The organism is Streptomyces sp. Y7 (assembly GCF_043195415.1).
Classification (GTDB): Bacteria; Actinomycetota; Actinomycetes; order Streptomycetales; family Streptomycetaceae; genus Streptomyces.
The window spans coordinates 1-57,671 of record NZ_JBIDDQ010000023.1 but is presented as its reverse complement, the minus strand read 5'-3'; the positions used below and the strand labels follow the sequence as shown (position 1 = coordinate 57,671).

At 72.9% G+C, this 57,671-nt stretch carries 37 protein-coding genes and 1 pseudogene (1 of these 38 running past the window's edge); 24 read left to right on the top strand and 14 right to left on the bottom strand.

From position 1 onward, the window contains the following. Positions 1-710, top strand: the 3' portion of a protein-coding gene (locus ACGFW6_RS35820; protein ID WP_393519649.1) for a PLP-dependent cysteine synthase family protein. Its footprint begins 415 nt before the window's first position; only the last 710 of its 1,125 coding nucleotides appear in the window; its start codon lies off the left edge, out of view; it ends in the stop codon at positions 708-710. Positions 711-1,045: 335 nt separating this feature from the next. Here ACGFW6_RS35820 and ACGFW6_RS35815 read toward each other — a convergent pair whose 3' ends face one another. After that, positions 1,046-1,513 (bottom strand): SRPBCC family protein, encoded by a 468-nt coding sequence (locus ACGFW6_RS35815; RefSeq protein WP_393519647.1) that lies wholly within the window; start codon positions 1,511-1,513, stop codon positions 1,046-1,048. Between the two features lie 60 nt (positions 1,514-1,573). Next, positions 1,574-2,404, bottom strand: coding sequence for a DeoR/GlpR family DNA-binding transcription regulator (locus ACGFW6_RS35810; protein WP_393519644.1), 831 nt, complete (start codon positions 2,402-2,404; stop codon positions 1,574-1,576). A 290-nt stretch (positions 2,405-2,694) separates the two neighbouring features. Between ACGFW6_RS35810 and ACGFW6_RS35805 the strand changes: the two genes are divergently transcribed. After that, complete coding sequence (locus ACGFW6_RS35805; RefSeq protein WP_393519641.1) at positions 2,695-5,052, top strand: hypothetical protein; 2,358 nt, start codon at positions 2,695-2,697, stop codon at positions 5,050-5,052. Between the two features lie 98 nt (positions 5,053-5,150). On the opposite strand, the gene ACGFW6_RS35800 is transcribed toward ACGFW6_RS35805, so the two are convergent. From ACGFW6_RS35800 to ACGFW6_RS35785, 4 genes are all read right to left on the bottom strand, one after another. Continuing rightward, a complete protein-coding gene (locus tag ACGFW6_RS35800; RefSeq protein ID WP_393519638.1) occupies positions 5,151-7,589 on the bottom strand; it encodes a right-handed parallel beta-helix repeat-containing protein in 2,439 nt (812 codons plus the stop codon). Between the two features lie 109 nt (positions 7,590-7,698). Further along, on the bottom strand, positions 7,699-8,304 hold the full coding sequence (locus ACGFW6_RS35795; RefSeq protein ID WP_393519635.1) for a hypothetical protein: 606 nt from the start codon (positions 8,302-8,304) through the stop codon (positions 7,699-7,701). A 180-nt stretch (positions 8,305-8,484) separates the two neighbouring features. After that, the gene (locus ACGFW6_RS35790) at positions 8,485-9,312 is read right to left on the bottom strand and encodes an MOSC domain-containing protein (RefSeq protein ID WP_393519632.1); all 828 of its coding nucleotides are present in this window, start codon (positions 9,310-9,312) and stop codon (positions 8,485-8,487) included. A 44-nt stretch (positions 9,313-9,356) separates the two neighbouring features. Next, positions 9,357-9,791 (bottom strand): DUF6643 family protein, encoded by a 435-nt coding sequence (locus tag ACGFW6_RS35785; RefSeq protein ID WP_393519628.1) that lies wholly within the window; start codon positions 9,789-9,791, stop codon positions 9,357-9,359. Between the two features lie 299 nt (positions 9,792-10,090). On the opposite strand from ACGFW6_RS35785, the gene ACGFW6_RS35780 reads away from it, so the two are divergent. After that, positions 10,091-11,356, top strand: coding sequence for a TerD family protein (locus ACGFW6_RS35780; protein ID WP_393519625.1), 1,266 nt, complete (start codon positions 10,091-10,093; stop codon positions 11,354-11,356). Here the strand turns inward: ACGFW6_RS35780 and ACGFW6_RS35775 are convergent, their stop codons facing one another. Next, the gene (locus ACGFW6_RS35775) at positions 11,357-12,550 is read right to left on the bottom strand and encodes a glycosyltransferase (protein WP_393519864.1); all 1,194 of its coding nucleotides are present in this window, start codon (positions 12,548-12,550) and stop codon (positions 11,357-11,359) included. Between the two features lie 39 nt (positions 12,551-12,589). Here ACGFW6_RS35775 and ACGFW6_RS35770 point away from each other — a divergent pair, with 39 nt between their 5' ends. After that, positions 12,590-13,375, top strand: a complete 786-nt coding sequence (locus tag ACGFW6_RS35770) for a glutamate racemase (protein ID WP_393519622.1) — start codon at positions 12,590-12,592, stop codon at positions 13,373-13,375. A 131-nt stretch (positions 13,376-13,506) separates the two neighbouring features. Next, on the top strand, positions 13,507-14,049 hold the full coding sequence (locus tag ACGFW6_RS35765) for a hypothetical protein (protein ID WP_393519619.1): 543 nt from the start codon (positions 13,507-13,509) through the stop codon (positions 14,047-14,049). Positions 14,050-14,410: 361 nt separating this feature from the next. Here ACGFW6_RS35765 and ACGFW6_RS35760 read toward each other — a convergent pair whose 3' ends face one another. Continuing rightward, entirely contained in the window at positions 14,411-15,478 is a 1,068-nt protein-coding gene (locus ACGFW6_RS35760; RefSeq protein ID WP_393519616.1) for an O-antigen ligase family protein, read from the bottom strand. Positions 15,479-16,100: 622 nt separating this feature from the next. Between ACGFW6_RS35760 and lnt the strand changes: the two genes are divergently transcribed. The 4 genes from lnt (at position 16,101) to ACGFW6_RS35740 (ending at position 21,146) form a co-directional block, all read left to right on the top strand. Continuing rightward, on the top strand, positions 16,101-17,711 hold the full coding sequence (gene lnt, locus ACGFW6_RS35755) for an apolipoprotein N-acyltransferase (protein ID WP_393519613.1): 1,611 nt from the start codon (positions 16,101-16,103) through the stop codon (positions 17,709-17,711). 68 nt (positions 17,712-17,779) lie between these two features. Further along, positions 17,780-18,259 (top strand): NUDIX domain-containing protein, encoded by a 480-nt coding sequence (locus ACGFW6_RS35750; protein ID WP_393519610.1) that lies wholly within the window; start codon positions 17,780-17,782, stop codon positions 18,257-18,259. A gap of 54 nt (positions 18,260-18,313) precedes the next feature. Next, the gene (locus tag ACGFW6_RS35745; RefSeq protein WP_393519607.1) at positions 18,314-19,123 is read left to right on the top strand and encodes a 3-hydroxybutyrate dehydrogenase; all 810 of its coding nucleotides are present in this window, start codon (positions 18,314-18,316) and stop codon (positions 19,121-19,123) included. Between the two features lie 76 nt (positions 19,124-19,199). Beyond that, the gene (locus ACGFW6_RS35740; protein WP_393519604.1) at positions 19,200-21,146 is read left to right on the top strand and encodes a helix-turn-helix domain-containing protein; all 1,947 of its coding nucleotides are present in this window, start codon (positions 19,200-19,202) and stop codon (positions 21,144-21,146) included. Between the two features lie 60 nt (positions 21,147-21,206). Here the strand turns inward: ACGFW6_RS35740 and ACGFW6_RS35735 are convergent, their stop codons facing one another. Next, positions 21,207-22,604, bottom strand: a complete 1,398-nt coding sequence (locus ACGFW6_RS35735; protein WP_393519601.1) for an MFS transporter — start codon at positions 22,602-22,604, stop codon at positions 21,207-21,209. Between the two features lie 423 nt (positions 22,605-23,027). Then, positions 23,028-24,122 (bottom strand): serine hydrolase domain-containing protein, encoded by a 1,095-nt coding sequence (locus ACGFW6_RS35730; protein ID WP_393519598.1) that lies wholly within the window; start codon positions 24,120-24,122, stop codon positions 23,028-23,030. A gap of 750 nt (positions 24,123-24,872) precedes the next feature. Here ACGFW6_RS35730 and ACGFW6_RS35725 point away from each other — a divergent pair. The 15 genes from ACGFW6_RS35725 (at position 24,873) to ACGFW6_RS35655 (ending at position 41,307) form a co-directional block, all read left to right on the top strand. Continuing rightward, a complete protein-coding gene (locus ACGFW6_RS35725; protein ID WP_393519595.1) occupies positions 24,873-25,118 on the top strand; it encodes an acyl carrier protein in 246 nt (81 codons plus the stop codon). Beyond that, a complete protein-coding gene (locus ACGFW6_RS35720; protein ID WP_393519592.1) occupies positions 25,115-26,332 on the top strand; it encodes a beta-ketoacyl-[acyl-carrier-protein] synthase family protein in 1,218 nt (405 codons plus the stop codon). The genes ACGFW6_RS35725 and ACGFW6_RS35720 overlap by 4 nt, the downstream gene beginning before the upstream one ends. Positions 26,333-26,376: 44 nt before the next feature. Beyond that, the gene (locus ACGFW6_RS35715) at positions 26,377-28,110 is read left to right on the top strand and encodes an acyl-CoA dehydrogenase family protein (protein ID WP_393519589.1); all 1,734 of its coding nucleotides are present in this window, start codon (positions 26,377-26,379) and stop codon (positions 28,108-28,110) included. After that, the gene (locus ACGFW6_RS35710; protein ID WP_393519586.1) at positions 28,107-29,093 is read left to right on the top strand and encodes a beta-ketoacyl-ACP synthase III; all 987 of its coding nucleotides are present in this window, start codon (positions 28,107-28,109) and stop codon (positions 29,091-29,093) included. The genes ACGFW6_RS35715 and ACGFW6_RS35710 overlap by 4 nt, the downstream gene beginning before the upstream one ends. 70 nt (positions 29,094-29,163) lie before the next feature. After that, entirely contained in the window at positions 29,164-30,387 is a 1,224-nt protein-coding gene (locus ACGFW6_RS35705) for an FAD-dependent monooxygenase (RefSeq protein ID WP_393519583.1), read from the top strand. 58 nt (positions 30,388-30,445) lie between these two features. Further along, positions 30,446-31,231 (top strand): hypothetical protein, encoded by a 786-nt coding sequence (locus tag ACGFW6_RS35700; protein WP_393519580.1) that lies wholly within the window; start codon positions 30,446-30,448, stop codon positions 31,229-31,231. Between the two features lie 30 nt (positions 31,232-31,261). Continuing rightward, positions 31,262-32,428, top strand: a complete 1,167-nt coding sequence (locus ACGFW6_RS35695) for an inositol-3-phosphate synthase (RefSeq protein ID WP_393519577.1) — start codon at positions 31,262-31,264, stop codon at positions 32,426-32,428. A gap of 1 nt (position 32,429) precedes the next feature. Beyond that, positions 32,430-33,299, top strand: coding sequence for an SCO3242 family prenyltransferase (locus tag ACGFW6_RS35690; protein WP_393519574.1), 870 nt, complete (start codon positions 32,430-32,432; stop codon positions 33,297-33,299). After that, positions 33,296-34,183, top strand: a complete 888-nt coding sequence (locus ACGFW6_RS35685; RefSeq protein WP_393519571.1) for a sugar phosphate isomerase/epimerase family protein — start codon at positions 33,296-33,298, stop codon at positions 34,181-34,183. The genes ACGFW6_RS35690 and ACGFW6_RS35685 overlap by 4 nt, the downstream gene beginning before the upstream one ends. Then, positions 34,180-34,872 (top strand): EboA domain-containing protein, encoded by a 693-nt coding sequence (locus tag ACGFW6_RS35680; protein ID WP_393519568.1) that lies wholly within the window; start codon positions 34,180-34,182, stop codon positions 34,870-34,872. The genes ACGFW6_RS35685 and ACGFW6_RS35680 overlap by 4 nt, the downstream gene beginning before the upstream one ends. Then, on the top strand, positions 34,869-35,726 hold the full coding sequence (locus tag ACGFW6_RS35675; RefSeq protein WP_393519565.1) for a TatD family hydrolase: 858 nt from the start codon (positions 34,869-34,871) through the stop codon (positions 35,724-35,726). Before ACGFW6_RS35680 ends, ACGFW6_RS35675 begins: the two co-directional genes overlap by 4 nt. Before the next feature lie 13 nt (positions 35,727-35,739). Continuing rightward, a complete protein-coding gene (eboE, locus tag ACGFW6_RS35670) occupies positions 35,740-36,903 on the top strand; it encodes a metabolite traffic protein EboE (protein ID WP_393519563.1) in 1,164 nt (387 codons plus the stop codon). Further along, positions 36,900-38,276, top strand: a complete 1,377-nt coding sequence (locus ACGFW6_RS35665; protein ID WP_393519560.1) for an alkaline phosphatase family protein — start codon at positions 36,900-36,902, stop codon at positions 38,274-38,276. The genes eboE and ACGFW6_RS35665 overlap by 4 nt, the downstream gene beginning before the upstream one ends. A 129-nt stretch (positions 38,277-38,405) precedes the next feature. Then, positions 38,406-39,398, top strand: coding sequence for a TauD/TfdA family dioxygenase (locus tag ACGFW6_RS35660; protein WP_393519557.1), 993 nt, complete (start codon positions 38,406-38,408; stop codon positions 39,396-39,398). Positions 39,399-39,441: 43 nt separating this feature from the next. Then, a complete protein-coding gene (locus tag ACGFW6_RS35655) occupies positions 39,442-41,307 on the top strand; it encodes an ABC transporter ATP-binding protein (protein WP_393519554.1) in 1,866 nt (621 codons plus the stop codon). Positions 41,308-41,374: 67 nt separating this feature from the next. Here ACGFW6_RS35655 and ACGFW6_RS35650 read toward each other — a convergent pair whose 3' ends face one another. The 4 genes and pseudogenes from ACGFW6_RS35650 to ACGFW6_RS35635 all read right to left on the bottom strand — a co-directional run. Further along, positions 41,375-42,193 carry an alpha/beta fold hydrolase gene (locus tag ACGFW6_RS35650; protein ID WP_393519551.1) on the bottom strand — a complete coding sequence of 273 codons (819 nt, stop codon included), beginning with the start codon at positions 42,191-42,193 and terminating at the stop codon, positions 41,375-41,377. A gap of 98 nt (positions 42,194-42,291) precedes the next feature. Beyond that, a complete protein-coding gene (locus tag ACGFW6_RS35645) occupies positions 42,292-49,440 on the bottom strand; it encodes an amino acid adenylation domain-containing protein (RefSeq protein WP_393519548.1) in 7,149 nt (2,382 codons plus the stop codon). Further along, entirely contained in the window at positions 49,440-55,925 is a 6,486-nt protein-coding gene (locus ACGFW6_RS35640) for an amino acid adenylation domain-containing protein (protein WP_393519861.1), read from the bottom strand. The genes ACGFW6_RS35645 and ACGFW6_RS35640 overlap by 1 nt, the downstream gene beginning before the upstream one ends. Continuing rightward, a pseudogene (locus tag ACGFW6_RS35635) lies at positions 55,914-57,671 on the bottom strand (condensation domain-containing protein); the annotation flags it as partial. The gene ACGFW6_RS35640 and the pseudogene ACGFW6_RS35635, both read right to left, overlap by 12 nt.

Here is a 57,671-nt window from a genome sequence, read left to right as displayed (position 1 = left end):
GACAGTGCCACTTCGTGGACGACTCACGGAAGATGTACGAGGAGTCCGCCCGCCTCGCGGTGGAGACCGGCGGCCACTACATGGACCAGTTCACCTACGCCGAACGGGCCACGGACTGGCGCGGCAACAACAACATCGCCGAGTCCATCTTCCGTCAGCTCCGGCTGGAACGGTTCCCGGAGCCCGCGTGGATCGTCGCCACGGCCGGCACCGGCGGCACCTCCGCGACGCTCGCCCGGTACGTCCACTACATGCAGCACGACACCCGCATCTGCGTCGCCGATCCGGAGAACTCCTGTTTCTTCGAGGGCTGGACCACCGGCGATCCGGACGTCACCTGCGACTGCGGCTCCCGCATCGAGGGCATCGGCCGCCCGCGCATGGAGCCCAGCTTCGTGCCCGGCGCGATCGACCGGATGATGAAGGTCCCGGACGCGGCGAGTGTGGCCGCCGTGCGCGCCCTGGAGCAGGCCATCGGCCGCAAGGCGGGCGGCTCCACCGGCACCGGCCTGTGGAGCGCCCTGAAGATCGTCGCCGAGATGGTCGCCGAGGGACGGCAAGGAAGCGTGGTGACGCTGCTGTGCGACCCGGGGGACCGCTACCTCGACAAGTACTACTCCGACACCTGGCTGACCGAACAGGGCCTGGACATCGCACCGTACACAGCAGCCATCGACCAACTCCTGCAGACGGGCGTCTGGCCCGAGTGACGAACCCCGAGACGGCCCCGGCACACCTGCCTACGCCCCGACGCCCCTTGCCTCGAGCGTCCCTGACGCACCTGCCTCAGGTCCGGCAACGCCCCCAGCCTTGAGCGGCTTAGGCGCACCTGCCGACGGCCCGGCAACGCCCCAGGGGCGCGGGGAACTGCGCGACCGGCCACGATGGCGCCGCGGACGCCCGACGGCATGCTCTGAGGTTCGAGCGTCCCTGACACGCCTGCCGACGGACGCGCAACGCCCCAGGGGCGCGGGGAACTGCGCGACCGGTCACGACGGCCCCGCAGAAGACCGTCGGCCGATCTACCGTCGCCCCTGGCGGAGCGTCACGTCAGTCGCCGGTCCAGCGCACGAACCGCCCCCTGGAACGACCGCCCCAGCCCCGGCTTCGCCAGCCCGAACGCGACCCGGAACGGCGCCGTCCCATCCACGGCGAACGTCCACTGCACGCGCGTGCCCGCCCCCGCCGGGGCGAGCCGCCACTCCTCGACCATGGCCCGCGCCCCCGGCGCGTTGGTGAGGTCGACGCGATAGGCGTACACCTCGGGACTCTCCGCCGCGAGTATCGTCTCCTCGAAACGCGTACCACCCTTGAGCCGCACCTCACGCCGGGCCCCGTCGTCCAGCGGGCGCGCCAGCGTCACCGCCGCGAACCACTCCGGCCAGCCCGGCACATCCTCGGCGAGCGCCCGGTACACCGTCTCCGGCGGAGCCGAGATCTCCCGCGCGAAGACGTGCCGCACCGGCGCACGCCCCACGAAGTCGAGCCCCACCTCACGCAGCAGGTGTGCCATGGACGAAACCCCCTGTGTGCCGACACTGCCCCGGGCGACGTCACCCTAGCTGGCGCCTCGTCAGATGTCTGCACCCTCATCGGGCTCGCCGGCCACCACCAGCCGCCGCAGGTGCTCCGAGATCTCCGTGCGCGCCTCGGCCTCCAGCCCGGCGTCCGTCACCACGGTGTCGACCTGCTCCAGCGCCGCGAACGAACTCAGCCCCACCACACCCCACTTGGTGTGGTCGGCGACCACCACGACCCGCCGCGCCGACTGCACCAGCCGCCGGTTCGTCTCGGCCTCCGCCAGGTTCGGCGTGGACAGGCCGGCCTCGACCGATATCCCGTGCACACCGAGGAACAGCACGTCGAAGTGGAGCGCCGCGATCGCCTGGTCCGCCACCGGGCCCACCAGTGAGTCGGACGGGGTGCGCACACCGCCGGTCAGCACGACCGTGGCCGCGCCCTGCCGGGGGCCCGTCGTGCGCTGCGCGGCATGGAACACGTCGGCCACCCGCACCGAGTTGGTGACCACGGTCAGGTCGGGAACGTCGACGAGCCGATGCGCCAGCGCGAACGTCGTCGTACCGCCCGACAGTGCGATCGCGCTGCCCGGCGCCACCAACTCGGCCGCCGCCCGCGCGATGTCCTCCTTGGCCGTCAGCTCCAGACCCGACTTGGCCTCGAACCCCGGCTCGTGCGTGCTGGCCTCGACCACCGGGACCGCGCCGCCGTGCACCTTCTCCAGCACGCCCTGCCGGGCCAGCGCGTCGAGATCGCGGCGCACCGTCATGTCCGACACGCCGAGCTTGCGGGTCAGCTCGTTGACGCGCACCCCGCCGCGGCGCCGTACCTCGTCCAGGATCAGGGCGCGCCGCTGCTCCGCGAGGAGGTTCTGATTCTCGCTCACGTACGCTCCGGTCCTTTCGCCGCTGCCGTCCGACATCCCTGCGCACCCCCTCCGACAAGGACATTCTCGCGCCTTTGGGGGCGCGGGACGACCCATCCTCGCACGGGAGGGCACAGGTCGCGCCACTGGCCGTCCCGCCGCGCACATGTCACTTCGGCATGTCCCGTTCCCCTGCCCTTCACACAGAACGGGGAGATTCCGTGACGAGAGGTGTACGGGGCGGTCGCGGGGGAGATCCTTGTGCCCGCACGGACAGAAGCCGACGGCTCGTCACGGGGGAAGTGCGAACAGTGGAACGTGCGCCGGAACGCGCCGCCATGACCGGGGCGGACGCGACGACGAAGGAGCCCGCCGACCAGGGCACGAGCACCGTGAGCGGCGGTGCCGCGCTGGAACTCCTGGTCCACGGGGTCGGCGGCACCACGCCGCAGGACATGCTGGACGATCCGCGCACCGTGCGGATCACCGGCGACGACACGGCCGCCGTGTTCCGCCGGGCCGACGATGTCGACGCCGAGGACCGACCGGACGACCACCGGGGACGCCCCGTCCCCGAGGCCTACGTCTGGTGCAACCTCACCTCGGGCAACAGCGCCCGCGCCCTGTGGCTGTTGCTGCTGCCGTTCATGGTGGTCAACCTCGCCCACTGGATGCGGCCCACCACCCGTGACCGCGCGCGGACGGTGCGTCTGTACGGCCTGCTCGTACGCCTCGCGGGGCTGACCCTGACCGTGCTGCTCGTCGCGGCCGCCTGCGAGGTCGCCCTCGACCTCGCGGCCTGGCAGTGCGCGGGCACGAGCGCGTGCGCCGAGCGGCACAGCTGGCTGGGCTGCCTGTCGCCCGCGGTCTCGGACGCCGGCTGGTGGAGCCACCCCGGCCGCAGGCTCGCCCTCGCGGCGGTGGTGCCCGCCGCGCTGACCGGCCTGCTGTGGTACCTCTCCCGCCGCACCTGGAGCGCGTACGAGTCCGAGCGGCCGATGACCCGCGAGGCCGAACCCGACGAGGAGTCCGGCGGCACCTCCCTGGGCCGCCCCGGCTTCTGGTACGGCCGCCGCCTCGTCGCCCGCCTGCGCGCCGCGCACACGGCCGCGGGCCTGCTCACCGTCACCGCGGCGGTCGCCTCCGCGGCGGCCCGCTTCGACCGCCGGTCCGGCGGCCCCGCGCTCCTCGACACCCTCGGCTGGACCCTGGACGCGGCGATCGTCGCCTGCGCGGCCGTCGTGGTCTGGGTGGTGTGCCGCCGGGGCCGCAGCGAGAACCGTCTCGACCAGGAACTCGACGAGCACCTCGTACGACGGCTGCCGCTCGCCGCCCTCGTCCTGCTGGCGCTCGCCGTGGTCTACGCCGGATGGGAGAGGCCGGGCTGGACGTCGACCGGACGCCTCCCGGGCGACCCCACCTTCGGCGCCATCGCCTTCTTCCAGGGCCTGCTCGTCATCGCCCTCGCCGTCGTCGCCCACCTCCTGCATCGCACCCGGCCCGACCCGCGCGCCGCCATGCGCGGCCTCGGCGGACCGGCCGTGGTGATGCTGGCCTGCGCCCTCGGCGGAGTGATGTCCGGCGGGGTCGCCCAGCGCGTCGCCGACTGGCTGGACGGCACCGGCGCGTCCATCGTCGGCCCGCCCGTCCTGCTGACCTGGCAGGCATCCGTGATCCCGCCGCTGCTCGTCCTGCTGCTGCTCCTCGGCGGCTGGCTCGGCCGGCGGGCCTGGCGGCTGCGCCGCACCGAACTGGGCCAGGTGGAGGTGGACTACGTCGGAGAACCCCGCGACACGGCACGCACCCGCCGCATCGCGACCACGCGCGCGATGGCGACGCTCACCGACCGGGCCCCGCTCGTCGTCGCCGTCACCTCCACGGCGACCCTGCTCCTCGGCGCCGGGGCGCTGGTCGGCGCGCTGACCACGGACAAGACACCGAGCGAGGCCGCCGGCGGGACGTACGCCTTCGTGCACGGCGCCGCCCAGACCGCGCAGGCACTCGGCTCCTGGCTGATCGGCGTGGGCTTCATACTCTTCGTCACCTGGGGCCGACGCGCCTACAAGGACGCCTCCGCCCGGCGCACCATCGGCATCCTCTGGGACGTCGGCACCTTCTGGCCGCGCGCCGCCCATCCTTTCGCGCCGCCCTGTTACGCCGAGCGGGCGGTGCCGGACCTCACCTGGCGGATCGTGACCTGGACCCGCGCCGCGGAAGGCCGGCGCCTCGTCATCTCCGGACACTCCCAAGGCAGCGTGCTCGCCGCCGCGGCGGCCTGGCAGCTCACACCGGACGACCGCAAGCAGGTCGCGCTCCTGACCTACGGCTCGCCGCTGGAGCGTCTGTACGGCCGATGGTTCCCGGCCCACTTCGGCCAGGAGGCGCTCACCCAGCTGCACGACGACGTCGACTGCTGGCGCAACCTGTACCGGGTCACCGACCCCATCGGCGGCCCGGTGCGGTTGCCCGGCGACTGCGGCCCCGCGGTGGACCGTGCGGCCCTCAAGGACCCGCTGGCGTACGGCCGTACCCCCGAGCACCCGCTGCCCGCCCCCATCCTCGGCCACGGCCAGTACCAGGCGGACCCGGTGTTCGCGGAGGAACGGGAGCGGCTGCTGGCCCGGCTCAGGCCGGAACTGCCGGCCCAGAGACCGGAGGGCGACGGCTGATCCGGTGGCCTCGACGGTGTCCGCGGCACGGAGCCGCGGCACCCGGCCCCCCGTGGGAGCGCCGGGTGGCGCCCTGATCTACGCCCCGGCCGACGCCGTCACGTCATCTCCGGCAGGTCCTCGGCGTACAGCAACGTCAGGTCGTCGGTGCTGGGCTCCGCCAGCTGGGCGACCCGGCTCGCATGCCGTTCCACCATCGCCTCGAAGGTCTGGCGTGCCGTGCGGCCGTTGCCGAACGCGGGACCCTTGGGGATCGCCGTGAAGTACTTCAGCAGGGCGTCGGAGAGACCCGGGCCCAGCCGGTACTCGTGCTCCTCGGCCTGCTGCTCCACGATCCGCAGCAGCTCCTCCGGGCCGTAGTCACTGAAGGTGATGGTCCGTGAGAAGCGGGACGCCACACCGGGGTTGACCGACAGGAACCGCTCCATCTCGGCGGTGTAGCCCGCCACGATCACCACGACCGCGTCCCGGTGGTCCTCCATCAGCTTCACCAGGGTGTCGATGGCCTCCTTGCCGAAGTCCCGGCCCGAGTCCTCCGGCGACAGCGCGTACGCCTCGTCGATGAACAGCACACCGCCGCGCGCCCGGTCGAAGGCCTCCTGGGTACGGATCGCGGTGGAGCCGATGTGCTCGCCGACCAGGTCGACGCGGGACACCTCGACCAGATGGCCCTTCTCCAGGACGCCGAGGGAGGCGAGGATCTCGCCGTAGAGACGGGCGACCGTCGTCTTGCCGGTGCCGGGGGAGCCCGTGAAGACCAGATGGCGCTTGACGGAAGCGGCCTTGAGGCCGGCCTCCTGACGGCGCCGGCCCACCTCGATCATGTCGGTGAGCGCGCGCACCTCGCGCTTGACGCTGTCCAGGCCGACCAGCGCGTCCAGTTCACCGAGGACTGCCTTGGAGGTCCGCGACGGCTTCTCGGCCTCCGCGGCGGCGATCAGCGGCTCCTGCTCGGTGGTGCGCTGGCCGGGGATGGCGCCGAGGAGGCCGGGCGACTGGTGCGCCGTCTGCACGGCGGGCTCCGGCGCCGGCGCCTGCCTGAGGCCCGCGCTCTCGTCGCTGGTGCAGTCCTCCACGTCGGGGCCCTGCCCGGAGCCCGCGTCCGGGCCGCCGTCCGCGAACTCGTAACCGCCGCGCGCGCACCGCTCCGTACGGCACTTCCGCAGCGTCGTACGGCAGCCGTCGATCACATGGAAGCCGTAGCCCGCGCTGCCCCTGACCCGGCAGTTCAGGAACGTGCCGCGACCGCCCGCCGACACGTAGAACCCGGCCTCCGCCGGGGACTCCACCGTGCAGCGCTCGATGGTGGGATCGGCGCCCTTGGTGACGATCACGCCGGTCTGGGTGCCGTCCACGGTGCAGTTGTTGAGGGTGCCGCCGCTGCCGTGGTCGCGGAACCAGGCCCCCGTCGCCGCGTCCCGGATCCGGCAGTCGTCCAGCTGCGCCGTCGCGCCGTCGCTCACCGACACGGCCGTGTTGCGCACCTGCGACAGGTCACTGTCGACGACGTCCGCACGGGATCCCCGGTCGAGGACGAACAGCGCGTCCGGCACGTCGTGCACCCGGCACGAGTCCAGGACCGCGGTGGCGCCGTCGCTGACCCAGACCGCCGGGTAGTCGCCCGTGCTGTCGAAGATCTCGCACTGGTTCGCGTCCACGCGCGTGCCCGGATCCCACACCGAGAGCCCGTTGCGCCCGAACTGACGCACTGTCGTGCGGGTCAGCGTCAGCACCGAACGGGAACGCAGGTCGACCGCGTTCTCCGGGATGTCGTGGATACGGCAGTCCGCCAGCGTCAGCACTGCGTCGGTGTCGAGAGTGACACCGTCGGCCGTGGTGCGGTGCACATCGCAGTCGGTGAGATGAGCGGTGGCCCGCCCGGTGACCTGGACACCCGAGCCCCGGACCTCGTAGACCTCGCAACCGACCGCTTCCAGCGCGGAGTTCTCCCCGGTCGCCGTCAGTCCCGACCCGGAGGCGTGGTGCACCCGGCAGCGCTCCAGCCGGGGGTGGCCCCCGCCGCGTACTGCGATGCCCGCCTGACCGGCCGCGACGACCTCGCACTCCTCGAACACGCCGCCCCCGCCGTCCAGTACGGCGATGCCGATGCCCGCGGGGTTGTCGACCGTGCAGCGGCGCACGGTCGGCCGCGCACCGCCGCGCACCTCGATCCCGGCCGCCGACCGCGTGACGATCCGGACGTCCGTCAGCTCCGGTGTGCCCTCCTCGACCAGCAGCGCGGGCGCCGCGGCGTCCTGGCCCTCCACATGCAGGTCCTGGACCACCGCCGAGGCACGCACCGTCAGCGGCACACCGTCCACGGGCGCGATACGCACCGAGCCGGGGGAGCCCTCGGGGCCGCGCAGGGTCACCGCCCGCTGGACGACGAGGTTCTCCCGGTAGGTGCCGGGCGCGACAGTGAGGACGTCACCGTCGGCCGCGGCCTCCAGGGCGGCGGCGAGCGACGCGTACTCACCCGTGCGGCGCCGCCACCGCGATGTGCCGGTGTGCGTCACCTGGACCGTGCCCTGTGCCATGGCGTTGACGTGCCCCCACCTCGTAGTACGCGGGTTTAGCTGCCGAAGAGTTCGGCCGGACCACCGTAGCGTGCGCGCGGGTGGTGGGTTGACCAGAGCCGGAAGGCCGTCAACTGCCGGTGCCGGTCCGGCCCCAGTCGGGACCCGCTCTGTCCCAGGCCTGGTCCCAACGGGCGTACCGGCGGCGGACCATGCGCCACACGATCAGCCGTCTGCCGCCCTCGACGAGACCGGCCACCAGCAGCGCCGCGCCCACCCCCGCGATCACGGCGTGCGTCGCCGCTGTCGCGGAGTCCAGCGGCCGGGCCACGGTTCTGCCCTGCCGGTCCGTCCACATCCGGAAACGGTCGCCCGGCTGCGGGCTGTCGAGGCTCGCCATCACCCGGCCCTGGCGCACGGTGCCGTCCGGTGCGGTCCAGTCGGCCAGGACCCGGGTGCGCGTGTCCCGGCCGGTGGCCGCCTCGGGGTCGACGTCCAGCGACGAGCCGTCCAGCTTGCGGACCACGGTCGCCGTCACCAGGTGCCGTGCGGCGCGCTGTTCACGTACGGATTCCTGCAGGGCGCTCTGGGCCAGGCCGCCGACGAGGGAGCCGACCAGGGGCGTCACGACCAGGATCAGCAGCAGGGCCGCGAGAGCGACCCACGCCTCGGCGAGATCGGTCGCACGACGCAGCGGATTGTGCCGCCAACGCCAGAGTCCGCTGATCGCCCGCATCGCCGGCCACCCCCTTCCCGCCTCCGTGATAACCCGTGGCGGAGCCGTTCACCCGGGGGCCCCGCCGAAGAGAGAGCGAAATCACCTGTGTTCGGGGCCTCTCAGGTAGTTCTCACGAAAGGCCCAACGCTCGGACCCCGGGCCGGGGTTCCCGGCCGTCCGTCGTCGTGGGGATCTTCGTCAGCCGAGGATCGTGACAGGGTCGCCGACCCGGATCGTGCCCCGGGTCAGGGGCACCAGGTTCTGGCCGAACACCAGCTTGCCGCCCAGGCGGCGGTGTCTGCCCAGCGTGAGCAGCGGCTCTCTGCCGCGCTCGGCGGTGGCCTGGTCGGTCGTCGTCACGACACAGCGCCCGCATTTCTTGGGCACGCGGAAGGTGACCTCGCCGATGGCGATCCGCGACCAGTCGTCCTCGGCCCAGGCGTCGGTGCCCGACACGACGACGTTCGGCCGGAAACGGTTCATGGGCAGCGGGCCCTCGTGCGCGCGATCACCCTGGGCGATCAGAGAATTGAGGGCGTCGAGGGACGCGGTCGTGGTGAGCAGCAGGGGATAGCCGTCGGCGAAGCTGACCGTCTCGCCCGGCAGGCCGTACTCGGGGTCCACGGGCCGGCACGTGTCCGGGTCGGGCATGTGGACCAGGCGCACCTCGGCGCCGAGATAGGTGCTGCACCAGACGTGCGCCGCGTCGTCCTCGGCGAGGACCGCCTCGATCTTGTCGCGGAAGATCTCCGCGGGAACGCTGCCGACCCCGCTCGGCACGGGCACGCTCAGCGGCTCCATCCCGGGTGCGGTCAGCCGAACACCGCCACCGGGCAGCAGCTCGGCGGCGGCCAGCGCCAGACGCGGTTGCTGGCGCTGGGTCACGACCTTTCCCCCGTCGTCGATCAGCATCCAGCGTCGATCTCCGGCCGGCCCCCAGGGCTCCACGACGGCTTCCCGGAGCGCTGTGGCCCGGAACGCCTTGACCGGATGAACGTGAACCGACTGCAACTGTGCGTGCCCCATGGAGCCATCGTGCCAGGTGGCACCGACAGTCCCGGGGGAGCGGATCAGTAGCCGCGGTACTGCTGGTTGTTGTACGGGTCCTGATAGGGGGCCGCGGCCGGACGGGGAGCCGCGGGGCGCATCGCCTCGTAGCCCATGCCGCCGGGGGCGACCGGCCTCGGCTGCTGTGCCTGCTGCGGACCCGGGTAGCCGCGGGGGGCCGCCTGCTGCGGGATGTAGGCGGCGGGCGCCTGCTGGAGCGGAGCGGGCTGCTGCGCCTGCGGATAACCGTAGGAGGGCTGGGACGGTCCCGCCGGGAGGGCGGGCAGCGCGGACGGCAGGGCGGGCAGGTTGCTGCCCGGCATGTCGTACGCGGCGGGGACCCGGATCGGGGCGATCTGCGGGGTGCCCCGCTCGGCGACGAGCCTGTCGTAGATCGGGGTGTCCGGGAAGGAGGCGGAGTAGTAGCCGCCGCCATAGGTGGAGCGGGGGGAGGTCATGGCACATAAGGTAAGCCCACGATGTGCTGGTTGGGGAGACCGATAAGAGGGTTGTTTTATGTGCCCGCAGTGACGCTGGATCCCCAATGCGAGCGAACTTGGCAAAAAGGGACGCCAATCAGCGTTCGGATCGTGTAAATGCCGAGTTCCGGGCGGGTTACCGGGGGTTGACCACGGGTGTTCGCCCGCCCCTCGTGGGAGTTCGATGTCGCGGAGAATAGGTTGACCCTGTAGAAGAACCCAATGAGCTGCCGGGACATGCCTGGCGCCGAGAGCCGGTGATGGGGGCGGACATGTCAATGCCGAAGGGATCGAATGTCCCGGTGCCGACGACGGCACTGCGGGTCGAATTGGGCTGGCGCTCCGGTCCTGGCGTACCCGACGTGGACGCCTCGGCCCTGCTGCTCGTCGACGGAAAGGTCCGCTCCGACGCGGACTTCGTCTTCTACAACCAGGCCACGCACTCCTCCGGCGCCGTCCGGCACGAGGGCAAGGGGGACGCCGGCGGGCAGGTGACCGACAGCCTGCTCGTCGACCTCGCGCGCGTGGAGCCCGCCATCGAGACCGTCATCCTCGCGGCCTCCGCCGACGGCGGATCGTTCGGCCAGGTCCCCGACCTCTACATCGAGGTCAAGGACGCGGCCCAGGGGACGGCCGTCGCCCGCTTCGACAGCACCGGCGCCGGCGTCGAAACCGCTTTCGTGCTCGGCGAGTTCTACCGCCGTCAGGGCGCCTGGAAGTTCCGCGCCGTCGGCCAGGGCTACGGCAGCGGCCTGGAGGGCCTGGCCACCGACTACGGCATCACGGTCGACGAACCGCAGCAGGCGGCACCCACCGCGGCGCCGGCCGCCCCACCGGCCCCCACCATGGCCCCGCCTCCGCCCGCCATGCCGCCGGTCCCGCCGCCCACGCCGCAGGCGGCGCCGGTCAGCCTCAGCAAGGTCACGCTCACCAAGGCGGCCCCCGCGGTCTCGCTGACCAAGCAGGGCGGCACCTCGGGCGCCCTGCGCGTGAACCTCAACTGGCAGGTGCGCAAGCAGTTCTCGGGCTGGGCCAGCAAGCTGGGCCGCCCGGTCGCCATGCACAACGACCTCGACCTCGACCTGTGCGCCCTGTACGAGCTGACCGACGGCAGCAAGGGCGTGATCCAGTCACTCGGCAACGCCTACGGCGCCCTGCACCAGCCGCCGTACATCCACCTCGACGGCGACGACCGCACCGGCGCCGTGGCCGACGGCGAGAACCTCACCGTCAACCTCGACCACCAGCGCGCCTTCCGACGCATCCTGGTCTTCGTCACCATCTACCAGGGCGCGCGTTCCTTCGCCGACCTGCACGCCACGGTCACCCTCACCCCGCAGCACGGCGCCCCGATCGACTTCTCCCTCGACGAGTGCACCGTCCCCTCCACGGTGTGCGCGCTCGCCCTGATCACCAACACCGGCAGCGACCTGATCGTCCAGCGCGAGGCCCGCTACCTGGTCCCCGAGCGCGGCGTCAGCCCGCAGCGCACCGTCGACTACGCCTACGGCTGGGGCATGAACTGGACGCCCGGCCGCAAGTAGTCAGCCCTCGTCGGGCAGCACGTCCGGACGCGTGTAGGTGCGGCCCTTCCAGGCCGCACCTCGTCCCCTGTAGTGCTGCACCGCGGAATCGACCGTCATCAGGAGATAGAGGAACGCGGTGAACGGCAGCAGAGGAGCGAGCCACAGCGACTGCCCGTAGTAGCGGAGCATCGGGACGTACGTCCCCGTCATCACCAGCCACGCCACACCACCGCCGACCGCGGTCGCCGCGTCCCCGCCCACCAGGCCGCCGACGAGCGCCGCGGGCGGCACCAGATACACCAGCACCAGTCCGGCGACCGTCCCCGCCAGCACCAGCGGATTGTGCCTGAGCTGGGCGTACGCGCTGCGCGACACCATCCGCCACAGATCGCGCAGCCGCGGATACGGCCGCACGCTGTCCACCCGCTCCGCCAGCCCCAGCCAGATGTGACCGCCACCGCGCTTGACCGCCCGCGCGAGCGCCACGTCGTCGATGACGGCGTGCCGGATGGCGTCCGGGATCCGCGCGCGCTCCGCGGCCTCGGCCCGCAACAGGACACAGCCACCCGCCGCTGCCGCCGTCCGCGACCCCTTCCTGCCGATCCGGCGGAACGGATACAACTGCGCGAAGAAGTACACGAAGGCCGGCACGACCAGCCGCTCCCACAGACTCTCCACCCGCAGCCGCGCCATCAGCGAGACCGCGTCGAAGCCGCCGGTGCGCGCGGCCGCGACCAGTTCGCGCAGGCTGTCGGGCGCGTGCGCGATGTCGGCGTCCGTCAGCAGGAGGTACTCGGGGTCACGCGCGCGTGCCAGGCCGATGCCGTGCCGCACCGCCCACAGCTTGCCCGTCCAGCCCGCGGGCGGCTCGCCGGGCGAGTCCACCGTCAGGGGCAGCCCCCCGTGGCGGCGCCCGAGCTCACGCGCCAGCTCCCCAGTGCCGTCCGAACTGCCGTCGTCGATCAGGAAGACCTCCGCGCGGCCCGGATAGTCCTGGGCGAGCAGCGACGGCAGGCTCAACGAAAGCACCGCGGACTCGTCCCGGGCCGGTACGACGACACAGACCGACGGCCACTCGCCCGGCGGCGTCCGCCGCGGAAGCCTCACATCCGTACGCCAGAAGAAGCCCTGACAGAGCAGCAGCCACAGCCAGGCGGCGAGTGATCCGGCGGCGATCCACGCGAAGGCGCTCACCCGCGCAGTCTGCCCCACGACAGCGGCCGGCACGGGCCCATCGTCTATCGTGGCCGGGTGAAGATCGCGCTGATGGACTCCGGAATCGGCTTGCTCGCGGCCACCGCCGCGGTACGGCGGCTGCGGCCCGACGCAGACCTGGTGCTCTCACTCGACCCCGACGGCATGCCCTGGGGTCCCAGGACTCCCGAAGACCTCACCCGGCGCGCCGTGGCCGTCGCCGACGCCGCCGCGGCACACCGCCCCGAAGCCCTGATCATCGGCTGCAACACCGCGACCGTGCACGCGCTGCCCACCCTGCGCGCCCGCCTCGAACCAGGCATACCGGTCATCGGCACCGTCCCGGCGATCAAGCCCGCCGCGGCCGGCGGCGGCCCCGTCGCGATCTGGGCCACCCCCGCCACCACCGGCAGCTCCTACCAGCGCGGACTGATCAACGACTTCGCCGACGGCGTGCCCGTCACCGAAGTGCCCTGCTTCGGGCTCGCCGAAGCGGTCGAGCACGCCGACGAGACGGCGATCGAGGCCGCCGTCGCCGCGGCGGCCGCGCTCACCCCCCGGGACGTGACGACCGTCGTCCTGGGCTGCACGCACTACGAACTCGTCGCCGAGCGCATCCGCACCGCGGTCCAGCGCCCCGGCTTCCCGCCGCTCGTCCTGCACGGCTCCGCCGGAGCGGTCGCCGCGCAGGCCCTCCGCCGGCTCGGCGAGCAGCCCGCCCCCGACGCGGCGGCGAAAGGCACCCTCACCGTGCTGCTGAGCGGCCGCGAGGGCAAGCTCCCCGAGCCCGCTCTGGCCTACGCGGAAGGCCGTCTCCTCCAGGCGGTCAGCCCCGCGCAGTGACCCGCCGTCACCACCGACGGGCATGAACCGGCCCGGATGAACGGACGCGGTCGATCCGGTGTCGTCCGGTCGGCGCAGTCACCCTGTGCTACCCGGTACCAGCGCAGCGAATCCTGAGTAACCTCATAGCCATGAGGGACCACCCCCACGGCAGGAAGCCGCATCCTGATGTGTGGACCGGGCGGGCGACCAACCGGGTCCAGTGGTTGCTGGCGCTCGTCGGCGCCGCCTGCATGGCACTTGGAATCGAGCTGGCCGTCGACTCACCGTGGACCGACGGCGTCGCCGCTCTCGTCATGGCCGTCGTGGGCTGCATCGCGGCCGGCCTACTGGTCCTCTTCGGCACGCTGGCGTTCGTGCACGTCGCCCTGAAGGTCGACCAGGAGTGCCTTGAGGTGCGCTGCGGCCACATCGGTGTGCCGCGCCGCCGAATCCCCTTGTCGGACGTCGTCGGCGCGGAGTTCGTGCCCCTTGTCACTCCGCGCCACTGGGGTGGCTGGGGCTACAGGTGGCGGCCCGAGAAGGGCACCGCCGTCGTCGTACGGCGTGGCGAGGGCCTGATGCTGCGCATGGGGGACGGCCACACGTTCACCGTCACCGTGGACGACGCGCAGACCGCGGTGGGGGTCATCGAGGACCGACTGCGGACTCGGACGGCAGGCACGGCTCTCTGAGTCGCGGCTGCTGAGGGTGGTCCGGTCGTTTGGCTGCAGGGTGTGGTGGTCCGGTCGTTTGGCCTCGAGTGAGGTGGTCCGGTCATCTGGGCGCGGGTGAGGGTGGCTGTTCGGCCCATGTGTGCGGACAACACTGCTGACTCCGGGAGTGTGGGCTGCAGGGTGGCCCGGGGGAGTGTGGTCCACAGGATGGTCCGCGGGACTGTGGGCGGCAGGGTGGTCCGCGGGGCGTGTGGGCTGCGGTGTTGTCCCCCGTGAGGGTGTGGGCAGCAGGGGTGCCCCCGCGGGGGTGTGGGTTCCGGGGTTTCCGTAGGGGGTGCGGGCGGCAGAGTCGTCGTACGTCGGATCGCTGCACGTCAGCTCATGGAGTCAGCCGGTCGCCACGCGTGCGTACGTCGTCCTCGCGCTGCGTCGACTCGACGGCGATCGGGCGTGCCGTCGCCAGCCCCGCCAGCAGGCCCGCGCCCACGGACACCGTGGTGAAGCTGAGCGCGTTGCCGATCGCGGCGATGGCCGCCAGCGCGGTGAGGGCCGCGCCCGCCGTGAGCGCGACGGGGGTGGGGCGAGCGGTGCGCCAGAGCGCGAACAGCATCCAGCAGAAGGCCGCCGCCAGCAGCAGTACGCCGACGACTCCCTGTTCGGCCGCCTGCTGCAAGGGCGCCGAGTGAGGCTTGCCGTCGGACAGCAGCGTCGCGGTGGCCGTCGGACTGAGCTCCCCGAAGCGCCCGGGGCCCGCGCCGAGGACCAGGTCCTCGCGCGCCACGTGCAGCGCGTCGTGCCACAGCTGGATTCGGTGCAGGGTCAGCTGACCCTCGAGCCAGGCCAGCAGCCCGCCGGGGACGACGTTCCCGGCGACCGCCCAGATCAAGCCGGTGACGGAGGCCGCGGCGACGGCCAGTCCGGCGATGCCCACGCCGCGACGCCGGAGGTGGCCGGCCGAGAGCGAGCACAGCAGCACGGCGGAACAGGTGACGAAGCCGCTGGTCGAACCCAGGGCCGCGGCGGTCACCGTGATTCCGGCGGCGAGCAGGCGCAGGCCCAGGCGCAGGAGGGGCGCCGAGGCGGACCATGCGGCGCAGCACGCGGCACCGGTGGCGAGCGTCAGCACGGCGGCGGTGGCTCCCGCGTGGCCCAGCGGGGTGACGAGCTGCGGGCCGGGGGAGAGGTGGGGAACGGCCACCGTCAGGCCCACTCCGGCCACGGCTCCCGCGCAAGGGGCGGCGACCGGTAGCAGCGCCCCGCCGATCCGTCCCGCCGCATAGCCGGCGGCCACGGCGAGGATGGCGAGCAGCACACCCTCGGGGCGGCCGTCCTGCACCGCGGCAGAGACCAGCGACCAGGCGGCGCAGGCTCCGAGCACCACGACGCCCGCCGCATCAGAAACGTTTCGTCTGTCGCCGTCCTCTTGCGAACCTGCCGAGGACGTCATTCTTGCGACACCCACCCCGCCCCCCGAAACCGGTCCCCCGACCTGTGACGGACCCTCGGCCATCCGGACCTGACCGGCCGAAACGACTGAGGCTCCGGCATACCGTAACGGCTTATGGCCGGTTTGTGGACGTGTCGTGCAGGAACGATGCGTCGCGGGGGCAGCCAGGGGGTGGTGCCGTGGGTGTGCCGCGGGCCGGGGTAGGAGGGGGCGGGAGTCAGCCGGGGGTAGGCCGGGGGATAGGTCGGGACGCCGTGTGGTGCCGCACCGGGGTGGTGACGGACCACATGTGGCGTCGTGGGGAGAGGGGAGCGGCGCCCCATGAAGGGGCCCCATGAATGTGGTGCCGCATGAATGGGCCCTATGAATGTGGTGCCGCGCGGGGCGGGACCCTGTGTGGCGGTGCCCCATGCACAGGGGGGCGGGGCGCTGCGCGATGCTTCGGTCGGAGTGGACCGGAATCTATGTGGTGTCTCGCGCGGAGGGCACCAAGGGGCCGCCCGGAGTCTCGCCGGAAGCAGTGTGAGCTCGGTCTTCACCGGGCTCGGCCGCGTGCGGAGCGCCCTGCCCGCGAGACGGACCGCGCTGTCCGTGCCAAGGTCAACCGCCGTACACTCCCGGAGTGACCGTCACCGCAACCTCCGTGGACGAGTCGGACCAGCTCGACCCGCAGACCGCGCCCGCCTCCCGCGCGGCACGACTCGTGTGCCTGGTTCCGGCCCTCGCCGCGGCGCTCTCCGGAGTGCTGCTCTACGTCAGCTTCCCGCCCCGCACCCTGTGGTGGCTGGCAGTGCCGGCCTTCGCCGTCTTCGGCTGGGTGCTGCGCGGTCGCAGCTGGAAGGCGGGTCTCGGCCTCGGCTATCTCTTCGGCCTCGGCTTCCTGCTGCCGCTGCTGGTGTGGACCGGTGTGGAGGTCGGCCCCGGCCCCTGGATCGCGCTCGTCGTGATCGAAGCGGTGTTCGTCGCCCTGGTGGGTGCGGGGGTCGCCGCGGTGTCGAAGCTGCCGGGCTGGCCGGTGTGGGCGGCGGCGCTGTGGATCGCCGGAGAGGCGGCGCGCGCGCGTGCCCCGTTCAACGGTTTCCCCTGGGGCAAGATCGCGTTCGGGCAGGCCGACGGTGCCTTCCTGCCGCTCGCCGCGGTCGGTGGCACGCCGGTGCTGGGCTTCGCGGTCGTCCTGTGCGGTTTCGGTCTCTACGAGATCGTGCGCCTGGCCGTGGAGCGGCGGCGCACCCGCGCCGTGCAGCGCTCGGCGGCGGCCGTGGCGCTGCTGAGCGTCGCCGTGCCCGTGGTGGGCGCCGTGGCCGCCCGGCCGCTGGTCAGCGACAAGGCCGAGGACGGCACCGCGACCGTCGCCGTCATCCAGGGCAACGTGCCGCGCGCGGGACTGGACTTCAACTCCCAGCGACGGGCCGTACTGGACTACCACGCACGGGAGACCGAGCGGCTGGCCGCCGAGGTCAAGGCGGGCAAGGTCGAGCAGCCCGACTTCGTGCTGTGGCCCGAGAACTCCTCCGACATCGACCCCTTCGCCAACGCCGACGCCCGCGCCGTCATCGACAAGGCCGCCAAGGCGATCGGTGCGCCGATCTCGGTGGGCGGCGTCGTCGAGCGGGACGGCGAACTGCTCAACGAGCAGATCCTGTGGGACCCGGAGAAGGGCCCCGTCGACACCTACGACAAGCGTCAGATCCAGCCGTTCGGCGAGTACCTGCCGCTGCGCTCGCTCGTCGGGGCGATCAACGAGGACTGGACCTCGATGGTCCGCCAGGACTTCAGCCGGGGCAGCGAGCCGGGCGTGTTCACCATGGACGGCGCCAAGGTCGGCCTCGTCACCTGCTACGAGGCGGCCTTCGACTGGGCGGTCCGCTCCGAGGTCACCGACGGCGCGCAGATGATCTCCGTGCCGAGCAACAACGCCACCTTCGACCGCAGCGAGATGACCTACCAGCAGCTCGCCATGTCCCGCGTCCGCGCCGTCGAGCACAGCCGGACCGTCACCGTGCCGGTGACCAGCGGCGTCAGCGCGATCATCATGCCGGACGGCGAGATCACACAGCGGACCGGCATGTTCGTGGCCGACTCCCTCGTCCAGAAGGTCCCGCTGCGCTCCAGCGAGACGCCCGCCACTCGCCTCGGCATCCTGCCGGAGATCGCCCTCGTGCTGGTCGCGGCGGGCGGCCTCGGCTGGGCGATCGGCTCCGGGATCCGCGCGCGACGCGCCGCTGACGCGTAGCCGTACGCCGGTCGCGCGCCCCCGGAAGCTGCGTGGGGTGCCGCCACCGGCCGGTTAGGGTCGTGGACATGGCTACTCCTGACTTCATACGCACGATCCGTGCCTCCGCCGGTCACCAAATGCTGTGGCTCCCCGGTATCAGCGCAGTCGTCTTCGACGACGAGGGACGGGTCCTGTTGGGGCAGCGCGCGGACAACCACAAGTGGACCGTGGTCAATGGCATCCCCGACCCCGGAGAGCAGCCCGCGGCCTGTGCCGTACGGGAGGTGTACGAGGAGACGGGTGTCCGGTGCGTCCCCGAACGGGTCGTGCTCGTCAGGTCGAGCCCTGAGGTCACGTATCCCAACGGCGACCTGTGCCAGTTCATGGACATCACCTTCCGCTGCCGCGCGGTCGGCGGCGAGGCACGGGTGAACGACGACGAGTCGGTCGAGGTGGGCTGGTACGAGGTGGACGCGCTGCCCGAGATGGAACAGGGCCAGCTGTTCCGGATCAAGCAGGCACTGGCCGATGAACCCACGTGGTTCGAGCCTATGAGTACGGACTGAAGTATGGGTTGCGACCATATGTGGCCTGGTAGGAGCGCTGCCTAGGGTCGAACCATGACCCCGCCCAGCACCCTCCCGGCCCAGGGCCCGTCCTTGCCCTCCCCGCTCGACCTCGGCGGCCGCACCGCCCTTGTCACCGGAGCTGCCGGTGGCATCGGCAGAGCCTGTGCCCTACGGCTCGCGGCCGCGGGGGCCAAGGTCAGAGCGGTGGACCGGGACGCCGCCGGACTGGAGGAACTCGCCGAGCACACCCGCGGGCTCGCGGGCGCCGTCGAACCGCACGTCCTGGATCTGACCGATCTGGACGCCGCGGAGCTCGCCGCCGCCGGCACCGACATCCTCGTGAACAACGCGGGGCTGCAACTCGTGCGCCCCATCGAGGAATACCCGCCCGACGTCTTCCACACGGTGCTCACCGTGATGCTGGAGGCACCCTTCCGGCTCATCCGTGGTGCCCTGCCCCATATGTATGGGCAGGGCTGGGGCCGCATCGTCAATGTGTCCTCCGTACATGGGCTGCGCGCCTCGGCCTTCAAGTCGGCCTATGTGGCCGCCAAACACGGCCTGGAGGGACTCTCCAAGACCGCCGCCTTGGAAGGCGCACCACACGGCGTCACGTCCAACTGTGTGAGCCCCGCCTATGTGCGCACCCCCCTGGTCGAGAAGCAGCTCGCCGACCAGGCCAAGGCGCACGGCATTCCCGAGGAGCGGGTGCTGTCCGAGGTGATGTTGCAGGACAGCGCCGTCAAGCGGCTCATCGAACCGGAGGAGGTCGCCGAGGCCGTGGCGTATCTGTGCAGCCCGCACGCCTCCTTCGTGTCCGGTACCTCGCTCGTGCTCGACGGTGGCTGGACCGCGCACTGACCGGCCGGGGGCCGGCGGGATTCCGAGTTATCCACAGGGCTGACGGGGCGGCGGTGCGATGAGTAATCCTGTCGGCATGCCCCGCGATCACATGCACCCCGACCAGCGCTCGCCGGCCGATGCCGGAGCGCCCCTGAGCAGTGCGGAGACACCGTTCCTGGAGCTGCTGGCCAGGGGCGCGTCCGCCGACGCCTATGAGCAGCCGGTGCTGCTCGCCCGTGCCGAGGGCCGATCCACCGAATGGATCGTCGCCCTCGAACAGGCCAAGCTGCTCGCGCTGCGCGTCCGCTCCGAGCTGGAGGGACGGCGTAGACGCGAGGCCGAGCTGTCGGCCCTGTTCGAGACGGCCCACGACCTGGCCGGCCTGCGGGACCTGGACGCCGTGCTCCAGGCGATCGTGCAGCGCGCCCGGTCCCTGCTCGGCACGGACGTCGCCTATCTGAGCCTGAACGACCCGGCCCGGGGCGACACCTACATGCGGGTGACCGAGGGCTCGGTCGCCGCCCGCTTCCAGCAGCTGCGGCTCGGCATGGGGGAGGGCCTGGGCGGACTCGTCGCACAGACCGCCCGCCCCTACGTCACCGACGACTACTTCAAGGACGACCGCTTCCAGCACACCCTCACCATCGACGCCGGAGTGCGTGACGAGGGGCTCGTCGCCATCCTCGGAGTGCCGCTGACGCTCGGCCACCATGTCATCGGGGTCCTCTTCGCGGCGGACCGGCGCGCCCGGGTCTTCGAGCGGGAGCAGATCGCGCTGCTGGGCTCCTTCGCCGCCCTCGCCGCGGCCGCCCTCGACACCGCGAACCTGCTCACCGAGACCCGGTCCGCCCTCGCCGACCTGGAACGGGCCAACGAGATCATCCGGGACCGCAGCGGAGTCATCGAACGCGCCTCGGACGTGCACGACCGGCTCGCCCAACTGGTGCTGCACGGCGGCGGAGTGCACGAGGTGGCCGCCGCCGTCTCCCAGGTCCTCGACGGCACGGTCGAGTTCACGGAAGCGGCCGCGACACCGGCCAGGGCACTGGAGGCATCCCGCGCCGAAGGCCACGCGGTTCGGCACGGCGACGACTGGATCGCCGCCGTGGTCGCGGGCGGCGAACTCCTCGGCGCACTGGTGCTGCGCGGCCACCCCGGCCTCGACCCCGTGGATCAGAGCACCCTGGAGCGGGCCGCGACGGTCACCTCGCTTCTCCTGCTCGCCCGACGCTCCGCGGCCGAGGCCGAACAGCGTGTCCGGGGCGAGCTGCTGGACGACCTGCTCGACGCCCGGGACCGCGACCCGCGGCTGCTGCGCGAACGCGCGGCGCGGCTGTACGCCGACCTCGACGCCACCCATGTCGTCCTCGCCGCCCGCCTCGACGTCGCCGCGGCCGACGCCGACCAGGAAGCGGCCGCCCGCAGACGCCTGTGGTCCGCCGCGTCACACCTCGCCGCGACCCGGCACGGCCTGGCAGCCGCCCGCGACGGCGGCACGGTGCTGGTCCTGCCCCTCGAAACGGGGGAAACCGCCACCGCGGTGGCCCGCAGAACCGCCCGGCACCTCGGAACGGCCGTCCAGGAGTCGGTCACCGTCGGCGCCTCCGCTCCCGTGGAGCAGCCGGCCGCCCACCCGGACACCGTGGCCGCCGCCTACGAGGAGAGCCGACGCTGCCTCGACGCCCTGCGGCTGCTCGGCCGCTCCGGGGACGGCGCCGCCGCGGAGGATTTCGGATTCCTCGGACTGCTGCTGGCCGGGGACCGGGACATCGCGGGCTTCGTCGACCGTACGATCGGCCAGGTCGTCGCCTACGACGAGCGACGCGGCACCGATCTGCTGCAGACCCTCGACGCGTACTTCGCCTGCGGCATGAGCCCGGCCCGCACCAAGGACGACCTGCACGTCCACGTGAACACCGTCGCGCAACGCCTGGAGCGCGTGGGCCGCCTCCTCGGCGCCGACTGGCAGAGCCCCGCGCGGGTCCTGGAGATCCAACTGGCCCTGCGTCTGCACCGGTTGTCGGCACCGACACAGCGCTGACCCCCGCACACTCCGGGCGTACGGGGGCCGGTTCCTCGGGGTGGCCCTACGGGCCGGCCGTCAGACGGTGTGCGCGTCCGCCGGCCGGGCCGACGCGGGCTCCGCGTCCGCCGAGCGGTCGACGTCGGCCAGATCCCGGTGGCGGGTCTCCTTGGCGACACCGACCGCGATCAGCGTCAGGACGGCCGCGCCGATGACGTAGAGGGCGATCGGGGTGGAGCTGCCGTAGGAGTCCAGCAGCGCGGTGGCGATCAGCGGGGCCGGAGCACCCGCCGCGACCGAGGCGAACTGGGCGCCGATCGAGGCACCGGAGTAGCGCATCCGGGTCGCGAACATCTCGGAGAAGAAGGCTGCCTGGGGCGCGTACATGGCGCCGTGCAGCACCAGGCCCACGGTCACGGCGAGGAGCAGGTTGCCGAAGCCGCCCGTGTCGATGAGCGAGAAGAACGGGAACATCCACAGCCCGACTCCGGCCGCGCCCAGCAGATAGACGGGACGGCGACCGATACGGTCCGACAGGGCGCCCCAGCCCGGGATGACCGCGAAGTGGACGGCCGAGGCGATGAGGACCGCGTTCAGCGCCGTCTGCTTGGAGACGCCGGCCGATGTGGTGGCGTAGACCAGGATGAACGCCGTGATGACGTAGTAACTGATGTTCTCCGCCATACGGGCGCCCATCGCCACCAGCACGTCACGCCAGTGGTGCCGCATCACGGAGACGAGCGGCAGCTTCTCGGCCCCGGCGTCGGTCTCGGCCGTACGCGTCGACTTGCGCGCCTCGGCTTGAGCCAACGCCTGCTTGAAGACCGGCGATTCATCGACAGACAGACGAATCCACAAACCGACGATCACGAGGACCCCGGAGAGCAGGAAGGGGATCCGCCAGCCCCAGCTGCCGAAGGCGCTGTCCGACAGCACGGCCGTCAGCAGCGACAGCACACCGGTCGCGAGCAACTGACCGGCCGGCGCACCCGTTTGCGGCCACGAGGCCCAGAACCCCCGCCGTCGTGCGTCCCCGTGCTCCGACACCAGCAACACGGCCCCGCCCCACTCACCACCCAGAGCGAAGCCCTGCACCAGCCGCAGCACGGTCAGCAGCACGGGTGCCGCGGAGCCGATGGTCGCGTGCGTCGGCAACAGTCCGATCGCGAACGTTGCCCCACCCATCAGCAGCAGGCTCAACACCAGCAGCTTCTTGCGCCCGAGCCGGTCCCCGTAATGCCCGAACACGAGCGCACCGATCGGCCGCGCGGCGAACCCGACGGCGTAGGTCAGGAACGACAGCAGGGTGCCGACGAGCGGGTCGGAGTCCGGAAAGAACAGCTTGTTGAAGACGAGGGCGGCGGCCGAGCCGTAGAGGAAGAAGTCGTACCACTCGATGGTGGTGCCGATGAGGCTGGCGGCGACGATGCGCTTGAGGTTGCCGGGTGGTGGGGGAGCGGTGCTTGCGGAGGCCATGTTCGCCACTTCCTCGTGTGCGGTGGGGACGGGTGTGTGTTCGCACACGGTAGGAATCTGCTGGTCAGGGGCACATGTGGTGGGACTACATAGTTCGGGGGCGGGGTGTGCGTGCTGCCCCCATGCCTGCGCCGGGAAGTCCGCCCTACAGGCTTAGGTGGTAGAGGAGTCGGCCCGTCCTCGTGTCGCGTGCTTTGAGTGGAGGTAAGGACGGGGGAGGGCACTGTGCCGGTCCACCGCGGCGGCCAGGAGCGCGCTGAACCCCGAGTCCTCGTCCAGGTCGATCAGCGCGATGTCCACGGATTCCGGGTCGCCGGCGCACGCGGGGTTCGCGTGGCAGCGCAAGCGGTGGTGGAGGCTGGGTCGTTGTTGCAGGTCCGGTCGGCGACTGATCGCCGATCGCGTAATTTCCAGAGCTTCCCGTCACGCATTCAGCGGGACCGCCGACGACACCTCGGCCAGGAGCCGCTGCACCTCGGCGCCCCAGCGCGAGACGATCACCAGATCGCGTGCCGGGTCCACCCACAGCAGATGGTTTCCGCCATTGCCGCGGGCGCAGCGGCCCGTGCGCGGGGCTCCGGGCCACACCGTGCCGCCGTCGTTGAGCCACCATGACAGGCCGTACTCGGGCTTGACCGGGCAGGGCGACCACAGCTCCTCGATCCAGCGACACGACAGGACCTGACTCCCGCCCCATGCCCCGCCGTTCAGACACAGCCGGCCCACGCGGGCCAGGTCCAAGGCGCTGATCCACAGGCCGCCGCCCCAGTGCGCGCCTCCCGAGACGACCTGCAACCTGCTGCCTGGCCTCTCGATCACCGAGTTCTCGTAGCCGTGCCAGGACCAGTCGGCAGAGGCTGCGATCGGCGTCATGACCCGCTCGCGCAGCACGTCCGGCAGGGCACGGCCGAACAGGAACGTGAGAGCCAGCGCGGTGAGGTTCACGCGGACGTCGTTGTAGGCCCAGCCGGCACCGGGCGCACCGCCCGCCGACTCGGTGCCCTCACGGGTGCTCTGCGCGTCCACCCACGTCGGCTTGGACCACAGCTCGCCCTCCCACTGACTGGTCTGGTCCAGCAGGTGGCGCCAGGTGATCGCGCGCCCGTGGGCGGTGCCGAACTCCGGCAGATCCACCGACTGTGCCACCGGCTCGTCCAGGCGCAGCAGCCCGTCGTCGAAGGCGACGCCCGCCACCAGCGACAACACGCTTTTCGTGGCGCTGAAGGCCATCTCCGCCCGGGCCGGGTCGCCCCACGAGGCAAGGATCGCGCCGCGCCGCACGACGACCCCCGAGGCGCCGTGTCCGTCGAGGAGCGGGCCCATGACCTCGCGATGGGAAGGGTCGGACACCTGGCGGGCGAGGTACGACGCCATGTCGTCGATACCCGCCACCGACCGCTCCGCCTGGGCCCGCACGGCCCGCGTGAGGGACGTCCTGTCGACTCCCTCCCAGGGGGCGACGGACCGCTCCGCCTCATCCAGGACCTCACCGTCGTATCGCGATGTCACCGCGTCCACGCCCAACCTCCGCCGCCCATACCGCACACCTGTCATCTGCTCGGCCACTCGCCGGCCTACCCGGTCACCAGCCATCCAGCGTCGCAACCCTCCGATCGGCTCGGCGGGGCACATCCTGTCGAGCCGTCCCCTCCGGCCGCATCTGTTGATGGCGTCCTGCAGGCTGCTCCTGCACGGAAGTTGGGAGAGCCCGCCTGTGCCGAGGCGGATCCGTGGCCCACTGACCCTGTCTGCGGGCGCGTCGCGTATCTGGCGGCTCGGGCTTCGTCTGCTCGCCGACGGTCCCGGTGAGCATCCGCCCCGATGATCTGGCAGGAGTCCATCACGCTTTCGTTCGTCCGAGCGGCGGCCGTCAGCCGCAGCGCGTTCGAACGGCGGACCGTGGTGTCGCTCGCGGTGCCGTGCGACTCCTGACGCGCTCAACCTGACTCCGTGGACACGCAAGATCGTCGTTGCCTCCAGGCAGCGTGCCCCGACTCGATTCATTCTGCGCTCAAGTTCGATATCGCGCGCATCACAGGTCACTTCGGCAACAGATCCAACCCTTGCTCAGGTTGGCGCCGGCCGCCGTGCTCCTGCGCCGCCCGACAGGGATTCCGGCCCGTACAAGCCCTCCGAAGCAGCTGCCGCCCAGCCGCCGCGCACGTGATAACCGCGCGATAGGTGGCTCATATCCGCCGCCCCCAGAGTGGTCTCCGACCTCGCCGCCAGCGCTGGTCGCATCCCGACAACCGACAGAGGTGACAGCGAATGAGCATCGACGCGAAGACGATCGTGCACACCATCCTGGCCGAGGACCTGGAGGTCGATCCGGCCGAGATCGCGGACGACGTCAACCTGCGCACCCTGGAGCTGGACTCGCTGGCCGTCGCCGAACTCATCGTGCGGATCAAGGAGGAGACCGGCGTCGACCTGGGGGGCGAGGAGACCCGCATGGCCGACCTCACCGTCGGGGACGTCGTCGCCCTCGCCGGATCGGGGCGGGAAGCGGCGTGACCGACGGGACCGTCGCCATCACCGGTACCGGACTGGTCACCCCGGCCGGCACCGACAGCGACAGCACCTGGGACGCGCTGTGCGCGGCCCGTTCCCTGGAGTCCGGTGACCCCGAGCCGCTGGAGGGCACCGGCGTACGGCACAGCCTCCGAGTGCCGCCCCTGCCGCCCGGCCGGCTCCGGGGGCGCGGCACCGCCCGCACCGACCCGTTCATCCGGTTCGCCCTCGCCGCCGTCGAGGAGGCCCTGGCCGCGTCGGGCCTGGACCCGGAAGGCTGGGACGGCAGCCGTGTCGGCGTCGTCGTCGGCTGCGGCCTCGGCGGCGCGACGACCCTGCAGGACCAGCACGAGCGGCTGGCCCGCGGCGGCCCCGAGATCGTCTCCGCCTACCTGCACCCCCGTTCACTGACCAACATGGCGGCCGGCGCCATCAGCCTGCGTTACGGGATCACCGGCCCCAGTCACACCGTGGTGGCGGCCTGCGCCTCCGGCGCGGTGGCGCTCGGCCTCGGTAAGACCCTGCTCGACGCCGGCCTGTGCGACACCGTCGTGGCGTGCGGCACCGACGCCGGTGTGACGCCCCTGGTGGTGTCGGGCTTCGCCCGCATGGGCGCCCTGTCCCCGCAGAAGGGACCGGACGCCTCGCGGCCGTTCGACGCCGAACGCGACGGTTTCGTCATCTCCGAGGGCGCGGCCGCCGTCGTCATGGAGAAACCCGCCAAGGCACGCGCCCGCCACGCCGAGGTGCTCGGCCGCCTCCTCGGCTACGGCAGCACCTCCGACGCCCATCACCCCACCGCCCCGCACCCCGAGGGCGCGGGGGCCGAGGCCGCCGTCCGGCAGGCCCTGGAACAGGCCCGGCTGAGCCCCTCCGACGTGCGGACGGTCAACGCCCACGGCACCTCGACCCCGGCGAACGACCTGACCGAGGGCAGGCTCATCGCGCGGATGTTCCCGCACGGCCCGTCGGTCACCGCGAACAAGGGGCTGCTCGGCCACACGCTGGGCGCGGCCGGCGCGATCGAGGCCGTACTCGCGCTGCGGAGCCTGCGCACCGGGATCCTCCCGCCGATCGCGCACACCGAGCGGGCCGATCCGCAACTGCCCGAGCTTGACCTGGTGCTGGGCGGTTCCCGCAGGCACGGCGCGTCTGTCGCCCTGAGCACCTCCTTCGGGTTCGGTGGCGCCAACTGCGCCCTGGTGCTCGACGCCTGACCCACCGCCGCACCGAACCGAGCGACCCGACCCTGGGGGAGTCCATGACGCAACGCGAGAAAGAGCTGGCCCGGGTGCTCGCCGGACCCGAGTTCACCCCCGTCCGGCCGGCCGGCGGGAGCCTGTACGACTACAGCCTGCTGACGCTCCGCCGGGCCAGACTCCTCAACGACGCCGGACTCACCGCGAACTCGCTCTGGCTCGGACGCGGGGACAGCGCGGCCTTCCCCGAATTCCTGCGCACCATGGGCTGGATCGGTGCCTACGACCTCTCGCTGCTCAACGTCCTGGTCTCGCACCAGATCGCCGGCGACGCGCTGCTCAGCCACGGAGGCCCCGGTCAGATCCGCTCCTACGGCCCGGAGATCGACCGGATGGCGAAGGTGTACTGCTTCGCCGCCTCCGAACCGCACGCCGGATCCGACCTGAAGCGGGTACGCACCACGGCCGTCTACGACCCCACGGACCGCACCCTGGTGCTGAACACACCGAGCCCCGCCGACGCCAAGGTGTGGATCGGCAACAGCCTGCACAGCGGCGACGTGGCCATGGTCCTCGGCCGCCTCGTCGTCGCGGGCCGCGACGAGGGCCACCACTGGTTCAGGGTGCCGCTGCGCGAGGGCGGAAGGACACTGCCCGGGGTACGCATCGGGGCCGCCGAGCCCAAGGGCGGGGTGACGGCGAACCAGACCGGCGTGCTGACCTTCACCGACTGCCGGCTGCCGCTGTCCGCGCTGATGGACCGGTGGGCCGCCATCGGCCCCGACGGCTCCTACCGCTCCCCGCTGCCCCGGCACCGGCGGTTCGAGGAGTGTCTGGCGACCTTCACCCACGAGCGGCTCTTCCCCTCCGCGGGCGCCGCCCACGCCCAGCGCCTCGCCTGCGCCGTCACCACCCGGTTCGCGGTCGCCAAGCACGCGTTCGGGGCACCCCTGATCGCGCACGCCCACTACCGCATGCGGCTCTCCACCGCCGTGTGCCGGGCCCTCGCGGCCCGCCACGCCCTGGAGGCACTGACCGCGGTCGCCGTGGCCCGCTCCGCCGAGGGCGCACCCGCCCGCGACCAGGTGGTGCACGCGTTGATCTCCTGCGGCAAGTCCGGCTGCACCGGCGACGCACGGCACACCCTCGCCGAGACCCGCGAACTGTGCGGCGGCCTCGGCTACCACGACGACAACCAGATCAGCCCGCTGCTCCACGACTACGAGATCGCCGTCACCTTCGGCGGTGACAACACCGTCCTCGGCTACCAGGCCTCGCGCTACGCGCTGCGCCACCGCGAGCAGTTCGACGCCGTCCTCGACGAGGCGGTCGCCGCGGCCGGTCACGCGGACCCCGTACTGCGGATGCGGCAGATCTGCGACGCCCTGCTCGACCGGTTCGAGCAGTCGGGCCCGGGTGAGGCCAGCACCCGGTGGACCCGCGCGGTCTACCAGACGCTGGCGCTCGGCCACTGGGCCGCCCACCCCGAGGGCCCGCTGGGCACCCGCCTGATGGACCAGTACGCGGCCACCTGCCTGCTGGAGCACGCGCTGACCGGACTGCGGGCCGGGGTGCTCGACACCGACCTGGTGCTGCGGCTGGAGGAGACCCGCGAGGCGGCCGCGACCGCCCCGCTGGACGGGCTGGAACTGCTCGGCGCCCTCGCCGTCCCGGAAGAGCTGATCAGCGCGCCCATCGCCCGCCCCGACTTCGCCGAACGCCATGTGGCCGCGGCCCACCAGGACCACCGGGAGGCCCCGCACATGGCCGTAACGGAAGGAGGCACCGCCGCATGACCGGCACCCACCCGGCCCCCGCGGCCGTAGTCACCGGCCTCGGCAGGTGTCTGCCGGAGACCGTGGTCACCAACGACGACCTGTCCCGGCACCTGGACACCGACCACGCCTGGATCCTCAGCCGCACCGGCATCGAACGCCGCCGCCGGGTGGCGCCCGGCACCGGCACCGGCGACCTGGCCGTCGCCGCCGGCGCGGCCGCGCTGAAGTCCGCCGGCCGGGAGGACTGCGATCTCGTCCTGCTGGCGACCACGACACCCGACCTGCGCTGCCCGGCCACCGCCCCCACCGTGGCGAGCCGACTCGGCCTCGGGGCAGCCGCGTTCGACCTGTCGGCCGTGTGCTCCGGCTTCGTCTACGGACTCACCGCGGCGGCCGCGATGATCACGGCCGGAACCTGCGAACGTGCCCTGGTCATCGGCGCCGACGTCTACTCGTCCATCGTCGACCCGGCCGACCGGGGCACGGCCGTCGTCTTCGGGGACGGCGCCGGCGCCGTCGTCCTGGAGCGCGGCCGGCGGGACGCGCCCGGCGCGCTGCTGCACGCCGAACTCGGCAGCGACGGCACCGGGGCCGACCTGATCACCATCCCGGCCGACGGCACCCACCTGACCATGCGCGGACGCGAGGTGTACACCCGAGCCGTCACCACCATGACGGAGTCGGCCCGGTCCGTGGCCCGGGGCGCGGGCTGGAGCACGGACGACATCGACGCCTTCGTCGGGCACCAGGCCAACCTGCGCATCCTCGCCTCCGTGGCCAAACGCCTCGGACTGCCCCCCGAGCGCGTCGTCTCCAACATCGCCGAGGTCGGCAACACGGCCGCCGCCTCCATCCCGCTGGCCCTGGCCGACGCCGCCGCCGCGGGCCGGATCCGGGCCGGCGACCGCGTCCTGCTGACCGCCTTCGGCGGCGGCCTGACCTGGGGCTCCACGGCACTCGTGTGGCCCGATACGGAAGCGGTCTGCGACGTACGGAGGTGAGCCCGCCACCCGGGCTCGCGGCACCGATGCCGCACAACGAACGGCCAGTCACCCACACGGAAGGAAGCACGTGGTGCCGAGGACACGGATCGCCATCGTCGGCGCGGGAATGGGCGGGCTCGCCGCAGCCGCCGCCCTGACCCGCACCGGCCACGAGGTGCGGGTGCACGAGCAGGCCCCCGCGCTCGGCGAGGTCGGAGTGGGCATGCACCTGACGCCCAACGGCACCCGCATCCTGGAGCGCTGGGGTCTCGGCGAGGCCCTGCGCGTCCACGGGGTGCAGCCGGTCGCCATGGAGGTGCGCGAGTGGGCCGGCGGCACCACCCTGGTGCGCCGGCCGATGGGAGAGGCGTGGCGTGCCGAGTTCGGAGCGCCGTACTACACCATCCACCGCGCCGACCTGCACGCCCTGCTGCTCGGACTGCTCCCGCCCGACACGGTGCGAGTGGGCCGTCGGCTGGAGCGGTTCACCGACGACGGGGACGCGGTCCGGCTGGAGTTCGCCGACGGCAGCGTCGAGGAGGCCGACGTCCTGATCGGCGCCGACGGCGTCCACTCGGTGGTCCGCCGCGCCCTGCACGGCCCCGACACCCCCCTCTTCGCCGGCCAGAGCGCCTTCCGCGGGCTCGTCTCCCGCCGGGACGTGCCGAACCTGCCGGACGACAGCGTCGTGGTGTGGGCGGGCCCCGAGGCGCGCATGCTGCTCCACCCGGTGCGCGGCGGCGAGCAGCTCACCTTCGTCGCCGTGGTCCCGGGCAACGAGGGGCACCTGGAGTCGTGGAGCGCCCCCGGCGACCTCGACGCCCTCACCTCGGCCTTCACCGGGTGGAACCCGGACGTCGGCTCCCTGGTGGCGGCCGTACGGGAGACCCGGCGCTGGGAGCTGTACGACCGCGAGCCGCTGGCCTCCTGGGGAGCGGGCGCGGTCACCCTCCTCGGCGACGCCGCCCACCCGATGCTGCCCCACCACGGCCAGGGCGTCGGCCAGGCCGTCGAGGACGCGGCCGTCCTCGCGCACTTCCTCGGCGCCCCGCACGCCGCCGGTTCCACGGCGTCCGGCCGGCGCGAGCACCTCACCGACGCACTGCGCCGCTACGAGGCGGTCCGCCGGCCGCACACCGCCCGCGTCCAACTCGGCTCCCGCGACAGCGGTTCGCAGCGGCTGCGGCCCGCCGCCGGCGCCGCGCCCAAGGACGCCATGTCGTCCCTGGTCCAGGACGTCTCCTGGATCCAGCGCCACGACGCGGAGGCCGACCTCCCGTCCGCCGCCGCACCGGTCGGCCTACCCGTCTGAGGCCGCCACACCCCCCGACCATCCCGTCCGATCCGCTCACTACAGAAGAGGAAGAACCGTGCAGAATCACCTCGGCAGGCGTCAGGTCCTGCGCACGTCCGTGGGCACCGCCGTCGCGGTCGGCCTCGGCGCGGGCGGCCTGCTCGCCGCCGCGCCCGGCGCGTCCGCCGCCGTGAACACCCCCCGGCACGACGCGTTCCCGGAGGTGCCGGGCATGCTCGGCGACCGGCGGGCCAACGAACTCTGGTACCAGTTCGACGAGGTCACCCTCTACAACGCGTCCCCGGAGCTGGAGCAGGCCTACGCCGACATCGCCACCGCCCTCGGCGACAAGTGGGAGCGGGCCATCTTCGACACCTGGATGAGCATGGCCAAGTCCAGTGAGTACCCGCACAACTTCACCGAGTACGTCACCCCGATCCGCGGCCCCCTCCAGGTGCTGTCCAAGGCGCAGCTCGGCGTCCTCGACACCTACTACCGGCCCCACAGCCGCGGACTCGTGAGCGCCTTCGCCGACTTCGCGCAGGGCGTCCTCTACGACCCGCGCCGCGAGCGCCCGGTGCACACCATGAACGGCAATCCGCCGCCCGGATACCACATCTGGTTCATCTTCATGCGCGCCATGACCCTGCTGGGCATCGACCGTCACCGCTGGGAGTGCATCGCCCCGATCAACGCCATGGCCTGGGCGGTGCAGACCATCGCCAAGCCGGACCAGTGGAACGTCAAGGAGCCCCTGCCGCGGGCCACCGTGGCCCGCGAGGCGGCGAAGTGGCTGCCGCGCGGCATCACCCGCCTGGACCGCGACTTCCAGTCCTACCCCTACCCCGAAGGCATGAGCTGACGAGTCGGCCGCGGCCCTGAGAGGACTCCCATGCGTACCGGAATCTGGCTGGTGGGCGCCCGTGGCTCGGTGGCGACGACCACCGTGGTGGGCGCCGCCGCGCTGCGCGCCGGGCTTCTGCCCGCCACCGGGTGCGTCAGCACCCTCGACCCGTTCCGCGAGCTGCCCCTGCCCGGCTTCGACGAGCTGGTCTTCGGCGGACACGACGTCGCGGCCACCCCTCTGGGCAAACGGGCCGGCCAGCTCGCCGAGGCGGGGGTCCTGCCACCCGGCCTGCCGGACCTGGTGGCCGCGGAACTGCGGGCGGCGGACGCCGAGATCCGTCCGGCCCCGCACACCGAGGGCCCCGCGGGGCGGGCCGCCGTGGACGCGGTCGCGGCCGACCTGACCGGGTTCCGGGAACGCCACGGACTCGACCGGGTCGTCGTCGTCAACGTCGCCTCCACGCAGCCACCCGCGAAGCCCCACCCGGCGCACGCCTCCCTCGGCCTGCTGCGCGAGGCACTGGACCGGGGCGAGCGGGTGCTGCCCGACAGCGCCCTCCACGCCTGCGCCGCACTGGACACGGGCTGCGCCTTCGTCGACTTCACCCCGTCGACGGGGGCGCGGCTGCCCGCCCTGGACGAACTGGCCCGGCAGCAGGGGCTGCCGTACGCCGGCAGTGACGGCAAGACGGGGGAGACCCTGGTCAAGTCGGTGCTGGCACCGATGTTCGCCCACCGCGCCCTGCGGGTGCGGTCCTGGTCCGGCACCAACCTGCTCGGCGGCGGCGACGGCGCCACCCTCGCCGACCCCGCCAGCGCCGCCAGCAAGACCGACTCCAAGGCGATGGTGCTCGAAGGCGTCCTGGGCCATCCGGTCGACGGCGGCGTGCACATCCACAACGTGCCCGACCTCGGCGAATGGAAGACGGCCTGGGACCACATCACCTTCGAGGGCTTCCTCGGCGTGCGCATGTCCCTTCAGTTCACCTGGCAGGGCTGCGACTCGGCTCTGGCCGCGCCGCTCGTCCTCGACCTGGCGCGGTTCACGGCTCTCGCCCACCGGGCGGGCGTCGCGGGACCGGTGCCGGAGCTCGGCTTCCTCTTCAAGGACCCGGTCGGTCACGGCGAGCACGGGCTGGAGGCCCAGTACACCGCCCTCGTCGACTGGGCCCGCGGCCTCGGCGAGACCGTGGCCGGTCCGGCGGAGCGGTGACATGACGCCGTCCGCGCGGGCTGTCCTGACCCTGGTGCGCGCCCCCGCCGCGCTGTCCGTGCCCGGCGACGTGCTCGCGGGCGCGGCAGCGGCGGGGCGGCCGCTGCGGCCCTCGACGCTCGGCACGATCGCGTCCTCGGTCTGTCTGTACTGGGCCGGCATGGCCCTCAACGACTACGCCGACCGCGACCTCGACGCCGTGGAGCGGCCCGAACGCCCCATCCCCAGCGGCCAGATCAGCCCCGCGGCCGCCCTGACCGTGGCCGGCGCGCTCACCGCGGCCGGCCTCGGCCTCGCCGTTCTCGCCCAGGGTCGGCGGGGGCTGCTCTCGGCGCTGCCGCTCGCCGGGACCGTATGGGCGTACGACCTCGCCCTGAAACCGACCCGGGCCGCCGCGCCCGCGATGGCGGCCGCCCGCACCCTCGACGTGCTGGCCGGCGCGGGACCCGGCGGGCTGCGCAGGGCGCTGCCCACGGCCGCCACGATCGGCCTGCACACCGGCATCCTCACCGCGCTCAGCCGCCACGAGGTGTACGGAGCCCCGCGCGCCGTCCCCCTGACCTCGCTGGCCGCCGGACTGACCGTCGGCGCCGCGACGTTCGCGCGCGGCCGCCGCGCCCGGCCCGCCGACCGGCTCACGGCGGCCCTGTGCACGGCCGTGTACACGGCCGGCGGCGTGCGGGCGCACGCGGTCGCCGCCCGCACGCCGTCCTCGCTGCGGGTGCGGCAGGCCGTCGCCGCCGGCATCCACGGGCTCATACCGTTGCAGGGCGCGCTCACCGCGACGGCCGGGCGCGGCGCCCTGGGCGCCTGGATCGCCGCAGGTCTTCCGCTGGCCCGCCGACTGGGCAGAAAGGTGTCACCCACATGACGTCCTGCGCACCACCCGTCCCGATCCGCTTCGGGTACGGCACCAACGGCTTCGGCGACCACACCCTGGACGACGCCCTGATGGTCCTCGCGGACCTCGGGTACGGGGGAGTCGCGCTGACCCTGGACCCCCGCCACCTCGACCCGTTCGCCGACGACCTGTCCGCGCGGGTGCGGCGGCTGGCGGCACGCCTGGACCGGCTCGGCCTCGCCGTCGTCGTCGAGACCGGCGGACGCTACGTCCTCGACCCCTGGCGCAAGCACCAGCCGGTGCTGATGTCCGACGAGGGCGCCCAGCGGCGCGTCGACCTGCTGCTGCGCGCGGTGCGCGTCGCGTCCGAACTCGGCGCGGAGGCCGTGTCGTTCTGGTCCGGCACCGCCGATCCGCAGCTGCCGCGGCGGACCGTCTGGGACCGGCTGCTGGCGGGCTGCGCCACGGTCGTCGAGGCAGCCGAACGCGCCGGGGTGCCGCTCGGCCTGGAACCCGAACCCGGCATGTTCATCGACACGCTCGACGCCTACGACGACCTCCTTGGCCGGCTCGGCCACCCGGACGCGCTCGGCCTCACCCTGGACATCGGGCACTGCCGCTGCCTGGAACCGCAGCCGGTGGCCGACTGCGTCCGCCGCGTCGCCGACCGGCTGGTGAACGTCCAGATCGACGACATGCGCCGGGGCACCCACGAGCACCTCGAGCTCGGCACCGGCGAGATCGACTTCCCGCCCGTGCTGGCCGCACTGGCCGAGAGCGGATACCGCGGACTGACCTCCGTCGAACTGCCCCGGCACAGCCACGCGGCGGTGACCGTGGCCCGCGACTCGCTGAACTTCCTGCGCACGGCCGAGAACCTGGCCGTAGCGGGGCGCGAGGAGGCGGTGGCGTGACCCCCACCCGCGACCACGAACTCCGGCACCAGCCCACGCAGAGCCCGCCGCCCGGCACGCCCGCCGAGCTGGAGACGCTGCTCCCCGAGCATGCCGCCGCATGGCTGACCGGGGCCCGCGCGCAGCTGCGCGAGGACGCGGACACCGTCGACGGACTGTTCGCCGTGGCCGCCCGGCGCTGCGGCCGGGACGCGGCGGCCGGCGCGAACGCGGCCGGATGGACGGTCGACGACGCCGTACGTGCCCTGCTGCTGGCCTCGCTCCCGCTGCGCGGCGCGGAGCTCGCGACCGTGGTCACCCGGCTCTACCAGGTCGGTGGGGCGGCCGAACGGCGGGCCGTACTACGGGCGCTGCCCCTCCTGGAACGGTCCGCGGACCTCGGCGACCGGGCCCTGCCGCTGGTCGAGGACGCCCTGCGCACGAACGACCTGCGGCTGATCGCCGCCGCCGTCGGCCCCTACGGCGCCCGGCACCTGGACGCCCACTCCTTCCGGCACGCCGTGCTCAAGTGCGTGTTCGTCGGGATCCCCCTGGCCGGGGTGTCCGGTCTCGCCGACCGCGCCGACACCGAACTCACCCGCATGATGGCCGACTTCGCGACCGAGCGCCGCGCGGCAGCCAGGCCCGTCCCGCCCGACGTCCTCGCCTTTCTGGACACCCATCCCGCACCGACGGAGGCCTCGACGTGACGCGCATCTTCGACCCCCACATCCACATGACCTCCCGCACCACCGACGACTACGAGGCGATGGCCGCCGCCGGGGTGCGCGCGCTCGTCGAACCCGCGTTCTGGCTCGGGCAGCCGCGCACCGGCGTCAGCTCGTTCACCGACTACTTCGACTCGCTGCTCGGCTGGGAGCCCCATCGCGCCGAGCAGTTCGGCATCCGGCACCACTGCGCGCTCGCCCTCAACCCCAAGGAGGCGAACGACCCGCGGCTGGCCGACGTGCTGGACGTCCTGCCCCGCTACCTGGTCCGCGACCGGGTGGTGGCCGTCGGTGAGATCGGCTACGACTCCATGACCCCGCAGGAGGACAAGGCGTTCGCGGCGCAGCTCCAGCTGGCCGTCGAGTACGAACTGCCTGTCCTGGTCCACACCCCGCACCGGGACAAGGCCGGCGGAACCCGCCGCACCCTCGACGTCGTCCGCGAGTCCGGCATCGACCCTACCCTGGTCGTCGTCGACCACCTCAACGAGGTGACGGTGCCCCAGGTCGCCGACAGCGGCTGCTGGATGGGGTTCTCGATCTACCCCGACACCAAGATGAGCGAGGAGCGCATGGTGGCGGTGCTGCGCGAGCACGGCACCGACCGGATGCTCGTCAACTCCGCCGCCGACTGGGGGCGCAGCGACCCGCTCACGACCCGGCGCACCGCCGACGCCATGCTGGCCGCCGGGTTCGACGAGGACGCCGTGGACAAGGTGCTGTGGCGCAACCCCGTCGCCTTCTACGGGCAGAGCGGACGCCTGGAGCTCGAGACGTCGGACACGGCGCCGGCCGCCGAGTTCGAGGGCAGCTCGATCCGGCGCGGCGAGAGCTAGGAGGCGGCTCGACGTGCGTCTGCGGCACCCCGACGGCACCACCGTCCACCTGTCCTACTGCACCAACGTGCACCCCGCGGAAGACCTCGACGGCATCGTCGCCCAGCTCTCCCGCTTCGCGGAACCCGTCCGCCGCAGGCTCGGCGCCGGACGCATCGGCCTCGGCCTGTGGCTGGCCGCGCCCGTGGTGGCCGCCCTCGACACCGATCCCGCAGCCGTACGGGCGCTGCGCGCGGAGCTGGGCCGGCGCGGCCTGGAGGTCGTCACTCTCAACGCCTTCCCCTACACCGGTTTCCACGCCCCGACCGTCAAGAAGGCCGTCTACCGGCCCGACTGGACCGAACCGGAGCGGCTCGCCCACACGCTGGCCTGCGCGCGCGTGCTCACCGCGCTGCTGCCCGCCGACGTCGGCCACGGCTCGGTCTCGACCCTTCCGCTGGCCTGGCGCGAACCCTCGTCCCCGGACCGCCACGACCTGCTCCGGCGCAACCTGGACCGGCTCGCCGAGGGCCTGGCCAAGATCGCCGCCGACACCGGGCGGGCCGTCCGCGTCGGCTTCGAACCCGAACCCGGCTGCCTGATCGAGACCACCGGCCAGGCGGCCGGCCTGCTCGACGCCGTGGACCGCGAGTGGCTGGGCGTCTGCCTGGACACCTGCCATCTCGCGGTCGCCTTCGAGGAGCCCGGCCCGGCCCTGGCCCGGCTGGCGGAGGCCCGGCTGCCGGTCGTCAAGACGCAGGCGTCCTGCGCCGTGCACGTCGACCGGCCCACCGACCCCGGCGCCCGCGCCGCTCTGGCGGCCTTCGCCGAACAACGGTTCCTGCACCAGACCCGGGAGGCCGGCGCCGACGCCGTGCTGGCCGTCGACGACCTGCCCGAGGCGCTCGACGGCAGTCTGCCGGGGGAGGGCCCCTGGCGCATCCACTACCACGTGCCCGTGCAGCGCGACCTGCCTCCGCCGCTGCGCAGCACCCGGCCCGAACTCGCTGCCGCGCTCACCGAGTTGCTCGGCGGCGCCACGGCCCGTACCGACCACGTCGAGGTGGAGACCTACACCTGGCCGGTGCTGCCCGGGGCACCGGGCGGCACCGCACTGGCCGAGGGGATCGCCGGTGAACTCGCCTGGACCCGGGACATCCTGACCGACCTCGGCCTCACGTTGGAGGACGCCCCGTGAAACGGCTGCTCGTGCTGAACGTCGTGGGCCTGACCCCACGACTGTTGCCCCATATGCCGCACCTCGCCGCGGTCGCCGCACAGGGCCACCGCGCCCGGCTCGAGACGGTGCTGCCGGCCGTCACCTGCTCGGTGCAGTCCACCCTGCTCACGGGCCGGCTCCCCGCGGACCACGGCGTCGTCGGCAACGGATGGTACTTCCGCGACCTGGGCGAAGTGCTGCTGTGGCGCCAGCACAACCGGCTGGTGGGCGCGGAGAAGGTCTGGGACGCCGCCCGCGTGCTGCACTCCGGGTACACCGTGGCCAACGTCTGCTGGTGGTACGCCATGGGAGCCGACGTCGACTGGACCGTCACCCCCCGCCCCGTCTACTACGCCGACGGACGCAAGGAACCCGACTGCTACACCCATCCACCCGCCCTCCACGACGAACTCACCGACCACCTGGGCGACTTCCCGCTGTTCCAGTACTGGGGCCCCGGCGCCGGCATCGCCTCCTCCCGCTGGATCGTCGACGCCGCCCGGCATCTGCTGCGCACCCGCAGGCCCGACCTCAGCCTCGTCTACGTACCGCACCTCGACTACGACCTGCAGCGACACGGCCCGCACGGCCGGCCCGCCCGGCGTGCCGCCGCCGAACTCGACCGCACCCTGGCCCCGTTGCTGGACGACGCCCGCCGTGACGGCGTCACCGTGGTGGTGCTCAGCGAGTACGGCATCACCCCGGTCCGCCGTCCCGTGCACCTCAACCGCACCCTGCGCCGCGCCGGGCTGCTGAACGTGCACACCCAGGACGGGATGGAGTACCTGGACCCCTGGACGTCGCGCGCCTTCGCCGTCGCCGACCACCAGGTGGCCCACGTCTATGTGCGCGACCCCGCCGACCGGCCCCGGGTGGCGGAGCTGCTGAGCGCGGTGGACGGTGTCGCCGACGTCCTCGACGACACCGGCAAGAAGGAACACGGCCTCGACCACGAACGGTCCGGCGAATTCGTCGCCGTCGCGGCGCCGGATTCCTGGTTCACTTATTACTACTGGCTCGACGACACCCGGGCCCCGGATTTCGCGCGCACCGTCGACATCCACCGCAAACCCGGCTACGACCCGGCGGAACTCGCCTTCGACCACAATGACCCGCTGGTGAAACTGCGCGCGGCGAAGGCGCTGGCGCGCAAACGGCTCGGACTCCGCTACACGATGAATGTCGTTCCGCTGGACGGCTCCCGCGTGCGCGGCAGTCACGGACGTCTGCCCGACGACCCCCGCGACGCCCCGCTGCTGCTGGTCTCCGATCCGGACGCACCCGCCCGCGACGTCGTCGCCGCCACCGAGGTCAAGGAACTGCTCCTGGAACTCGCCGAGTTGCGCCCGTGAAGGCCGGGAAACCGGCTCCACCGGATGCGCAGGGAAATCCGGACATGCTGAACCAATACGCGGCCGATATCCCATCGCCCTAGCGTCCGGAGTGCACCCGATAACGATGTGGACGGAGGCTGGCTGACCATGGCCGCGAATGCCGGACGCACGACTGCGCCCTATGACATGTCCCTCACCGGGCAGGACGCGCAGCTCGTCGAGGAAATAGCGTGGAAACTGACCAATCGGCCCTCGGGCCGGCCGGACGATCCGGAATGGGTGGCGGAAGCACGTAAATCCTGGCATGAATTGCCGGTGGCGATGCGCCGTGCACTCGCCGAATTCCGCCGGGATTCCGGACCGCAGGGAGCGCTGCTGCTGCGCGGACTCCCCGTCGACGCGATGGAACTCCCGCCGACCCCGCTCGTCAACGGCTCGGTGCAGCGGGAACCCTCGCTGGCCGCCGCGGTTCTGCTGATGGTCGCCTCCGGACTCGGCGACCCCGGCGCTTTCCGGCCCGAGAAGGGCGGCGCCCTGGTCCAGGACGTCGTCCCCGTTCCGGGGATGGAGGAGTTCCAGGGCAACGCCGGCTCCACGCTCCTGACGTTCCACAACGAGAACGCCTTCCACGGGCACCGCCCGGACTTCGTGATGCTGCTGTGTCTGCGTGCCGACCCCGAGGGCCGGGCCGGGCTGCGCACCTCCTGCATCCGCCAGGTGCTGCCGCTGCTGCCCACCCCGACCGTGCGGGCGCTGTGGGCGCCGGAGTTCGTCACGGCCCCGCCGCCGTCCTTCGGCCTCGGCGACATCGAGACCGCCCCCGCCCCGGTGCTCACCGGAGATCCGCACGACCCCGACATCCGGGTCGACATCGCCGCCACCAGCCCCGTGACCGAACGCGCCGCCGAGGCCCTGCGGGTGCTCCAGGACCACTTCGACCGGACCGCGGCGACGCACCGCCTCCAGCCCGGCGAACTGGCCATCGTCGACAACCGCGTCACCGTGCACGGCCGCACCGAGTTCACCCCCCGCTACGACGGCACCGACCGCTGGCTGCAGCGCACCTTCGTACTGACCGATCTGCGCCGCTCCCGCGCGCTGCGCCCGGCCGACGGCTACGTGCTCGGGGCGGCCGGCTGACCGTACGGCCAACCGACCGAGTCGACCGACGATTGGGAGAGCGATGACCAGCACGCAGACCAGGGAGCGGCCCGCCGCCGCGCGCACAGAGGCGACGGCGCCACCCTCCGAGGCGGCCGGGAGGCGAGCCCGGGACGTGGGTCTGCGCTCGTTGCTGCCCCATCTCAAGGGACAGTGGCCGGCCCTGGGAGTGGTGGCCGTCCTCTCCCTGGCGACGACCCTGCTGACACTCAGCCAGCCGGTCCTGATCCGCGACGTGGTGACCCGGATCGAGGCCGACGAAGCGGTGACCGGCCTGGTCGGTCTGCTGGTGGCGGCCCTGGTCGGGGCGGCCGTGCTCAGCGGCTTCCGTGACTACCTGCTCCAGCGCGTGGCCGAGGGCCTGGTGCTCGGCACCCGCCGCAGACTCGTCGCCCGCCTGCTCCGGCTGCCCATCGCCGAGTACGACCGGCGCCGCACCGGGGACCTCCTGTCCCGCGTCGGCGCCGACACCACCCTGCTGCGGGCCGTGGTCACCTCCGGACTGTTCGACATCGTGACCAACGTCCTGATGGTGGGCGGCTCCGCCGTGATGATGATCCTCATCGACCCGCCCCTGTTCGGAGCGACCGCCCTGGGCCTGACGGCCGGGGTCGTCGCCGTGGTGGGGCTCTCCCGCCGGGTGCGCGGCGCCTCGCGCGAGGCCCAGGACCGCGTCGGCGAGATGACCTCCGCCGTCGAGCGCGCCATCTCGGCCGTGCGCACCATCCGCGCGAGCGGCGCGGAGGAACGTGAGGCGCACGCCGTCGACGGCTACGCCAAGGACGCCCACGACGCCGGCATGCGCATCGCCTCCCTGCAGGCGCTGATCAACCCGATCACCTCCACGACCGTTCAGGTCGCGTTCCTGGTGGTGCTGGGCGTCGGCGGCGCGCGGGTGGCCTCCGGCGCGATCGAGGTGGGTGACCTGGTCTCCTTCCTGCTCTTCCTGTTCACGCTCTGGTTCCCCCTCGGCCGCGCCCTCAACGCCTACTCCCGGCTCCAGTCGGGCCTCGGCGCCCTGCACCGGATCGAGGAGGTCCTGGAACTGCCGCAGGAGCGGGAACTCGGCGACACCCCGGCCGCCCGGCCCGCCGCGGCGCTGTCGGTGGTCGAACGGCCGGGTTCCGGCCCCTTGGCCGGGGGGAGCGCACCGCAGCCACCGGCGATCGAGTTCGACCGGGTCGGCTTCGGCTACGCGGGCGGCGAGACCGTCCTGCGGGACGTGTCCCTCGTGGTGCCGCGCGGCACCCGCACCGCGCTCGTGGGCCCCTCCGGCGCCGGCAAGTCCACCCTGCTGTCCCTGGTGGAGCGGTTCTACGACGTCACGGCCGGCGCCGTCCGCGTCGACGGAACCGACGTACGCGAACTGCCCCGCCGCGCCCTGCGTCACAAGCTCGGCTACGTCGAGCAGTCGGCGCCCGTCCTGGCCGGAACCGTCCGGGACAACCTCGCCCTGGCCGCGCCCGACGCCACGGACGACGACATGCGCGACGTGCTGCGCTCGGTCAACCTGGAGGACGTGATCATGCGGGCACCGCACGGCCTCGACACCCAGGTCGGCGAGGGCGGTGTCCTGTTGTCCGGCGGCGAACGTCAGCGGCTGGCGCTGGCCCGCACCTTCCTGGCCGCCCCGCCGATCATGCTGCTGGACGAGGCGACCAGCAACCTGGACGCCCGCAACGAGGTCCTGATGCGGGACGCGATCGGTTCCGTCACCTCCGACCGCACCCTGCTCGTGGTGGCGCACCGGCTGTCCACCGTCGTCGACAGCGACCAGATCGTGGTGCTGGAGCACGGCGAGGTCGTCGCCGTCGGCCGCCACGACGAACTCGCCGACACCAGCCCCCTCTACCGCGAACTGGCCGCGCATCAGCTCCTGATCAAGTGAGACATGGCCGAGGGGCCTCCCGGTGATCACCGGGAGGCCCCTCGGCCGTCTCTCACTCGACGTGTTCTCAGCGGCCCACGAACTCGATGATCAGCTTGTTCACGGCGTCGGGCGCCTCGAGATAGCCGTAGTGCCCGCAGTCGGCCACGATCTCGAACTCCGCGCCCGGGACCGCCTCGGCGACCTCCCTGCCCAGCGCCGGCGGGGCGATCAGGTCGTCCTGGAAGGCGATGACCCGGGTGGCCGCCCGGATGCTCCGATAGGCCGGGCGCCGGTCCGGCATCGCGCCCACCGCGAGCTGAGCCCGGTGGCCCGGCCCCGACACCCGGGTGAGTTCCAGCACGTCCAGCCAGTCCCGCGCCCGCTGCTCGTCGTCGAGGGTGCGCGGGGAGAGGTTCTGCATGGCCTGCACCACCGCCTCGTACCCGGCGGGCAGCCGCACCCCCTGGTCGTACAGCTCCGTCTTCGCCCGGGTCAGGGCGTCGCGCAGTGCGTCCGAACGGCCGCGGGTGGCCATCAGCACCAGCCGGTCGACCAGTTCGGGCCGGGACACCGCGAGCTCCTGGGCGATGTGCGCGCCCATCGAGATCCCGACCACCGGGCAGGGGCCCAGCCGCAGTGCCTCGATCAGCGCGGCGGTGTCGGCGACCAGATCGTCGATGCCGAACCCGCCCTCCCCCTCGTCGCTGGGCGCGATCCCGCGGTTGTCGAAGCTGATCACCCGGAAGCCGGCGGCGACCAGCGCCGGCACCTGGTGCAGATGCCAGGCGCGACCGCTGCCGCCCGAGCCCATGACCAGCAGCACCGGCGGTGCCGAAGTGCCGCTTCCGGGCGGCGGATTGTCGTAGTAGTTGAGCCGGATGCCGTTGACGTCGAGCAAAGGCATGGAGCTGACCTCCGGAGGACCGTGGGGGCAGGGGCAGGGGCAGGGACAGGGACAGCGGTGGGGTGGCGCCCGTCGCCGGGCGCCACCCCGCGTGGGGTTCAGCCGAGCCGGTCGGTCAGCGCCTCGGCGATCCGGGCGAGCGCCGCGTCGGACTGCACGAGCCCGAGATGGTCGGCATCGACACCGACCCGGTCGATCCGGCCCGACACATACGGCCGCCACGACTCGTGGTCGCGGCGCGACAGCTTCTCGCCGGACCCCCGCTCCGCCGCCAGCACCAGGACGTCGCCGTCGTAACGCGGCGGGGTGTGGCCGCGCATCAACCGGGCGTTGTTCATGAACACGTCCAGCACGGCAGCCAGTTCGGACTCGCCGAGCCGGCCCATCGGATCATCGGTGGACTGGAGGAACGCCCGGTAACGGGCCACCGGGAAGGCACCCGACGCCAGCTCGGCCTCCTCCCGCTCGTCGAGCTCGAAACCGGCGTCGCGCAGATTGTGGGCGAACACCTCGGCCAGCGCCGGCTCGGGGCCGGCGCCCACCCGCCGCGGATAGGCGTCCAGAAACGCCAGCAGCTCCACCTCCTGACCGCGAGAGCGAAGCTCGTCCGCCATGGCGAAGGCCACGTTGCCGCCCAGCGACCAGCCCAGCAGCCGGTACGGCCCCTCGGGCTGGGCGCGCCGGATCAGGTCGACGTACTCGGCCGCCATCTCCTCCAGCGTCCCGGGCAGATCACCGTCCCCGTCGAGGCCCGCGGCCTGGATGCCGTAGAGCGGGACCTGTGCGGGCAGATGGCGCACCAGACCGGCGTAGCACCAGCTCATTCCGGACCCGGGGTGGACACAGAACACCGGCCGAGCGGAGCCGGTCGCCCGCAGCGGCAGCAGCCGCTCCATGGGCTCGTGGTCGCCGCGCGAGACCAGCCGCGCCGCGAGCTCGGCGGCCGACGGAGCCGCGAACAGATCCCGTACGGCGACCTCCACGCCCAGCTCGGCCCGGATCCGTTCGACCAGCCGTACCGCCAGCAGCGAATGGCCGCCCAGGTCGAAGAAGCCGTCGTCGGGGCCCATCAGGTCCAGCCGCAGCACCTCGGCGAAGAGCCGGCACAGCGTCTCCTCGCGCGGGCTGCGTGGCGCCCGCCCGCCGCCCGCGCGGAACTCGGGCGCCGGCAGCGCGCGGTGGTCCAGCTTGCCGTTGGCGGTCAGCGGCAGCCGGTCCAGGACCACGAAGGCCGCCGGCACCATGTACTCGGGCAGCACGTCCCGGATCTGTGCGCGCAGTGCGGCACCGTCCACCACCGCGCCGTCCTCCGGCACCACGTAGCCGACCAGCCGCCGGTCGCCGGGCGTGTCCTCGCGGACCAGCACCGCGGCCTGCCGCACACCGGGCCGGCGGGCCACGACCGCCTCGATCTCGGCCGGCTCCACACGCATCCCGCGCAACTTGACCTGGGTGTCGGTGCGACCGAGGTACTCCAGCTGCCCGTCCGTGTTCCACCGCACCAGGTCACCGGTGCGGTACATCCGCCCGCCCGGCGCACCGAAGGGGCTGGGTACGAACCGGCTGGCGGTCAGGGCCGGCCGGCCCAGGTAGCCGCGGGCGAGACCCGGGCCCTGGACGTACAGTTCGGCCGGCACACCCGGCGCCACCGGCTGCAGGGCGCCGTCGAGCACGTACACGGCCGTGTCGGCGATCGGAGAGCCGATCGGCGGGGCGACCGGGCCGGCCAGCGGACGGCTCATGGTGGCGCACACCGTCGCCTCCGTCGGACCGTAGGAGTTGAGCATCAGACGCCCGGAGGACCAGCGCTTGACCAGCTCCGGCGGGCAGCTCTCGGCGGCCACGACCAGCGTCATGCCGGCCGGCAGCGCGCCCTCCGGGATCAGCTGGAGCACCCCGGGGGTGATCGCGGCGTGCGTGACCGACTCCCGCACCGCCAGCCCGGCCAGCTCCCGGCCCGGGGTGAGCCCCGGGGGCGCGACGACCAGCGTCGCACCCGTCAGCAGACCCATCGTCAGCTCCCAGAACGCGCCGTCGAAGCCGGGCGAGAGATGGTGCAGCACCCGGCTGCCGGGACCCGCCGCGCACTGCCCGGTGAAGATGTCCACCAGGCCGGGCAGACCCGCATGGGTGACGGTCACCCCCTTGGGCCGGCCCGTGGTCCCCGAGGTGTAGATGACGTACGCCGGGTGCTGCGGCCGCAGCGGCGACAGACGGTCCGCGTCGGTGAGGTCGTCCGCGTCGGCCCGCGCCAGCTGTTCGGCCGTCCCGGACGAGTCCAGCAGGAGAGTCGGCACATCCGTCCCGGGCAGCCCCGCTGCGACGCCGCCGCTGGTCACCAGCGCCACGGGCGCCGCGTCCGACAGGGTGCCGGTGATCCGCTCGGCCGGATGCCCCGGATCGAGGGGCACGTAGGCGGCGCCCGCCTTGGCCACCGCGAGCACGGCGACGGCCAGCTCCACGGAGCGCGGCAGCGCCAGCGCCACCAGCCGCTCCGGGCCCGCACCCCGCGCCACCAGCAGCCGGGCCAGCCGGTTGGCCCGCGAGTTCAGCTCCGCGTAGGTCAGTACGGCGCCCTCGACGACCAGCGCCTCGGCCAGGGGACGCTGCCGCACATGCCGTTCGAAGATCTCCGGCAACGTGGTGGGGGCCAGATCCTTGGCGGTGGCGTTCCACTGGTGCAGCACCCGCCGCCGCTCCTCGGCGCCGAGCACGTCCAGCCGGCTCAGCGGCGAGTCGGGCCGTGCGGCCGCGTCCGCGAGGATCCGGACGAACCGGTCGGCCAGCGACTGCGCCGTCCCCCGGTCGAAGAGATCCGTGCTGTAGTCCAGTACGCCCGTGATCCCGCGGGCCGCGTTGTCCTCGGCCCGTCGCTCCACCACCGAGAAGCCGAGGTCCACCTTGGCCGCCGTGGCCGTCCCGCCGAGCCCGGAGACCACCAGGCCGCCGGGCAGCGCCGGCAGGCCTGCCGCGTCACCGGGGCGCGGAGCGGCGTTCTGCAGGGCCAGCACCACCTGGAAGAGCGGGTGATGGGCGAGGGAGCGGGTGGGGTTGAGCGCCTCCACGAGGCGCTCGAACGGCAGATCCTGGTGGGTGTAGGCGGCGAGGTCGGTGGCCCGGACCCGGCCCAGCAACCGGCGGAAGGTGGGGTCGCCGCCGGTGTCGGTGCGCAGGACGAGGGTGTTGACGAAGAACCCGACGAGCTGGTCCGTGGCGTCGTCGGTGCGCCCGGCGATCGGAGAGCCCACGGGGATGTCCTCACCCGCGCCGAGCCGGGTGAGCAGGGCAGCCAGGGCCGCCTGCAGCACCATGTGCAGGGTGGTGTCGGTGGACCGAGCCAACTCGCGCAGACGCTGGTGCAGTTCGGCGCCGATCGCGAACTCCACCCGGTCGCCCGCCTGGCTCGCCACAGCCGGCCGGGGACGGTCGGTGGGCAGGTCGAGCCGCTCCGGAAGACCCGCCAGGGCCTCCTTCCAGTACGCCAGTTGGGCCGCCGCGACGCTGTCGGCGGCCGAGTCGTCGCCGAGCACCTCACGCTGCCACAGCGCGTAGTCGGCGTACTGGACGGGCAGCGGCTGCCAGTCCGGCGTCCGGCCCGTGCAGCGCGCGCCGTACGCGGCGGCCAGATCACGGGCCAGCGGACCGCGAGACCACGCGTCGCTGGCGATGTGGTGGATGAGCAGCAGCAGGATGTGGTCGGTGTCGTCGACGCGCAGCAGCCGCGCACGGACCGGGATCTGCGTCCTCAGGTCGAAGGAGTACCGCGCCGCGTGGGCGAGGTCCGCCTCCCAGCCGTCCTCGCTCGTGTCGGCCGTCTCGAAGCCGAACCGTGCCTCGTCGGGGCCGAGCACGATCTGGTGCGCGCCCGTCTCGTCCTCGGCGAAGACCGTGCGCAGGCTCTCGTGGCGGCCGATGATGTCCAGCAGGGCCCGCTCGAGCGCCTGCCGGTCCAGCGGACCGGACAGCCGCAGCACGGTCGGGATGTTGTACGTCGGGCTCGGCCCTTCCAACTGGTGCAGGAACCACAGACGTTGCTGGGCGTACGAGAGAGGGATCCGCTCCGGCCGGGGACGTGCGGTGAGCGGGGTGCGGGCCCGTCCGGCACCGTCGAGGACACCGGACAGGCCGGCGACCGTCGGCGTCTCGAAGAACTGGCGGATGGAGAGCTCCACGCCCAGCGTGGAGCGGATCCGGCTGACGAGCCGGGTGGCGAGCAGAGAGTGGCCGCCGAGGTCGAAGAAGTCGTCGTCGACGGTGACGTCGGACGCCGACAGGATCTCGGCGAACAGCGCGCACAGGATCTCCTCGCGCGGCGTACGCGGGGCGCGGCCACCCTCGGCCGCGGCGTAGGTCGGCGCGGGCAGCGCCTTGTGGTCCAGCTTGCCGTTCGTGGTCAGCGGCAGGGTGTCCAGCGTGACGAGCGCCGACGGCATCATGAAGTCGGGCAGCCGCCGGGCGAGGCCCGCCAGTGCGACCGCCTCGTCCCACCGTCCCGGGTCGGGGACGACGTAGGCCACGAGCCGCTGGTCGCCGGGAGTGTCCTCGCGCAGCAGCACCGCGGACCGTGCCACGCCCGGCTGCGCGGCGACCGCGGACTCGATCTCACCCATCTCGATCCGGTAGCCGCGCAGCTTGACCTGCTGGTCCGCGCGCCCGACGAACACCAGCTCGCCGTCGTCGTTCCAGCGCGCGATGTCGCCGGTGCGGTACATCCGGCTGCCCGCGGCGCCGAAGGGATTGGCCGAGAAACGCTCGGCCGTCAGCCGGCCGCGGTTCAGGTAGCCGCGTGCCAGTTGCTCGCCCGCCAGATACACCTCGCCGGACAGGCCGGGCGCGACCGGCCGCAGCGCGGAGTCCAGCACGTACACCCGCACTCCGGCGTGCGGGACGCCGATCGGCACCGGGCCGTCGGGGACCTCGGCGCCCGGCTCGATCCAGCGTTCCAGGCAGTGGCCGGTGGCCTCCGTGGGACCGTAGACGTTCACCACCGTCACCTCCGGCAGCCCCGCGCGCCACGCCGTCAGATGCTCGCCGCGCAACTGCTCGCCGCCCAGCGTGAGCAGGCCCGACGGGGAGACCTCGGGGGGCATCGTGGCGAGCATCGCCAGATGCGACGGAGTGGCCTTCAGGAACGTGGCCCGGCGGAAGTCCCGCTCGCCCGCCGCGGCCTCGGCCAGCGTCGGCAGGTCCACCAGACGCACGCACCCGCCGCTGATCAGGGGAGTGTGCAGTGATCCGACGCTCTGGTCGAACGACGCCGACGCCTGCATCACCGACAGACCCCGCACATGGGGACCCTGCGCGGCACGGCCGTGCCGCACGAACGCCGACAGCGCCCGGTGCTCGGTGACCACACCCTTGGGCCGGCCGGTGGAACCGGAGGTGTAGATGACGTAGGCCGGATGGTGCGGCAGCAGCGGGGCGTTGCGGTCCGCGTCGGTCAGATCACGACCCGAGTGCCGGCTCAGGGTCCGGTTCAGCCGCGGATCGTCCATGACGAAGGTCAGCGGCCAGCCGCACTCCTCGCGCACGCGCGCGTCCATGTCGCTGGTGGTCAGCACCAGGACCGGGGCGGAGTCCTCGATCATGTGGCCCATCCGGTCGGCGGGGTAGTCCGGGTCGATCGGCACATACGCCCCGCCCGCCTTCAGCACCGCCAGCATGCCGACCACCGGCTCGACGCTGCGGGGCACCACGATCGCCACATACCGCTCGGGGCCGACCCCCAGCTCCACCAGCCGTCTCGCCAGCCGGTTGGCCCGCGCGTCGAGTTCGGCGTAGGTGAGCCGGCCGTCGGCCGCGACCAGCGCGGGCCGGTCCGGGGTGCGCGCGACCTGCTCCTCGAACAGGTGGATGAACAACTCGCCGGGCCGTCGGCTGTCCGAGCCGCTCCACTGGTCCACGACCGTACGGCGTACCCCGGGATCGAGCAGGGGTACGGCGCCCACCGGCGTCCTCGGGTCGTCCAGCACCGTGCGCAGGGCCCGGCGGAACGACCCGATCACCCGCTCGATCCGCGCGGAGTCGAACAGCTGCGGCAGATAGCCCAGGGAGAAACGCAGCGTCTCCCGCGGCAGCGCCAGCAGGCCCAGCGGGTAGTGCATCTGGTCCCGGGAGTGGATCTTCAGCACCGTCGGCAGGTCCGCGTCGGCGGCCGGCGTCTGCGGGCGGCTGCGGCTGGAGTCCAGCGGATAGTTCTCGAACACCATCGCGGTGTCGAAGAGTTCGCCGGATCCCGCCCACTTCTGGATGTCCGCGAGCCCCACCCACTGATGGTCGATCAGCCGGGTCTGCTCCGCCTGCATCCGCCGCAGGAACTCCGCCAGCGGCTCCGCCGGACGCAGCCGGACCCGCAGCGGCAGCGTGTTCATGAACAGGCCGACCATCGTGTCGACCCCGGGCAGTTCGGGCGGGCGGCCGCTGACCGTCACTCCGAACACCACGTCGTCCCGGCCCGTCAGATGGGACACCAGCAGGGCCCAGACGCCCTGCACGACCGTGTTCACGGTCACCCCGTGCGACCGGGCGAACCGGGTCAGCGCATCGCTGACCGCCGCGTCCTCCTCGAAGTGGATCCGCTCCGGCGCCGCGGTCAGCCGACCGCGCCCCGGTGCCACGATGCTCGGCGTGTCGAACCCCTCGAACGACTCCGTCCACGCCCGCCCGGCCGCCTCCCGGTCCCGGGAGTGCAGCCACGCCAGATAGTCCCGGTACGGCCGCACCCGAGGCAGCGCCGACGCGTCGCCCTGCACCGTGTACAGCGTCATCAGCTCGCGCAGCAGCACCGGCATGGACCAGCCGTCCAACAGGATGTGATGGTTGGTCATCACCAGCCGGTGCCGGCCGCCTCCCAGCCGGATCAGGGTGAAACGCATCAACGGCGGCCGCGCCAGGTCGAAACGCTCCCAGCGGTCCTCCGACGCGAGCCGTTCCGCCGCCGCCTCCCGCTCGGCCTCCGGCAGCCCGCTGAGGTCCATCTCCCGCCAGGGCGGCGTCACTTCGCGGGGGATCAGCTGGACCGGCCGCTCGACGCCCGCGTGCCGGAACGCGGCACGCAGGTTCGCGTGCCTCTTCAGCAGGGCCCCGATCGCCCCCCTGAGCCGGTCGGCGTCCACGTTCCCGGCCAGCTCCACGAAGACCTGGACGTTGTAGGCGTCCAGCTCCTCACCGTCGAACAGGTTGTGGAACAGCATGCCTTCCTGCAGCGGGGACAGCGGCAGGATGTCTTCCAAGCCGGACTTGGCCATCAGAGGGAACCCCATTCGCTTTCGAGTCGAGAGATGTCGTCCTCGCTGAGCGAGGCGAGGGAGACGTCCGACGGCGCCAGAGCGCTGGCCTCGGGACGGCGCGCGTGCTCCACCAACGCCCGCAGCGCGCGGAACCAGTTCTCGCCCAGCCGCCGGATCTCGTCCTCGGCCAGCGCGTCCGACGGATAGGTCCACACGCTGTGCAGCCGCGGCCCCTGTTCCGTGTCGTGGGCGCCCGCCACCAGATCCACCGGGTGCGCCAGGGGAGTGTCCGGGTGCTGTCCCGCCACTCCGCGGCCCAGCACGCTCCACCCGGCCGGCTCCGCGGCGCCGCCCGCCGCTCTGCCGCCCGTGTACCGGCCCAGGTAGTTGAAGCCGAAGGCGGGAACGGGGAGTTGCGCCAACCGCGCCCGCGTCCGCGGGTTGACGTAGCGCAACAGGCCGTAGCCCAGGCCGTCGCCCGGCACCGCGCGGAGCTGCTCCTTGACCCGCCGCAGCGCCCGCCCGGCCGCCGCGCCGCCGTCCCAGACGTCCGCCCAGTCCGTGACCTGCGGGCTCAGCGTCACCGGGTACATGGCCGTGAACCAGCCCGTGGTCCGGGTGAGATCGCTGCCCGGGCAGAGGTGCTCGTGGCGGCCGTGGTTCTCCAGGTCCACCGCGACCGGCGCGTCACCGCTGTGGCCGCGGCCGCGCCGCCAGTCGGCGACGGCCAGGCCGAACGCCGTCAGCAGCAACTCCTCCACATCGGCGAGGAAGACCCCGGGCACCCAGGTGAGCAGCGCCTCGGTGGTCTCGGCGTCCAGGTCCAGAACGACCTGACCGGCACGGGCATGCGTGTCGCGGACCGGATCCAGCGCCGGCTCGGCCGCGACGTGGGACGCCGGACCGGCCGAGCCCGTCCAGTACCCGCTCTCGGACTCGACGGCAGGATCCTCGGACAGATCCCGCAGGGCCGCCGCCCACCGGCGCCAGCTCGTGCCGGCCTCACTCAGCTCCCGGCCCTCGTAGGCGGCGGCCAGGTCCGGCATCAACAGGCGCCAGCTGACCGCGTCGACCGCCAGGTGGTGCGCGACCAGGACCAGCAGCCCGTGGCGTTCGGGGCCCCGGTCCACCCAGACGGCCCGAAGCATCACACCGTCCGCCGGGTCCAGCCGGTCACGGGCGGCGGCCGCCAGTTCGGTCAGCACGCCGTGGGCGTCCGCGTCGTCCAGAGCGGGCGCCGGATGCCGGGTCAGCAGGTCGGCCGCGTCGGGTGCGCCCGGCTCGGCCACCGACATCGCCCAGTCCCCGCCGACGCGCAGGCGCAGCGAGTCATGCCGGTCCAGCACCGCCCGCAGCGCGCCCACCAGCCGGTCATGGTCCAGATCCGCGGGCACCGCCACCACCACCGACTGGTTGAACGGCGCGAGAGGACCGCCCAGTTCGGACAGCCAGCCCATGATCGGGGTCAGCGGTACCGGCCCGCTCGGCGCGTGCTCCCGCACCTGCGCCGGCTCGGCCTCCTGCGGCACCGCTTCCAGTGCCTCCGCGAGCTGCGCGACCGTCTGGTGCTCGAAGACGTCCCGCACCCCCAGGACCACGCCCTGTCCGCGCGCCCGGCTCACGAGCTGGATCGACAGCACGCTGTCGCCGCCCAGGTCGAAGAACCCGTCGTCGATGCCGACGGCCGGCAGCCCCAGCGTCTCGGCGAACAGCGCGCACAGCTCCTCCTCGCGTCGGGTGCGCGGTGCCCGCCGGGTGCTGTGCGCCGCGTAGTCCGGCGCCGGCAGGGCCTTGCGGTCCAGCTTGCCGTTCCCGGTCAGCGGGAGCGCGTCCAGCCGGACGAACGCCGACGGCACCATGTAGTCGGGCAGCGACGCCAGCAGGTGCTCGCGCAGCTCCGCGTCGGCGGGCACCGCGCGCGCCGCCTCGACCAGATACGACACCAGACGCCGGTCGCCCGGCCGGTCCTCCCGGACCACCGCCACCGCCTCGGCGACCCCCGGGTGCCGGGCGAGCGCGGCCTCCACCTCACCCAGCTCCACCCGGAATCCACGGATCTTGACCTGGTCGTCGACCCGGCTGAGGAACTCCAGCTCGCCCTGCCGGTTCCAGCGCACCACGTCGCCCGTGCGGTACATCCGCTCGCCGGGCCCCTCGAAGGGGTTCGCGACGAACCGCGACGCCGTCAGCCCCCGCCGGCTCAGATAGCCGCGCGCCAGCTGCACCCCGGACACGTACAGCTCGCCCGGCACGCCCACCGGCACCGGCTGCAGGAACTGATCCAGCACCAGCATCCGGGTGTTGGGGAACGGGCGGCCGATGGTCAGCACACCGTCGGCGAGATCCTCCGGCGAGGAGGCGTCCCAGGTGGTGCAGCCGACGATGGTCTCCGTCGGACCGTACTCGTTGAGCACCCGCGTCCCCGGATGCGCCTCCAGCAGCGTCCGCACCGCCCGCCCGGTCAACGACTCGCCGCCCAGGACCAGTTCACCCCGCGGCACACAGGTCGCCGCCAGACCGGTGATCAACGGCAGATGGCTCGGAGTCGCCTTGAGGAACGTCATCTGCGGCAGCTCCGGCGGGACCTCGCCGGCCTGGGCCCGTTCGTGCAGCTCCTCCAGGTCGGCCAGGTGCACACACCCGCCGTTCAGCAGCGGCGCGAACAGGCCCGTCACCGTCAGGTCGAACGACAACGGCGAGTGCACCAGCGCGTCACCGGCCACACCGGGATACAACTCCGCGGACACCGCGAGGTAGTTGACCACCGGCTGATGCTCGACCAGCACACCCTTCGGGCGCCCGGTCGACCCCGAGGTGTAGATGATGTACGCCGCGTTCCACGGCGACAGCGGCTGCGTCCGGTCCTCGTCGGTCAGATCGTCCGCCGGGCACTCGGAGAGCCGGTCGGCCACCTCGGGGTCGTCCAGCACCAACCGTGCCAGGTGGGCCGGGAACAGCTCCGCCGGCACGGACAACGACGTCAGCACACACACCGGGGCGGCGTCGTCCAGCATCACCGACACCCGGTCCGCCGGATACCCCGGATCCACCGGCAGATACGCGGCGCCGGTCTTCAGGACCGCCAGCACCGCGACGCCCATCTCCACCGACGGCGGCAGCGAGATCAGCACCACCTGCTCCGGTCCCGCCCCGCACTCGGCGAGCAGATGCGCCAGCCGGTTGGCACGCGCGTTCAGCTCCGGGTACGACAGTGTCGTACCGCCCGCCGAGAACGCCGGGCGTCCCGGGGTCCGGGCGACCTGCTCCTCGAACAGCTCGGGCAGGGTCGCCTCACGCTGCGGACGGCCGGTGTCGTTCCACCCCACCAGCAGCCGGTGCCGCTCCGCCGGGTCCAGCAGACCGATCCCGCCGATCGGCAGATCAGGGTCGGCCGTGACCGAGCCGAGCACGCCCAGCAGCCGCGTCACGACGGACTCGGCGGTCTCCCGGTCGAACAGTTCGGTACGGAACTCCAGCGAGCCCCGCATCCCCGCCGCCTCCCCGGACGGGGTGTGTCCCTCGCCCAGGGTGAGCGACAGATCGAACTTCGCCACCTCGGTCCGGGCCGCCATCCGTGTGACCGTGAGCCCGGTGTCATCCGCCCGCGCCGCAGGACCGGCGTCCGCGCCCGGCGCCTCCGCCGCGCTGTTGAACGTGATCATCACCTGGTACAGCGGGTGGTGGGCGAGACTGCGCACCGGGTTGAGCGCCTCCACGAGCCGCTCGAACGGCAGGTCCTGATGAGCGAACGCCGCGAGATCACGTTCCCGCACCCGGGCCAGCAGCTCCCGGAAGCTCGGGTTGCCGCCGGTGTCCGTGCGCAGCACCAGCGTGTTGACGAAGAACCCCACGAGATCCTCGGTCGCCGCGTCGTCGCGCCCGGCCACCGCGGTGCCGATCGGGATGTCCTCGCCCGCACCCAACCGGGTCAGCAGCGCCGCGAACGCGGCCTGGGCCACCATGAACGTCGTCGTGTGCGTGGCCCGCGCGAGCTCCCCGAGCTGCCGGTGCAGGGCCGCCGGGACGGTGAACTCGATCCGGTCGCCGCCGTAACCCGCGGTCGCCGGACGCGGCCGGTCGGTGGGCAGCGCCAGCTGCTCGGGCAGCCCCGCCAACGCCTCCTTCCAGTACGTGAGCTGCCGACCCGCGACGCTGTCCGGGGACGACTCGTCCCCCAGCGCCTCGTGCTGCCACAGCGCGTAGTCCGCGTACTGCACCGCGAGCGGCTCCCAGCCCGGCTGCGCACCGTCGCGGCGCGCCGCGTAGGCGGTGGTCAGATCGCGGGCCAGCCGTGTCATCGACCAGCCGTCACAGGCGATGTGATGGATGAGCAGCAGCAGCACGTGCTCGTCCTCGGACAGCCGGAACAGCCGCGCCACGAAGGGGATCTCGGCCGTCAGGTCGAAGGCGTGCCGCGCCGCCCGCGTCACCTCGGCCTCGACGGTCTCCTCGGTCACGTCGCGCACGTCCACCGGCCGGCGCGCCCGCTCCACCGGCAGCACGATCTGCCGAGCGCCCGCCGTGTCCTCGGCGAACACGGTCCGCAGACTCTCGTGCCGCTCCAGCAGGTCCCCGACCGCCGCGTCCAGGGCGGCGCCGTCCAGCGGCCCGGAGAGCCGCAGCGCGGTCGGCACGTTGTACGTCGCCGACGGCCCCTCGAACCGGTGCAGGAACCACAGCCGTTGCTGCGCGGGCGACAGCGGCACCCGGTCCGGCCGCGGACGCGGCGTCAGCGGCGGCCGGGCCCGCCCCGCGGTGTCCAGTGCGCCGGACAGGCCGGCGACCGTCGGCGCCTCGAAGAACTGCCGCACCGACAGCTCGACGTCCAGCGCGCCCCGGATCCGGCTCACCAGCCGGCTCGCCAGCAGCGAATGACCGCCCAGCTCGAAGAAACTGTCGTCGACACCGAACCGAGCGGTGCCCAGGACGTCCCGGAACAGCCCCCAGAGGATCTCCTCGCGCGGGGTGCGCGGCGCCCGACCGGCCGGCACCACCGCCTCGTCCGGCGCGGGCAGCGCCTTGCGGTCCAGCTTGCCGTTCGGCGTCAGCGGCAGCGCGTCGAGCGCCACGAACGCCGTCGGCACCATGAACTCCGGCAGAGCGCGCCGCAACCGCTCGCGCAGCTCGCCCGCGCCCGGCACCGCACCCTCGCCGACCAGGTACGCCACCAGCCGCTGATCACCCGGCCGGACCTCGCGCACTGCGACCGCCGCCTCCGCGACCGCCGGAATCCGAGTCAACTCGGCCTCGATCTCCCCGAGTTCGATACGGAACCCGCGCAGCTTCACCTGCTGGTCGACCCGGCTGAGATAGCGCAGCTCACCGTCCCGCTCCCGGCGCACCAGGTCGCCCGTGCGGTACATGCGCGCACCGGGAACACCGTACGGGTCGGCCGTGAAGCGCTCCGAGGTCAGCCCGGGACGCCGGTGGTAGCCCTCCGCGAGCTGTGCCCCGGCCAGATACAGCTCACCCGGCACTCCCACGGGCACCGGCCGCAGCATCGCGTCCAGCACATACGCCCGGGTGTTGGCCAGGGGCCGCCCGATCGTGACCCGGTTCCCCCCGGTCACCTCGGCCGCCGTGGCCCAGATCGTGGCCTCCGTCGGACCGTACAGATTCGTCACCGAACCGGCCCGCTCGGCCAGCGACCGCGCCAGCTCGGCGGGCAGCGCCTCACCACCGACCAGCACCCGCACCCCGGCCAGCTCGTCCGCCGCCTCCGCCACGACGCCCTGCCACAGGCTCGGCGTCGCCTGCACCAAGGTCGCCCCGGACCGCTCCACGGCCCGCAGGACAGCCTGCGGATCCCGCGCCGTCTCCTCGCCGGCCAACACCAGTCGCGCCCCGTGCAGCAGCGGCAGGAAGATCTCCAGCCCCGCGATGTCGAACCCGACCGTGGTCACCGCCAGCAGCCGGTCCCGCTCCCCGGGCGCGAGCCTCTCACCCATGTCGGCCAGGAAGTTGCCCAGCGCGCCCCGGGTCACCACCACGCCCTTGGGACGCCCGGTCGACCCCGAGGTGTAGATCGCGTACGCCGGATGCGCCTGCGACACCGGGCCGCGCAGCTCCGTCGCGTCCAGCCCGGCGGCGGAGAACTCCGCCAGCTCGGCCTCCCCGACCGGCTCGGTCAGGGTCAGCGCCGGAGTCGCGTCGTTGAGCATGTACGCCACCCGGTCCGCCGGATAGCCGGGATCGACGGGCAGATAGGCCGCGCCCGACTTCAGCACCGCCAGCAGCGTGACGACCAGGTCGAGGGAGCGAGGCAGCACCACCGCCACGAACCGTCCGGGAGCTGCACCCCGCGCGCGGAGATACCGCGCCAGCCGGTTGGCGCGCGCGTCGAGCTCCGCGTACGTCAGCGAACGGTCGTCGAACTCCACGGCGGTGGCCCGCGGGGTCCGCGCCGCCTGCCGCTCGAACAGCGCCGGCACCGACTCGGCCGGCACCTCCCGGACCGTGTCGTTCCACTCCTCGAGCACACGGCGCCGCTCGGACGCGGTCATGACCTCCAGCTGTCCGATCGGCCGGTCCGGATGGGCCACCGCCGCACCCAGCAGCCGCACCAGCCGCCCGGTGATCTCCTCCGCGGTCTCCCGGTCGAACAGCGCCGTGCTGTACGTGACGCTGCCGCCCAGCCCCGCGCACCTGTTGCCGTCATCGAACCGTTCGGCCAGCGCGAACGACAGGTCGAACCGCGCCGACACCCGGTCCGCGGCCCGCACCTCTGCCCGCGTCCCCGCGAACGACGTCGTCCCCTCCACGCCCGCCGCCTGCGTGTTGTGCAGCGTCAGCATCACCTGGAACAGCGGGTGATGGGCCAGAGATCGCGCGGGGTTGACGGCCTCGACGAGCCGCTCGAAGGGCAGGTCCTGGTGGGAGTACGCCGTGAGATCGGTGGCGCGGACCCGGCCCAGCAGCTCACGGAAGGTCGGGTCACCGCTCGTGTCGGTGCGCAGGACCAGAGTGTTCACGAAGAACCCGATGAGGCGGTCGGTGGCGTCGTCGGTGCGTCCGGCGATCGGGGTGCCGAGGGGGATGTCGTGACCGGCCCCGAGGCGGGTCAACAGGGCCGCCAGCGCCGCCTGCACCACCATGAAGACGGTCGTGTTCGTGTCCCGGGCCAGCTCCGTCAACCGTTGGTGCAGCTCCGCCGACGCCTCCAGCGGCACCCGGTCGCCGCTGTAGTCGGCGACGGCAGGGCGGGGTCGGTCGGTGGGCAGGTCGAGCTGTTCGGGGAGTCCGGCGAGTGTCTGCTTCCAGTGGGCGAGTTGACGGCCGGCGGTGCTGTCGGGGTCGGTGTCGTCGCCGAGGAGGTCGTGTTGCCAGAGGGCGTAGTCGGCGTACTGGACGGGCAGGGGTGGCCAGTCGGGGGCGTGGCCGGCGAGGCGTGCGGTGTAGGCGGCGGTGAGGTCCTGGGCGAGCGGGCCCCGCGACCAGGCGTCGCTGGCGATGTGATGGATCAGCAGGAGCAGCACGTGCTCGGTCGGGGAGATCCTGAACAGCGTCACCCGCACCGGAATGTCGGCACTCAGATCGAAGGGCTCGGCCGAAGCCTCGGCCACCCGCCCCTCCACGTCGTCCGCGGTCGCCTCAACCACACGGAACGGGACCTCGGCGGAGTCCAGCACGGTCTGTCGGGGGCCGTGTTGGTCTTCGGCGATGGTGGTGCGGAGGCTTTCGTGGCGGGTGGTGAGGTCGTTGAGGGCGTGGTGGAGGGCTTGGTGGTCGAGGTGGCCGGTGAGGCGGAGGGTGGTGGGGATGTTGTAGGTGGGGGTGGGTCCTTCCAACTGGTGGAGGAACCAGAGGCGTTGTTGGGCGTAGGAGAGGGGGATGCGTTCGGGTCGGGGGTGTGCGGTGAGGGGGGTGCGGGCGGTGTCCGCGGTGTCCAGAGCCGTCGCCAGCCCCGCGATCGTGGGTGTCTCGAAGAGCTGTCGGATGCTGAGTTCGGTGCCGAGGGTGGTGCGGATGCGGCTGACGAGTCGGGTGGCGAGGAGGGAGTGTCCGCCGAGGTCGAAGAAGTTGTCGTCGATGTTGAGGTCGGTGACGGAGAGGACTTCGGCGTAGAGGGTGCGGAGGATTTCTTCGCGGGGGGTGCGGGGGGCTCGGCCTGTTGCCGCTGCCGTGTAGGTGGGGGCGGGGAGTGCTTTGCGGTCGAGTTTGCCGTTGGGGGTGAGGGGGAGGGCGTCGAGGGTGACGATCGCGGAGGGGATCATGTAGTCGGGGAGGTGTTGGGCGAGGGCTGCGCGGAC

Bases quoted from the DNA above. Each gene is read 5' to 3' on its own strand.
- ACGFW6_RS35815 (WP_393519647.1), bottom strand. From the start codon at position 1,513: ATGGCACACCTGCTGCGTGAGGTGGGGCTCGACTTCGTGGGGCGTGCG.
- ACGFW6_RS35800 (WP_393519638.1), bottom strand. From the start codon at position 7,589: ATGGCACAGGGCACGGTCCAGGTGACGCACACCGGCACATCGCGGTGG.
- ACGFW6_RS35795 (WP_393519635.1), bottom strand. From the start codon at position 8,304: ATGCGGGCGATCAGCGGACTCTGGCGTTGGCGGCACAATCCGCTGCGT.
- ACGFW6_RS35790 (WP_393519632.1), bottom strand. From the start codon at position 9,312: ATGGGGCACGCACAGTTGCAGTCGGTTCACGTTCATCCGGTCAAGGCG.
- ACGFW6_RS35785 (WP_393519628.1), bottom strand. From the start codon at position 9,791: ATGACCTCCCCCCGCTCCACCTATGGCGGCGGCTACTACTCCGCCTCC.
- ACGFW6_RS35780 (WP_393519625.1), top strand. From the start codon at position 10,091: ATGCCGAAGGGATCGAATGTCCCGGTGCCGACGACGGCACTGCGGGTC.
- ACGFW6_RS35765 (WP_393519619.1), top strand. From the start codon at position 13,507: ATGAGGGACCACCCCCACGGCAGGAAGCCGCATCCTGATGTGTGGACC.
- ACGFW6_RS35760 (WP_393519616.1), bottom strand. From the start codon at position 15,478: ATGACGTCCTCGGCAGGTTCGCAAGAGGACGGCGACAGACGAAACGTT.
- ACGFW6_RS35750 (WP_393519610.1), top strand. From the start codon at position 17,780: ATGGCTACTCCTGACTTCATACGCACGATCCGTGCCTCCGCCGGTCAC.
- ACGFW6_RS35745 (WP_393519607.1), top strand. From the start codon at position 18,314: ATGACCCCGCCCAGCACCCTCCCGGCCCAGGGCCCGTCCTTGCCCTCC.
- ACGFW6_RS35740 (WP_393519604.1), top strand. From the start codon at position 19,200: ATGCCCCGCGATCACATGCACCCCGACCAGCGCTCGCCGGCCGATGCC.
- ACGFW6_RS35735 (WP_393519601.1), bottom strand. From the start codon at position 22,604: ATGGCCTCCGCAAGCACCGCTCCCCCACCACCCGGCAACCTCAAGCGC.
- ACGFW6_RS35725 (WP_393519595.1), top strand. From the start codon at position 24,873: ATGAGCATCGACGCGAAGACGATCGTGCACACCATCCTGGCCGAGGAC.
- ACGFW6_RS35715 (WP_393519589.1), top strand. From the start codon at position 26,377: ATGACGCAACGCGAGAAAGAGCTGGCCCGGGTGCTCGCCGGACCCGAG.
- ACGFW6_RS35710 (WP_393519586.1), top strand. From the start codon at position 28,107: ATGACCGGCACCCACCCGGCCCCCGCGGCCGTAGTCACCGGCCTCGGC.
- ACGFW6_RS35695 (WP_393519577.1), top strand. From the start codon at position 31,262: ATGCGTACCGGAATCTGGCTGGTGGGCGCCCGTGGCTCGGTGGCGACG.
- ACGFW6_RS35690 (WP_393519574.1), top strand. From the start codon at position 32,430: ATGACGCCGTCCGCGCGGGCTGTCCTGACCCTGGTGCGCGCCCCCGCC.
- ACGFW6_RS35685 (WP_393519571.1), top strand. From the start codon at position 33,296: ATGACGTCCTGCGCACCACCCGTCCCGATCCGCTTCGGGTACGGCACC.
- ACGFW6_RS35660 (WP_393519557.1), top strand. From the start codon at position 38,406: ATGGCCGCGAATGCCGGACGCACGACTGCGCCCTATGACATGTCCCTC.
- ACGFW6_RS35655 (WP_393519554.1), top strand. From the start codon at position 39,442: ATGACCAGCACGCAGACCAGGGAGCGGCCCGCCGCCGCGCGCACAGAG.
- ACGFW6_RS35650 (WP_393519551.1), bottom strand. From the start codon at position 42,193: ATGCCTTTGCTCGACGTCAACGGCATCCGGCTCAACTACTACGACAAT.
- ACGFW6_RS35645 (WP_393519548.1), bottom strand. From the start codon at position 49,440: ATGGCCAAGTCCGGCTTGGAAGACATCCTGCCGCTGTCCCCGCTGCAG.
- ACGFW6_RS35640 (WP_393519861.1), bottom strand. From the start codon at position 55,925: ATGACCGCGTCCGAGCGGCGCCGTGTGCTCGAGGAGTGGAACGACACG.